Annotated in this window: 47 protein-coding genes and 5 pseudogenes; 15 read left to right on the top strand and 37 right to left on the bottom strand. The window is 39.8% G+C overall.

The window, feature by feature from the left end; genetic code table 11:
- Positions 1-224 precede the first annotated feature (224 nt).
- Complete coding sequence (locus tag DWW86_RS12625; RefSeq protein WP_072522384.1) at positions 225-992, top strand: ABC transporter ATP-binding protein; 768 nt, start codon at positions 225-227, stop codon at positions 990-992.
- Positions 985-3,009: an FtsX-like permease family protein gene (locus DWW86_RS12620; RefSeq protein WP_117943521.1), complete on the top strand. Its 2,025-nt coding sequence runs from the start codon at positions 985-987 to the stop codon at positions 3,007-3,009. The genes DWW86_RS12625 and DWW86_RS12620 overlap by 8 nt, the downstream gene beginning before the upstream one ends.
- Positions 3,010-3,099: 90 nt before the next feature.
- Here DWW86_RS12620 and DWW86_RS12615 read toward each other — a convergent pair whose 3' ends face one another.
- Positions 3,100-4,680, bottom strand: a complete 1,581-nt coding sequence (locus DWW86_RS12615; protein ID WP_117943519.1) for a glucose-6-phosphate isomerase — start codon at positions 4,678-4,680, stop codon at positions 3,100-3,102.
- A gap of 88 nt (positions 4,681-4,768) precedes the next feature.
- Positions 4,769-5,302, bottom strand: coding sequence for a GNAT family N-acetyltransferase (locus DWW86_RS12610; protein ID WP_117943517.1), 534 nt, complete (start codon positions 5,300-5,302; stop codon positions 4,769-4,771).
- Between the two features lie 234 nt (positions 5,303-5,536).
- Here DWW86_RS12610 and DWW86_RS12605 point away from each other — a divergent pair, with 234 nt between their 5' ends.
- A complete protein-coding gene (locus tag DWW86_RS12605) occupies positions 5,537-6,817 on the top strand; it encodes an O-acetylhomoserine aminocarboxypropyltransferase/cysteine synthase family protein (protein ID WP_117943515.1) in 1,281 nt (426 codons plus the stop codon).
- A 104-nt stretch (positions 6,818-6,921) separates the two neighbouring features.
- Here the strand turns inward: DWW86_RS12605 and DWW86_RS12600 are convergent.
- The 3 genes and pseudogenes from DWW86_RS12600 to DWW86_RS12585 all read right to left on the bottom strand — a co-directional run bounded on the left by DWW86_RS12600 (position 6,922) and on the right by DWW86_RS12585 (position 15,171).
- Positions 6,922-13,395 (bottom strand): annotated as a pseudogene (locus DWW86_RS12600) (leucine-rich repeat protein).
- 674 nt (positions 13,396-14,069) lie between these two features.
- The gene (locus DWW86_RS12590; RefSeq protein ID WP_147338113.1) at positions 14,070-14,531 is read right to left on the bottom strand and encodes a hypothetical protein; all 462 of its coding nucleotides are present in this window, start codon (positions 14,529-14,531) and stop codon (positions 14,070-14,072) included.
- Positions 14,532-14,568: 37 nt separating this feature from the next.
- Positions 14,569-15,171 (bottom strand): leucine-rich repeat domain-containing protein, encoded by a 603-nt coding sequence (locus tag DWW86_RS12585; RefSeq protein WP_117943507.1) that lies wholly within the window; start codon positions 15,169-15,171, stop codon positions 14,569-14,571.
- 322 nt (positions 15,172-15,493) lie between these two features.
- On the opposite strand from DWW86_RS12585, the gene DWW86_RS12580 reads away from it, so the two are divergent.
- From DWW86_RS12580 to DWW86_RS12570, 3 genes are read left to right on the top strand one after another with little or no spacing between them, the layout of a single operon-like run.
- The gene (locus DWW86_RS12580) at positions 15,494-16,153 is read left to right on the top strand and encodes a cobalamin B12-binding domain-containing protein (RefSeq protein WP_117943505.1); all 660 of its coding nucleotides are present in this window, start codon (positions 15,494-15,496) and stop codon (positions 16,151-16,153) included.
- Positions 16,140-16,886, top strand: coding sequence for a GntR family transcriptional regulator (locus DWW86_RS12575; RefSeq protein WP_117943503.1), 747 nt, complete (start codon positions 16,140-16,142; stop codon positions 16,884-16,886). Before DWW86_RS12580 ends, DWW86_RS12575 begins: the two co-directional genes overlap by 14 nt.
- On the top strand, positions 16,879-18,669 hold the full coding sequence (locus tag DWW86_RS12570) for an ASKHA domain-containing protein (protein WP_286187718.1): 1,791 nt from the start codon (positions 16,879-16,881) through the stop codon (positions 18,667-18,669). The genes DWW86_RS12575 and DWW86_RS12570 overlap by 8 nt, the downstream gene beginning before the upstream one ends.
- A gap of 4 nt (positions 18,670-18,673) precedes the next feature.
- Here the strand turns inward: DWW86_RS12570 and DWW86_RS12565 are convergent, their stop codons facing one another.
- Positions 18,674-19,420, bottom strand: a complete 747-nt coding sequence (locus DWW86_RS12565; RefSeq protein ID WP_117943499.1) for a GntR family transcriptional regulator — start codon at positions 19,418-19,420, stop codon at positions 18,674-18,676.
- 88 nt (positions 19,421-19,508) lie between these two features.
- Positions 19,509-20,471 carry an SIS domain-containing protein gene (locus DWW86_RS12560; RefSeq protein ID WP_117640174.1) on the bottom strand — a complete coding sequence of 321 codons (963 nt, stop codon included), beginning with the start codon at positions 20,469-20,471 and terminating at the stop codon, positions 19,509-19,511.
- 272 nt (positions 20,472-20,743) lie between these two features.
- Between DWW86_RS12560 and DWW86_RS12555 the strand changes: the two genes are divergently transcribed.
- A complete protein-coding gene (locus DWW86_RS12555) occupies positions 20,744-21,712 on the top strand; it encodes an SIS domain-containing protein (RefSeq protein WP_117640176.1) in 969 nt (322 codons plus the stop codon).
- A gap of 51 nt (positions 21,713-21,763) precedes the next feature.
- Here DWW86_RS12555 and DWW86_RS12550 read toward each other — a convergent pair whose 3' ends face one another.
- The 9 genes from DWW86_RS12550 to DWW86_RS12510 all read right to left on the bottom strand — a co-directional run bounded on the left by DWW86_RS12550 (position 21,764) and on the right by DWW86_RS12510 (position 30,046).
- Positions 21,764-22,546, bottom strand: a complete 783-nt coding sequence (locus DWW86_RS12550) for a histidinol-phosphatase HisJ family protein (protein WP_286187723.1) — start codon at positions 22,544-22,546, stop codon at positions 21,764-21,766.
- Between the two features lie 116 nt (positions 22,547-22,662).
- Positions 22,663-23,559, bottom strand: coding sequence for a PfkB family carbohydrate kinase (locus tag DWW86_RS12545; RefSeq protein ID WP_117943497.1), 897 nt, complete (start codon positions 23,557-23,559; stop codon positions 22,663-22,665).
- A gap of 311 nt (positions 23,560-23,870) precedes the next feature.
- On the bottom strand, positions 23,871-24,704 hold the full coding sequence (locus DWW86_RS12540) for a sugar phosphate isomerase/epimerase family protein (RefSeq protein ID WP_117943496.1): 834 nt from the start codon (positions 24,702-24,704) through the stop codon (positions 23,871-23,873).
- 20 nt (positions 24,705-24,724) lie between these two features.
- Positions 24,725-25,441, bottom strand: coding sequence for a GntR family transcriptional regulator (locus DWW86_RS12535; protein ID WP_181985355.1), 717 nt, complete (start codon positions 25,439-25,441; stop codon positions 24,725-24,727).
- A gap of 234 nt (positions 25,442-25,675) precedes the next feature.
- Positions 25,676-26,104 (bottom strand): secondary thiamine-phosphate synthase enzyme YjbQ, encoded by a 429-nt coding sequence (locus tag DWW86_RS12530; RefSeq protein ID WP_117640186.1) that lies wholly within the window; start codon positions 26,102-26,104, stop codon positions 25,676-25,678.
- Position 26,105: 1 nt separating this feature from the next.
- On the bottom strand, positions 26,106-26,966 hold the full coding sequence (locus DWW86_RS12525) for an amidohydrolase family protein (RefSeq protein ID WP_243000699.1): 861 nt from the start codon (positions 26,964-26,966) through the stop codon (positions 26,106-26,108).
- 37 nt (positions 26,967-27,003) lie between these two features.
- Positions 27,004-27,852, bottom strand: coding sequence for a carbohydrate ABC transporter permease (locus DWW86_RS12520; protein WP_117943492.1), 849 nt, complete (start codon positions 27,850-27,852; stop codon positions 27,004-27,006).
- 2 nt (positions 27,853-27,854) lie between these two features.
- Complete coding sequence (locus DWW86_RS12515) at positions 27,855-28,742, bottom strand: carbohydrate ABC transporter permease (protein ID WP_117943490.1); 888 nt, start codon at positions 28,740-28,742, stop codon at positions 27,855-27,857.
- Positions 28,743-28,816: 74 nt separating this feature from the next.
- Positions 28,817-30,046: an ABC transporter substrate-binding protein gene (locus tag DWW86_RS12510; protein ID WP_117943488.1), complete on the bottom strand. Its 1,230-nt coding sequence runs from the start codon at positions 30,044-30,046 to the stop codon at positions 28,817-28,819.
- Positions 30,047-30,335: 289 nt separating this feature from the next.
- On the opposite strand from DWW86_RS12510, the gene frlD reads away from it, so the two are divergent.
- The 5 genes and pseudogenes from frlD to DWW86_RS17395 all read left to right on the top strand — a co-directional run.
- A complete protein-coding gene (gene frlD / locus DWW86_RS12505; RefSeq protein ID WP_117943486.1) occupies positions 30,336-31,124 on the top strand; it encodes a fructoselysine 6-kinase in 789 nt (262 codons plus the stop codon).
- A 270-nt stretch (positions 31,125-31,394) separates the two neighbouring features.
- Positions 31,395-31,505, top strand: a pseudogene (locus DWW86_RS17680) (transposase family protein); the annotation flags it as partial.
- A complete protein-coding gene (locus DWW86_RS17675; protein ID WP_502696643.1) occupies positions 31,490-31,759 on the top strand; it encodes a transposase family protein in 270 nt (89 codons plus the stop codon). The pseudogene DWW86_RS17680 and the gene DWW86_RS17675, both read left to right, overlap by 16 nt.
- A 171-nt stretch (positions 31,760-31,930) precedes the next feature.
- Positions 31,931-32,062, top strand: coding sequence for a transposase (locus DWW86_RS17400; RefSeq protein WP_353652711.1), 132 nt, complete (start codon positions 31,931-31,933; stop codon positions 32,060-32,062).
- Positions 32,061-32,426 (top strand): annotated as a pseudogene (locus DWW86_RS17395) (ISL3 family transposase); the annotation flags it as partial. The gene DWW86_RS17400 and the pseudogene DWW86_RS17395, both read left to right, overlap by 2 nt.
- 69 nt (positions 32,427-32,495) lie before the next feature.
- On the opposite strand, the pseudogene DWW86_RS17575 reads toward DWW86_RS17395, so the two are convergent.
- Positions 32,496-32,945 (bottom strand): annotated as a pseudogene (locus DWW86_RS17575) (transposase); the annotation flags it as partial.
- Between the two features lie 440 nt (positions 32,946-33,385).
- On the opposite strand from DWW86_RS17575, the gene DWW86_RS12490 reads away from it, so the two are divergent.
- The gene (locus DWW86_RS12490; protein WP_117943484.1) at positions 33,386-34,714 is read left to right on the top strand and encodes an IS200/IS605 family element transposase accessory protein TnpB; all 1,329 of its coding nucleotides are present in this window, start codon (positions 33,386-33,388) and stop codon (positions 34,712-34,714) included.
- A gap of 205 nt (positions 34,715-34,919) precedes the next feature.
- Here DWW86_RS12490 and DWW86_RS12485 read toward each other — a convergent pair whose 3' ends face one another.
- Together DWW86_RS12485 and DWW86_RS12480 are read right to left on the bottom strand one after the other, a co-directional pair.
- Positions 34,920-35,666: a GntR family transcriptional regulator gene (locus tag DWW86_RS12485; protein ID WP_117640243.1), complete on the bottom strand. Its 747-nt coding sequence runs from the start codon at positions 35,664-35,666 to the stop codon at positions 34,920-34,922.
- A 193-nt stretch (positions 35,667-35,859) separates the two neighbouring features.
- Positions 35,860-36,855, bottom strand: a complete 996-nt coding sequence (locus DWW86_RS12480; RefSeq protein WP_117640239.1) for an SIS domain-containing protein — start codon at positions 36,853-36,855, stop codon at positions 35,860-35,862.
- A gap of 305 nt (positions 36,856-37,160) precedes the next feature.
- Between DWW86_RS12480 and DWW86_RS12475 the strand changes: the two genes are divergently transcribed.
- On the top strand, positions 37,161-38,048 hold the full coding sequence (locus DWW86_RS12475; RefSeq protein WP_243000705.1) for a YitT family protein: 888 nt from the start codon (positions 37,161-37,163) through the stop codon (positions 38,046-38,048).
- 5 nt (positions 38,049-38,053) lie between these two features.
- Here the strand turns inward: DWW86_RS12475 and DWW86_RS12470 are convergent, their stop codons facing one another.
- The 12 genes and pseudogenes from DWW86_RS12470 to DWW86_RS12415 form a co-directional block, all read right to left on the bottom strand.
- Positions 38,054-39,400 carry an MATE family efflux transporter gene (locus tag DWW86_RS12470; RefSeq protein WP_117943482.1) on the bottom strand — a complete coding sequence of 449 codons (1,347 nt, stop codon included), beginning with the start codon at positions 39,398-39,400 and terminating at the stop codon, positions 38,054-38,056.
- 8 nt (positions 39,401-39,408) lie between these two features.
- A complete protein-coding gene (locus DWW86_RS12465) occupies positions 39,409-40,365 on the bottom strand; it encodes a substrate-binding domain-containing protein (RefSeq protein WP_072522396.1) in 957 nt (318 codons plus the stop codon).
- Positions 40,366-40,367: 2 nt separating this feature from the next.
- Entirely contained in the window at positions 40,368-41,585 is a 1,218-nt protein-coding gene (locus DWW86_RS12460) for a response regulator transcription factor (RefSeq protein WP_117943480.1), read from the bottom strand.
- On the bottom strand, positions 41,570-43,375 hold the full coding sequence (locus DWW86_RS12455) for a cache domain-containing sensor histidine kinase (protein WP_117943478.1): 1,806 nt from the start codon (positions 43,373-43,375) through the stop codon (positions 41,570-41,572). The genes DWW86_RS12460 and DWW86_RS12455 overlap by 16 nt, the downstream gene beginning before the upstream one ends.
- 145 nt (positions 43,376-43,520) lie before the next feature.
- Positions 43,521-44,495, bottom strand: a complete 975-nt coding sequence (locus DWW86_RS12450) for a substrate-binding domain-containing protein (protein ID WP_072522399.1) — start codon at positions 44,493-44,495, stop codon at positions 43,521-43,523.
- 92 nt (positions 44,496-44,587) lie between these two features.
- Complete coding sequence (locus tag DWW86_RS12445; RefSeq protein WP_072522400.1) at positions 44,588-45,571, bottom strand: ABC transporter permease; 984 nt, start codon at positions 45,569-45,571, stop codon at positions 44,588-44,590.
- A 13-nt stretch (positions 45,572-45,584) separates the two neighbouring features.
- Positions 45,585-47,093, bottom strand: a complete 1,509-nt coding sequence (locus DWW86_RS12440) for a sugar ABC transporter ATP-binding protein (protein WP_072522401.1) — start codon at positions 47,091-47,093, stop codon at positions 45,585-45,587.
- 121 nt (positions 47,094-47,214) lie between these two features.
- Positions 47,215-47,789 (bottom strand): annotated as a pseudogene (locus DWW86_RS12435) (ATP-binding cassette domain-containing protein); the annotation flags it as partial.
- A complete protein-coding gene (locus tag DWW86_RS12430) occupies positions 47,735-48,193 on the bottom strand; it encodes a helix-turn-helix domain-containing protein (protein ID WP_353652710.1) in 459 nt (152 codons plus the stop codon). The gene DWW86_RS12430 and the pseudogene DWW86_RS12435, both read right to left, overlap by 55 nt.
- 119 nt (positions 48,194-48,312) lie before the next feature.
- Positions 48,313-48,564: a hypothetical protein gene (locus tag DWW86_RS12425; protein ID WP_072522404.1), complete on the bottom strand. Its 252-nt coding sequence runs from the start codon at positions 48,562-48,564 to the stop codon at positions 48,313-48,315.
- Positions 48,565-48,587: 23 nt separating this feature from the next.
- Positions 48,588-48,887 carry a hypothetical protein gene (locus DWW86_RS12420; RefSeq protein WP_353652709.1) on the bottom strand — a complete coding sequence of 100 codons (300 nt, stop codon included), beginning with the start codon at positions 48,885-48,887 and terminating at the stop codon, positions 48,588-48,590.
- A gap of 380 nt (positions 48,888-49,267) precedes the next feature.
- A complete protein-coding gene (locus DWW86_RS12415) occupies positions 49,268-50,200 on the bottom strand; it encodes an AEC family transporter (protein ID WP_072522406.1) in 933 nt (310 codons plus the stop codon).
- A gap of 301 nt (positions 50,201-50,501) precedes the next feature.
- Here DWW86_RS12415 and DWW86_RS12410 point away from each other — a divergent pair, with 301 nt between their 5' ends.
- The gene (locus DWW86_RS12410; RefSeq protein ID WP_072522407.1) at positions 50,502-51,017 is read left to right on the top strand and encodes a helix-turn-helix domain-containing protein; all 516 of its coding nucleotides are present in this window, start codon (positions 50,502-50,504) and stop codon (positions 51,015-51,017) included.
- Positions 51,018-51,151: 134 nt separating this feature from the next.
- On the opposite strand, the gene DWW86_RS12405 is transcribed toward DWW86_RS12410, so the two are convergent.
- The 6 genes from DWW86_RS12405 to DWW86_RS12375 all read right to left on the bottom strand — a co-directional run.
- On the bottom strand, positions 51,152-51,769 hold the full coding sequence (locus tag DWW86_RS12405; RefSeq protein WP_072522408.1) for a sugar O-acetyltransferase: 618 nt from the start codon (positions 51,767-51,769) through the stop codon (positions 51,152-51,154).
- A 180-nt stretch (positions 51,770-51,949) separates the two neighbouring features.
- Positions 51,950-52,639, bottom strand: a complete 690-nt coding sequence (locus DWW86_RS12400) for an MBL fold metallo-hydrolase (protein WP_353652708.1) — start codon at positions 52,637-52,639, stop codon at positions 51,950-51,952.
- A gap of 6 nt (positions 52,640-52,645) precedes the next feature.
- Positions 52,646-53,122 carry a pyridoxamine 5'-phosphate oxidase family protein gene (locus DWW86_RS12395; RefSeq protein ID WP_117943471.1) on the bottom strand — a complete coding sequence of 159 codons (477 nt, stop codon included), beginning with the start codon at positions 53,120-53,122 and terminating at the stop codon, positions 52,646-52,648.
- Between the two features lie 76 nt (positions 53,123-53,198).
- Positions 53,199-53,378, bottom strand: a complete 180-nt coding sequence (locus DWW86_RS12390) for a hypothetical protein (protein ID WP_117943469.1) — start codon at positions 53,376-53,378, stop codon at positions 53,199-53,201.
- Between the two features lie 704 nt (positions 53,379-54,082).
- Positions 54,083-55,423: an MATE family efflux transporter gene (locus DWW86_RS12380; protein WP_117943467.1), complete on the bottom strand. Its 1,341-nt coding sequence runs from the start codon at positions 55,421-55,423 to the stop codon at positions 54,083-54,085.
- Positions 55,424-55,580: 157 nt separating this feature from the next.
- The coding region (locus tag DWW86_RS12375; RefSeq protein WP_117943465.1) for a hybrid sensor histidine kinase/response regulator at positions 55,581-57,671 on the bottom strand (2,091 nt) is incomplete at its 5' end.

Below are 57,671 nucleotides of genomic sequence, written 5' to 3'. Positions count from 1 at the left end.
CGGTGATGGCATTTTGCCTTATATGTCTCGGGATTTTGGCAAAAACATGCCAAAACACCTCGCGGGATACTACCTTCTGAATAGTTACACTTCATCAAATAACTTTTTTGAAATCACCTTACAGAAATGTAAGGTTTTTTCGTATATTGTAACCTGCTTCGATGGCAGAAGCCGGGAAAAATTTCTATACTGGTCTCATCAATCAAAAGAAAGGAGCCCCGGTTATGGCTTTACTTGAAGTAACAAATATCAAAAAAATATACAGCACCCGCTTTGGCGGAAACAAAGTGCAGGCACTTTCCAATGTCACTTTTTCTGTAGAAGAAGGTGAGTTCGTCGCGATCATGGGCGAATCCGGTTCCGGAAAAACCACACTGCTCAACATCCTTGCATCTCTCGACCGTCCGACATCAGGAGAAGTTCTTCTCGAAGGAAAAAACATCGTCCACCTTACAGAAAAAGAAATCTCCGCTTTCCGAAGAAAAAATCTCGGTTTTGTTTTTCAGGATTTTAATCTTCTGGACACTTTTTCCTTACGCGACAACATTTATCTCCCACTCGTACTTGCCGGAGAGGATTACCGCGAAATGGAGCAGAAGATCCGACCGATTGCAAAAACACTTGGAATTACAGAGCTTCTGGACAAATTTCCATATGAAGTTTCCGGCGGCCAGAAACAACGTGCAGCTGTTGCAAGAGCACTGATCACAAACCCGAAACTGGTTCTTGCTGATGAACCGACCGGCGCACTCGACTCCCGTGCTGCATCTGCACTTCTTTCCATGTTTGGCGAGATCAACGAGGAGGGACAGACCATTCTGATGGTCACACACAGTGCACAGGCAGCAAGTCACGCATCCAGAGTACTTTTTATTAAAGACGGAGAAGTTTTTCATCAGATCTACAAAGGCAGTAAATCCCGTCAGGAAATGTATCAGATGATTGCCGACACACTTACTATACTGACGACGGGCGGTGAATATCATGCGTAAAGGAATTTTTTCAAAACTGGCCATCCAGAATATCCGCAACAATAAAAGTACCTACATTCCTTACATGATCACCTGCATCTTCTGCATCGCCATGATCTATATGGTGGAATTCCTTCGTGACTGCCCGACACTTGATCAGGCCGTCCGCCATGCTGCCGAAGTCCGCATGATACTTTCCACCGGAGAAATCATTGTTATTATCTTCTGTGTGATCTTTTTGATCTACAGCAACAGTTTCCTGATGAAACGAAGGCAGAAAGAAATCGGACTTTACAATGTTCTCGGTCTGGAAAAAACACATATCGGCATTGTTATGCTGCTGGAAACAATTATCACAACCGTGATCTCCCTCACAGCCGGAATCGCAGCCGGAATTCTTGGCAGCAAACTTGCGCTCCTCCTTCTGCTTCGACTGCTTCATATTCCCGCTGTACTTGGATTTTATGTCTCATTAAAGGGAATTGTTATCTGTATGGTGATGTTCGGCGGAATTTTTTTACTGATTCTGTTCTTAAATCTTGCCAAAATCCGCCTGAACCGTCCCGTCGAACTACTTCACGGCAACAATACCGGTGAAAAAGAACCTAAAGCAAAATGGATTATGGCTCTGATCGGCTTTGTCTGCCTTGGCATCGGTTATTACCTTGCCATCACAACAGAGTCTCCAATCAGTGCAATTTCCATTTTTCTTCTTGCGGTAATTCTTGTTATGGCAGGAACTTATCTGCTCTTTACTGCAGGCAGTATTGTGATTCTGAAATTTCTTCGCCGCAGAAAAAAATTTTACTACAAAACCAGCAATTTTATCAGCATCTCCGGCATGCTTTACCGTATGAAACAGAATGCGGTCGGTCTGGCAAGCATCTGTATTTTAAGTACCGGCGTTCTGTTGATGATCTCCATGACGGTCTCCATTTACTTTGGCATGAATGATATTATGGTAAACCGTTATCCATACGATACGGATCTTTCCATTACCGGTATCAGCGAAGAAGAATGTCAGACTGCCATAGATGCTTTTGAAAAAACAATTTCCGATAATGCTGTTCCTGTAGATAAAAAAGCAGAAGAAATCTATCTCACGATCATCAGTCATTTCGATCACGGGCAGATTCAGATTGCAGAACAAAATACATTACGCGATTCTGCTTCCGTACTGACGCTCTCCCTTGTACGTCAGTCAGAATATGAAAAACTGACCGGAACAGATCCTGCATTACAGGATGGTAAGATTCTTGCGTGGGCTTCCAACATTTCTGAAAAATCAGATTCTCTCACTGTCAATGATTCCGTCTTTTCTGTAAAAAAATGGCTGACGGATTCTCCTCTGACCTGTGGACAGGATATTGTCTATGGTAATGCTGTATTTGTCGTCACTGATTCTGATTTTGAAAAATTTGACGAGATGCGTACAGAAATGTATAAAGATACCTCCGCATCTCCTGCCGGACAGGATCTGACTGTTCATCTCGGTCTGGACATCACCGGTTCTGATTCAACCAAAATCGCCTATGGTACACCGGTGCTGGATGCAATAAAGACTCTGAAAGATAATGGACAACTGTCTGCTACCTCCTGGATCACTTCCGGAATACGTGCGCAGGAATATGATTCCTACTATGCAGACAACGGTTCTCTTCTGTTCATTGGAATATTCCTCGGTTCTCTTTTCCTCTTGGGAACTGCCATGATCATCTACTACAAACAGATTTCAGAAGGATACGAAGATCAGAACCGATTTGAAATCATGCAGAAAGTAGGATTGAATCACCGGGAAGTCAGAAGTTCAATCCGCCGCCAGATCCTGATGGTATTTTTTCTTCCTCTTCTCATGGCACTGCTTCATATCTCAATGGCATTTCCACTGATCCGCCGGATGCTCCTGCTCTTTGGCATGACAAACACAAAACTGTTCATCGGCTGTACTGCCGGAACAGTACTGATTTTTGCTCTGGTATACGGTCTGATCTACATCATGACTGCAAAATCTTATTATCATATCGTGGAGCGAAAATAGAATTTAATAAACTAAACAAGGCCTCTCACCTGCAGAGTATCATCTGCAAGTGAAGGGCCTGTATTATTTCATAATTGATCTAATTCAAAATCAGATGTTCAGAAGGTCGCTGAATACTTTCAGTGCGCCGTCTGTTTCGTGTGCAAGGACACGTTTTGCAAGGACTTTACCAAGCTGTACACCTTCCTGATCGAAGCTGTTTAAGTTCCACAGGAATCCCTGGAACATAACTTTGTTTTCGAAGTGAGCAAGAAGTGCACCGAGGCTTGCCGGATTTACCTGCTCGCCGATGATGATGCTGGACGGACGTCCGCCTTCGAAGTTCTTGTTGCGGTTGTCATCTGCTTTACCGCATGCAAATGCAACGATCTGAGCTGCTACGTTTGCACAGAGTTTCTGCTGGCTTGTGCTGTCCTGGATCACTACATCTGTACCCATCTGATTGTTCTTAAATCCGATGAACTGAAGAGGTACGATGTCAGTTCCCTGATGAAGAAGCTGATAGAAGGAATGCTGTCCGTTTGTTCCAGGTTCACCGAAGATAACCGGTCCTGTCACATAATCTACAGGCTCACCGAAACGGTTGACAGATTTTCCGTTGGATTCCATATCAAGCTGCTGTAAATGTGCCGGGAAACGACTCAAAGCCTGTGAATACGGAAGTACTGCCGTGCTTGGATATCCGAGGATATTTCTCTCGTATACACCGATGAGGGCATCCAGCATAGCCGGGTTCTGCATTACATCTTCATTCTTTGCAAGTCTGTCTTCTTCTGCTGCACCTTCCAGGAACTGTGCAAATACTTCCGGTCCGAATGCCAGAGATAATACAGCACCACCAACAGCAGATGTAGAAGAATAACGTCCGCCGATATAATCATCCATAAAGAATGCTGCAAGATAATCATCACTCTTTGCAAGAGGAGAAGTCTCACTTGTAACGGCGATCATATGTCTGGATGCATCCAGACCGGCTTTCTTGAGGGCGTCTTTTACAAAAGATTCGTTTGTCAGTGTTTCAAGAGTTGTACCTGATTTTGATACCAGTACGAAAATGGAATGTGCAACATCAATGGAATTCAGAACTGCTGCTGCGTCGTCCGGATCTACATTGCTGATGAATTTGGCTTCCATTTTGAATTTGTCGTTTTTCTTTGCCCAGTTTTCAAGTGCAAGATACATTGCACGAGGACCAAGGTCACTTCCGCCGATACCGATCTGAACAACAGTTGTGAATTTCTCTCCTTCTGCGTTTGTGATCTCACCTGCATGTACTTTGTTTGCAAAATCAGCAATCTTCTGCTGCTGTTCCACATAAAAAGCACGTTTGTCAGCACCATCAGCTACAACGTTATCCCCAAGCTGTCCACGTGTCAACTGATGAAGAACAAGACGCTTTTCACCTGTATTGATTACTTCGCCATTATAGAGTGCTGCATATTTCTCGGTAAGCTGAGCTTCTTTTGCCAGTTTCTTAAGAGCTTCCAGTACATCATCATCTACCTGTTTTGCAGCGTAGTTATATGCAAGACCTGCAGCCATCGGTACACTGTAATTCTTCACACGTTCTGCACCGTTCTCGCCGGTCATCACTTCTGCAAGGTTTACTTTTTTTACATTGGAAAGCTCTTTGTATGATTCAAGAGTATCCAGATTGTTCCAGGTAATCATAATCAGATTCCTCCTTAAAATTAAATATTCCCGTTGTGTCAGGATTCATTCTCAATCTCTTTGATTATAATATCAAATGGGGGTAAATTCAACCCCACAGTTCCACACTCATCTCATGCCATGCCTCACCGCCCCAGACAGAATCGCCAATACCATGATCTTTGAAACCAAATTTCTGATACATTTCTACTTTATCCGGCAGGCACGTCAGGATCAGTTTCTCTCTGCCGTTTACTTTTTCGCGTTCTTTATAGCAGCGCACCAGTTCTCTCGCCAGCCCCTGATGTTGATATTTCGGAAGTACATCCAGTCCCAGAAGCATAATATTCTTACCCTTTGGATCATGTATTTCTGCATCTGTAAAAAAGTCATCCGTCAGATGTTCTCTGTCTGTGGCAAGTCCGTTAAGAAATCCTGCAATCTTTCCTGTAGCACGATCTTCTGCTACAAGAAAAAGCTCCGGTGCTTTTTTCACACGTTCTTCCATATGCTCATAAGAACATGCTTCGTTCGGAGGAAAACAGATTTTCTCAATCTCTGAAGTCTGTGCAATTTCCTCCTGACGAATATTTCTAAAAATATATTTTTCAGTTAACATACTTGTGTCGTTTTTCTCTGTCATGACCTGTATCTCCATTTTATTTATCCTGAATTATAATTTCTTGTACAATATTACCATTTTTACGTATCATATGCCACCAACAATTAAACACACACCCGTATTCTCTCAGTCGCAGTTCACTCTTATATAGTTTTTTCAGTAGTCATACCGATTAAGTATGTATTTTTTCTTTACATGCAATATAAAAGGGTATAACATGGAAGTAAACTAATATTATATAAAGGCGGGTAAATTATGGACTATTCAATTAATACAAAATGCGTACAGGCCGGTTATACTCCGGGGAATGGGGAACCAAGACAGATTCCGATCTATCAGTCAACCACTTACAAATATGATACAAGTGAAGATATGGGCAAACTGTTTGATCTTGAGGCATCCGGCTATTTTTATTCCAGACTTCAGAATCCGACAAATGACTATGTCGCTGCCAAAATCACCGCCCTGGAAGGCGGTACTGCCGGAATGCTGACTTCTTCCGGGCAGGCAGCAAACTTCTTCGCCATTTTTAATATCTGCGAAGCAGGCAGTCACATCGTTTCTTCCTCTTCTATTTACGGTGGTACATACAACCTTCTTGATGTCACCATGAAAAAAATGGGCGTCGATGTCACTTTTGTTGATCCGGACTGCACCGAGGAGGAATTAAATGCTGCTTTCAAAGACAACACAAAAGCCGTTTTTGGTGAATCTATCGCCAACCCGGCACTGACTGTCCTTGATATCGAAAAATTTGCAAAAGCTGCACACGCACATGGCGTGCCGCTTATTGTGGACAACACCTTCCCGACACCGGTAAATTTACGTCCGATCGAATGGGGTGCTGATATTGTTACTCATTCCACGACAAAATATATGGACGGTCACGGCGCTGCACTCGGTGGTGCGATCATTGATGCCGGCAAATTTGACTGGATGGCTCACGCAGACAAATTCCCGGGGCTCTGCACACCGGATGATTCCTATCATGGAATTACCTATGCAGAAAAATTCGGCAAAGAGGGTGCTTTTATCACCAAATGTACTTCTCAGCTTATGAGAGATCTCGGATGTGCGCAGTCTCCACAGAGTGCTTTTATCCTTAACCTCGGTCTGGAATCTCTTCATGTGCGTATGCCACGCCACGTAGAAAACGGACAGGCCATTGCTGAATTCCTTGAAAAACATGATAAAGTGGAATTCGTTAACTACCCGACACTTCCATCCAACAAGTACTATGAAATTGCTAAGAAATATATGCCAAACGGCGGCTGCGGTGTCGTGTCCTTTGAATTAAAGGGCGGACGTGCTGCTGCAGAAAAATTCATGAAAAACCTGAAACTTGCTGCCATTGAGACACATGTAGCAGACGCAAGAACCTGCTGCCTGAACCCGGCAACTTCCACCCACAGACAGATGAATGACGAACAGCTCGCTGCTGCCGGAATCCCGGCCGGACTGATCCGTATCTCCTGTGGTCTTGAAGATAAGAATGACCTGATCGCAGATATCGCCCAGGCACTGGATGCAATCTGATACATATTCATTATATTTATAAACTATAAAAAGGATGGAATGACACCATATTATATCATTCCATCCTTTTTATTATGTCTGCTTCTGTTTCATATCAGATATATTTATTTGTTTATTCTGATATTTTTTGCTGCGCTCCATTCAGAGTAATAATTTACTTTGGAAATTGTTTTGTAGGAACGTACTTTTACTGAATAAGTTGCCCTCCTTTTCAGAGAACTCAGTACAGTTCTCAATGTTTTGTAAGATTTGACCGTTACTGTTTTTTGTGTGTTGCCGGTTTTGTAGTTCACCTGATATCCAGTTGCTTTTGCATTCTGGCTCCATGCCACAGTTGCCCTTCCTGCTGCGCTGTTTGTTACCGATGAAATACGGTTTTGAGTAAGGCAGTAATATGATTTTCCAGTGTATGCGCCTTTTACGCTTCCTCTGTATCCACAAACTGCATAACTGTATTTTCCACCATTTACAGTAGCTGAGGTATCGGTATAATTAAGCGTCGTTCCACTGGTAATCGTCTTGATTGCCTTATATGCCCCACTTCCGTATGCTCTGTAGATAATATATCCCTGTGCTCCATTAATTTTGGTCCAGGTCAGTCGCATGCCTTTTGCAGCATTTGCAATTGACTTAACATTTCCCGTTGAAAGTCTTATCAGTGATTTTCCATTTTTGTCATAATCACTGGCAAACTTTCCATCTGCTTTGATACATCTCACTGTATATGCATAGGTTGTTCCACTTGCTGCACTGCGATCCGTATAGTTTGTTGACCCTGTATCCGCAATACGTGTCCAGCTCTCTGTTCCTTTTTTCCTGAATACACGATATTTTACTGCACCATCCACGCGTTTCCATGTAATGTTTATACCACTGGCTGCATTAGATATCGTAGAAATCGCCGGTGTATTCAAATAACTGACAGTAAGTCCCTTCTCATCATAACTTCCCTCTGCCAGATCAATGTATGCACTGACCGTATAGGTGTATGTCATTCCTGGTTTTGTTGTTTTATCCTCAAAAGATAAACTTTCTGTCGTTCCAACCTTACTCCAGCTTCCATTTGAAACCTTTCTGTATACATAATATCCCTCAGCATTTTCCACTTCATTCCAGGTTAAAACAGTTGAGAAATTGTTATATTCAACAGCCCGAAGCACCGGCTGCTTCGGTTTTTCGATGATTCGGAATGACGCCTTTTTGGCATTTGTATATTGACCAATACCGATAACCGAAACGGTTGCCTCTCCGATACGGTCATTATCCTGATATTCCAGACGATAATCATTTCCCTCTGTCAGTGTTTTGCCCGCCATGGATACCGAAACTTCAGGCTTCACCTCGTTTCCATCAAAGACATATACAGATGAAGAAAAACGAATTTCACATTCTTCTGAATTTATGTTCTTAAGTATCTTGTGTTCTCTCTTTATTTCCAGTTTACAAAGAGTACATTTCTGTACATCATCATATTGAATGTCACCATTTTCCAATGTCTCTCTGCTTTCCACAACATGGCTGATAATATGATTATCTTCCACCCAGACTGCCACTGTGCTGCTGGCTGGTTCATGATTATCATCACCGGAAACCGACACATTAATCAGTGCAAGGCCGGCTTTTTTACCGGTGATATGAGAATTTTGGATTTCAACGAGCTCTTCATCCTCTGTTGTAAGGAGAACCTGACCAATTCCATTCTCCACCAATACCTCTGCTTCTGTATTGACATGAATTCTTTCAACTGTGCATACAGCAGAAACGGATTGTTTTTTCTTTGAAATAGTAAACGTCTTTTCCGCTTCTCCTGTGATACAGACATCACCTTCTTTAGCAGTTATTGTTACTGTTGCTTCTCCTGCGTTTGTGTTATTCACATAAGAAACTGTATAATTATCTTTGCTTACAACTCCATTATCATTCTTCACAATGACTTCCGGTGCCTTTTCCTTACCATCGTATACCGTCTGCTGATAAGCGAGTGTAATCGAGCAATCTTTAAGTTCTGTCTGTCCCAAAGCCGAAATTTCTTCGGTATATGTTTCATTACAATCCAGACATTTAAATTCCTTTTTTCCTGATTTCAGATAAGTCGGTTCTGTAACTGTACCTTCATCCCATTTGTGTGGTGTCAGATCCGTTTCATCCCCGCTGAAACTGCTCTTACAACGTGTACAGGTATACGTTGTAAATCCCTTCTTCGTGCAGCTGGACGGCGTCACTGTTTTCTTATAATTATGCTGCAACGGTTCCCTGTAATCATCTGTCACCACATAATCACATTTCGTACAACTGTATGTTGTATATCCCTTTTCTGTGCAGGTCGGAGCCGTTACAACAGACACGTAATCGTGCCCGGTTGCCTCTTTAAAATCTTCAGTTTTTGTTTTACCGCATTTCTTACAGGTATAGTTTTTGTGTCCTCTTTCCGTACAGGTTGGCTCTGTTATCTGGATATCGTAATCATGACCTGTTGCTTCACGATAATGATCTGTATACTCATCTCCACACCTGGAGCAGGTATAAGTTGTGTATCCTGCTTTTTCGCACTGTGGCGGGACTGTTGACGTTACTTTATAAGCATGACCGTTTACCAGATCCAGGGCTTTTTTCTCAACAAATGTCTTTCCACAAAGTTCGCAGACAGAAGTTACACTTCCCTGTTCACAACATGTAGACAATACAGTATCTGTGATTTTTAATACATGATCTTCATTTACCGAAATCTGAATCTTTGTCTCTGCTGCCTCGTGGTTATCGTCACCTGCTGCTGATATTTTCAAATAAGCAGTTCCCTTTTTCTTTCCGCGAATCATCTTTTCTTCAGTAACTACTGCAATCTCCTCGTTTTCCGATACAATACTTACTTCGCCCAATCCATTTACAGTAACCGGTTCTTCTGTATTTACATGAACAGATTCTGATTCTGTCTCAGCTGTGATATTCTGTTTTGCTTTTGCAATAGTAAACGGTATTGTCGTTTCTCCTGTGATACTGACATTTCCCGGTTTTGCATTCACAATAACTTCTGCATTTCCAGCATTTATATTTTTTGCATATGTAACGCTATATTCCGTTTTACCTACTGTTCCGTTGTGATTTTTTACGACTACTTCCGGAGTCTTTTCCTTACCGTTATAAACGGTTTTGCGATAGGAAAGTGTGATCGTACAATCACTGAGATCCGTCTGAACTAATGCCGGAATATCTTCGGTATATGTTTCTTCACAGTTCAGGCATTTGAACGCCTTGAGTCCCTTCTCCAGATAGGTCGGTTGTTTAGTGATCGTTCCTTTATCCCATTTGTGCGGTGCCAGATCTGTCTCATCCCCCGTATAACTATTTCCACAGGTTACACAGGTGTATGTAGTAAATCCCTTCTCTGTGCAGGTAGAATCTGTAGTTACAGCTTCATAACTGTGTCCCAGCGCACTGCGGTAATCTGAAACAATTACATTGTCACAGTTTTCATTTTTACATGTATAAGTTGTATATCCTCTTTCGGTACAGGTCGGAGGTGTTACAACAGATTCATAATCATGACCGGTCGCCTCACGGTAGTTTGAATTATAAGTAAGACCGCAGGTACTACAGGTATTTCTGGTATATCCTTCGTCAATACAGGTAGGTTTAATCACTTCTTTCGTATACTTATGGCCCAGCGCTCCTACAAAATTATCTCTGTAGGAATAGCCGCAGTTCTTACAGCTGTAATAAGTGTAGCCACGTTCTGTACATGTTGGTTTTGTTACGGTTGCCTCATAATCATGTTCAAGAGGTTCTGTCCATGTATCATCATAGGAATAGCCACAGTTTTTACACTGATGTCGTGTATAGCCCTGCATCTGACAGGTTGCCGGTACAACGATATCCTCATAAGCGTGATCTGTACTTGGTTTATAACCTTCACGTTTTGTATTTCCACAGAGTGCACATGTATAAAGTGTATAACCTTCTCTTGAACAATTTGGTTCGATTACTTTACCTTCACCATACTGATGGGCATTCGGATCTATATCCAGTTCTGTTTTAAATTCTTCCTTGCAGACACTGCAGACCTGAATATCATATCCTTTTTCAATACAGGTTGCATCTTTGTGTTCTTTCGATGTCAGCTTATGTCCGGTTGCCGGAATCACATCTGTAAAAGCCTTTCCACAGTTATCACAGGTAAAAGATTTCTCTCCGTCTGTGGTGCAGGTCGCTTTGGTGATTACAGTGTAGTCCCTGGACATGTGAATTGGGTTTGGAGTAGTGTTTGACAGTCTATTGAAACATCCCTGCGCTTCAGATGAAGTCCAAGTGTTGTTACATGCATAATAAGTAATAGTTCTGGTATGGTACTCACCCATATCAAACATAGAACTAAAATCTCCAAAGTCTCCCAGAAATGTTATATCAACAAGATTTAAGTTTGCCAGTGCCCGATCGCCTATACTTATCACTCCGGCAGGAATTTGAATATTTTTAATTCCACATCCAACAAAAGCATCCGCCTTAATAGTTGTTAACTTACTTCCTTCTTCAAATTCAACTTCTTTTATATTAGTGCACCCTTCAAATATCATACCTCCAATAGACTTTACATTTTTCGGAATACAGATTTTCTCTAAGCTCTTACAATTTTGAAATGCTCCTGCTTCTATACTTGTCACACTTGTTGGAATCTCAATCTTCTCTAAATTTTCGCATCCATAAAACATAGAGCTCGAAATTTTATCTATCTGTATGTCTTCTGCAAATATACACTGTTTCAAACCACTACAGTGCGCAAACGCAAAATCTCCAATATTTTCAACGCTGGATGGAATTCCTACCTTGGAAATTTTTCTACAATTTTGAAATGCTTCTCTTCCTATACTTTTTAAATAATTGGGCAGCTTGTCATTTGTCAATTCAAGATTTACACAATTCGAAAAAGCCTCCTAATCAATATACTCTACATTCTCATGGAAAGTCACTGTTTTAATATTGTGCCCATGAACAAACGCATATTTCCTGATACGGGTAATATTCTCCGGAATTACCAGATTTTCCAGAGCTTCGCCGCCAATATAGTAATCAATGCCCTTTATATCACCAAACGTAGCTAAGCTGAACGACGGCCATTCTTCCATATTCAGCCACTGTGACAGATCCTCAATATATAATGCCCGTAGGTTTGTACACCCCCCAAAAGTAGTTTCTGCACATTTATTCAAATTTTTCGGAATATTAATGCTTTTCAAGGATGTACAAGACTCGAATGCCGCCCAGCCTATTGTGGTTATACTTTCGGGTAAACTGATTTCCTCTAATGCACTACAATATCCAAATACCCCACCGTCTATATTTGTTAGATTTTCAGATAACTTTACACGTTTTAATGCCGTACAATACTCAAACGCATCATAACTTATACTTATAACACTGTCCTCAATCTCTGCCCATTTCAGTTTCGTTAATCCATAAAAAGAATAGGGCATAATAGTCGAGATTCCTTTTTTGACACGTAACCCTTCAATGATTCCTTCATACTCTCCCCACGGTGCTGTTGTTATTTGATGCCCATCCAGTGCTGCTTTATAGGAATAATCCCTTCCTTTACCACTGCCTGTTCCTATAGACAGTTCCAGTACATGATCCGGTGTGATTCCCCAGAAAATATTGCCATCATCACCGCATACAATATACGGTGCCGGTATTACTTCTTCTACCACTTCACCGCATTTCTGACAGGTTCGCACCAGAATTCCTGTCTGATCTCGCTCTGCCGGTTTTGTGATTACACCCGCGTCCCACTCATGTGTAGTTCCATATGCTTTTGTGACTGCAAATCCCCAGTCATCTGTGCTGTAGTCTGTCGTCAGTCTCAATGTCACGGAGCTTCCCGGTACGATCACGGTCTTTCCTGCAAGCTGATCATTGATAAACTTCTGATACAGTTCTCCGTCTTCTTTATAAATATAGAAGAAGTCATCATAGTTTGTTTCAAACTTTGTTTTTTCATCAAAGGTCAGGATGATTTCTTCTGCACCTTCCATGGATACTGTCCAGTCTGTCGATGTCTCTGTATTGTACGGATGATCGGACTGCAGATCTGTCGCATCGATGCAGTGAATGCAGTCATTATATTCACGGTCTTTATTTCCGCATTCAGAACAGGTCACATCATAATATGCCATATTTTCCGGTGTAGGATAATTGTTTCCATCTGTCTGGATCATAATCTCACCACTGTCCCGTACATAAATATGATCTACCTTTGCAGTCACTCCATTTACTTGACAGCACGCAACCCATTGTGTGTTGGCATATGCTGCCCTGTACTCATCCGTCCATGTCGGATCATTGTCCTTATAATAAACACTGGTATATACTTTTGATGTCCCGGTAAATGCGGGAATTGCTGTCGGTGCATTTCCGGAATAATAAAGGTTTACCCCCGCATTTGAACAGTTTTTAAATGCATCTGCACTGACTGTCCGCAAACTGTCCGCACTGATGAAAACTTTCGTAAGTTTCGTCCCATCTGCAAAAGCTCCGCTTCCGATTCCGGTAATACCGCTCTGAATCGTTACTGTGACAACCTGTGTCATATCCCACGGATAGTTGTCCTGACCATCATCCTTCTCGATTGCCCCTGAACCGCTGAACTGCAGATTTCCATTCTCAGAAAGTGACCAGATTACACCTGTAGCAAGTGTGCCACTGGCTGTGGTTGTTCCAACGTCCTGAACTGCCACTTTATTTTCTGAAAAAATATCATCTGCTTCTTCTGCAAATTGTATTTCCTCATTTTCATCTGTTTCGCCTTGTGAAGATACAGCTTCTGGATTCTCCTCCGTAATATCAACTTCATCTGAGTCCCCGTCTGTGAATGCTATTTCGCCCTCATTCTGAACAGCCACTCCGTTTTCACTGTCGCTTTCCAATTCCTCTGCATATGTTATGTCATCACTTATTATATCAGTGTCTGCATAAACAACAGCACTGTTTAAAACCATCATACCAGCCAACAGCATGGATATTATTCGTTTTTTCATATGTCTGTTCTCCTTTAAATGTGTATTATTTTTATGATACCATATAACGATGATTTGACTAATTACCTGCTTGCATATAACACAAAATCAGCTTTATATACAAATTTCATCTCTCTGTTTTATGCACTTTTACTTTACTCAGTACTCAAATTCACGGATAGTTTTCCTGCAAAAAAAAGGAACTCCATGCTGTTTTCAACACAAAGTTCCTTTTAATCATCATTTCATTATTTTGTAAGTACATATGCACCCAGCACAACCGGCACTGCCAGCAGCACCGCAAGCACTGAACTCTGAATAAGAAATGCTGACATGCCGGTGAGGATTGAAAATATAATTATTTTCATCCACGCATCTGCTTTCAGTTTTCTTTTTTTGATCAATATGCAGGATATGATCAGTACTGCAAGAAAAATAAGCAATACTATAAATAACACTGCCGCCAATATTAAAACCGTTATTTCAGCCATGCCACTGAATACGGTTCCCAAAATGCGTGGAACGATCAAATATCCACTTATGTAGTCATCGCTTCCGCCGGTCATTGCAGTTATATTAACCCCTGTCATAGTGGCATCTCCTGCTATCTTGCAAAATAATATCGCCCCGATTTCCAAACAGGAGAAAATCACCATATATATCCCGATCAGTATTGTTGAGAATGATGTAGCTTTTGATACTTTTTCCATATGTTCTTCCCTTTTTGATTGAACACATCTGACAGATCTACTGTTCTTTTTCCATCTTTGGACTTGCCGAAAAACAGTCATCCGGTATTTTCGTCAGACTTTCCGGCATATCTACCTGTTCCAGATTATCGCAGAAAGAAGCAAACGTTGACGGTAATTCCGTTATTCCTTCACCCAATGTGATCTTTTTGATTTTTGATCCGGAAAAGGTTCCGAATCCTTCAAAAATACATTCCTTTCCAAAGACAGCTTCTTCAAATCCGGAGTCCATGAAGCAACAGCCTTTTACTGTTGAACCATCTCCTATATGTATGTATCCCCCGGCTCCTGCCCCACAGAAAGCAGAATCCCAAAGATAATTTTCACTGGCAGGCAGCTCCACATCTCTCAGGGCTACACAATCTCTGAATGCAGATCCTTCAATTTCTACTGCCTGATTACCGAAAACCACAGTTTCCAGACTGGTACATCCTGAGAACGCATATCCTCCGATCCAGGTCAGCGAATCCGGAAGTGTTATTTTTTTCAGACCGGTGCAGCCCTCAAATGCTGAAACGTCAATATAGCGCATTCCTTCCGGAACTTCAACAGAAGTAATCTTTGTATTATCCTTAAATGCCAGCGAAGCAACACCACTCATTACTGTGTCTTCAATGCTGGAAGGCAGAACAAGCTCTGTTCCTTCTCCTGTATAACCACTCAGCTCCTCATAGTCATTTTTCTCATAGCCACCATTATCCTGCGGTTCCTCCTCAAGCTATGATCTTGTAAAGACAAAAGAAATGGCTGCCGAGATCGCCAGAACATTCTCTCTGGACCTCAATGTCCTTCCGGGAACTCTTTCTTATTTAGAAGATCTCCTGACCGGCAACTGGAATCCGGACCGTTTTCTCGTTGTTCCACCCCAGAGTACGATCTCATCAGAGGATTTAATTATTTTGTAATTTTGTAGGAGTTTTCACATGACTGACATTACTCACCTGAAAGAACAACTGATCGATGCCATGACTAAGCTCGATGATGAACTTTCTCAATCCTGTGCAGCAGAACTGATCTCTCTTGGTATTCCTTTCGCAGAGCTTCAGTCCTGTCTGGACCTTGGATTAAAGCAGGTAAACAACCTTTTTGAAGAAGGCGAATATTTTATTGCAGACCTTATGTTTGCAGGAATGCTCTATTGCTCCATTTTAGACCTGATTCCTGTACCGGCTGATTCCACCTCTGCAGTCCACAAATGTGTGCTGATCGGAGTAGTCGAGCGCGATATCCACGGAATCGGAAAAGACATTGTTTCAGGACTTTTAAAAGCATACAATTTTGATGTGATTGATCTGGGAACAAACGTTTCTCCATCATCTTTTGTAAAAGCAATCAAGACTCATCATCCTCAGATCGTTTTGATGAGCGGTATGATGCACTACTCTCAGGATTCTATGAAGCGGACTGTAGAGGCCATTAAAAAGGCCGGTCTCCGCGATAGCGTCACCATTCTTATCGGTGGCGGCTGTGTAAATGATTCTATTCTGGAATATATTGGTGCTGATGCCCGTGTAAGTGAACCACTCGATACCGTTGCACTTTGCAACCAACTAATCTCCAGAGGTACTTATGAAAAACAATAATCCTGTTTACCAGACAATTTATACATATCTGAGCGATCAGATCGTAAATGGTACTCTTCTTCCGGGACAGATGCTTCCCTCAGAGAACGAGCTTTGTCGACAGTTTTCCACTACCAGGGAAACTGTGCGCCGCGGGCTGACGCAGCTGACTCAGGAAGGACTTATATACTCTCAGCCAAAACGCGGATACTTTGTCAGCGAGCCTAAGAATAATGACCTTTCTCTGACTATCAATCCCAAGATTACTGAAAGTATTTCTCGTTTTAAGGACATACGTCTGATCCGACCGGATATCGAAGTGCAGAATGCTCTCCAGGTTCCCGCTGACCAGAGGATTATTGCGATTTATCGCGGAAGCTACCGTGGCGATTTTCAGATTGGTCTGGAAGTCAAATATGTCCCTTATGACAAGGGAATCCCATCCATCGAAAACGAAATCAATTATGCTGTTTTCCCAGAGGCTGCCGATGCCAAAACTGATTCTTTCAGCTACTATACACAGCTTGAAATCTCAGCTGTCTCACCTGTCCCGGATCTTCTCCCTCTTCTGGAGTGCAAAAAGAACGAGCCGCTTTTGCTGATCAGCAGAACCTTCATTACTCAGGACGGCAAACGGATCGGATTCAGTAAAGAATATCTGCGCCAGCCTTATGGCTGTCTCTCCGGTTATTCCGGATATATTCAAAACCGGCACAATATTGCCGATGCAGCACAGGAGGGATCTCATGCCTAATATCAAATTTTGTCCAGATAATCAGTCTATCACCGTTGCCGACGGAACACTTCTGATCGATGCGATCCGTCAGGCCGGATTATATATTGATGCTCCCTGCGGCGGCCAGGGAAAATGTGGAAAATGCAGGGTTACTCTGCTCAACAAAAAAGAGCCTGTCACCGTTCTTGCCTGCCATTTTCCGGTAACAGAAGATCTTACAGTTGATTTTTCTAAAAAAACAGATACTCAGATTCTTACTGGCAGCGATATTGCCATGTCTCGTCTGGCAAATCCCCAGATCACGATTCTTTCCGCTACAATTCCGCATCAGTCCATTGGAGACTGCGATTCACTCTGCAGCAGAGTTTCCTCTGTTCTGGAACAACAGATCGGCAGACCTGTCAAAATCCCACTTACCACAGCCGCAACTTTATATCGCCAGCTGGAAAAGCTCCCACGGCTTCCTGCTTCCGCAGAATATCCTTCCGGTGCCTGGAAAGGTTTTTTTGTTCTTCAGTCCGATACTCTGCTTGCAATCCGCGAGCAGCCTGGCAACGCTTATGTACTGGCTTATGATATCGGAACTACTACCATCGTTTCCTATCTTTTAGATGCAGTTTCCGGAAAGACAGTCCACATTTCCAGTATGTTAAATCCACAGACTGCCTATGGCGCCGACGTGATCAGCCGCTGCGAATATGCTGTTGATGATTCAAAAAACCACCTGACCTCCTGCATTCAAAACGCAGTTGCCGCCCTGGCCGACGAACATATCAAAACTCTTGGAATTTCTGCCTCCGATATTTTCTTTGCGGTCCTTGCCGGCAACACCTGTATGGAACATCTGCTCCTTGAAATTTCACCTGATTCACTGCTCCACGCACCTTATCTGGCAACTACCGATCAGTTGATCACCCTTCCGGCAGCCGCTCTGAAGCTTCCCTACCATCCTGGTGCTCAGGCAGCCGTTCTGCCCTGCATCGCCGGATTTGTTGGCGGAGATACCATTGCCGTATTGCTTTCACTCCCAGAACACACCTTTGATTTCCTGACACTTATACTCGATATCGGAACCAACGGTGAACTGGTCCTTGGAAAAGATGATCAGCTCTACGCCTGCTCTACTGCTGCCGGCCCTGCTTTTGAAGGCGCAAAAATCTCCTGCGGCATGCGCGGTGCCCCAGGAGCTATTGATCATGTTACTATTGAAAATGGAAAACTTAAGCTTCATGTGATCGGTGACGGAGCCCCTTCCGTCATCTGTGGTTCCGGTCTTTTAGATCTCATCGCCTGCCTTTTAGATCTTGGAATCATTTCCAACAGAGGCCGTCTGGAAAAACCAGCCAAATGGTCCGATGGCCTTAAGGAAGCCTATGGCTCACGTTTTGTCACACGTGATAATGTTTCGGCTCTGCTTCTGACCGATGATGAAAATGGTGTTTATCTTTCTCAAAAAGACATCCGTGAAGTCCAGCTGGCCAAAGCCGCCCTTGCTTCCGGCATCGAACTGCTCTGTCAGGAGATGGAGGTTTCTGACTCAGAGATCTCGCAGGTTCTGCTTGCAGGTGCCTTCGGCACCTATCTCTCTCCTGCAAGTGCCTGCCGAATCGGTCTGATTCCGGAAACTCTTCTGGATCGAATCCGTACCATCGGAAACGCCGCCGGAGAAGGCGCAAAACTGGCCGCCTACAGCCAGACCGCTCTCGCAAAAAGCGAAGAACTTGCAAAGCAGGCCAAGTTTGTTGAGCTTGCCACCTCCAGGCAGTTCCAGGAGACCTATTTAAAGAGATTGAATTTTTAAAGGATTATATATCTACTCTATGATTTGTCGGAATTACTTCATAACAGAATCTACTTCCTAAACAATAATCCTTTCCAACATATACTGGCTCATCTTCTGCGTAAATTAGTGTTTCCATAACAAACACTGGTTCCGAAGGCGCCGTTCCGAAATTTTTCGCCATACGGCTTCCTGCTTTTTCTACAGACAATATATTGCGATTTCGTGAATTTTCGCCAGTTAGATCAACATTCATTCTTTCTTTTATAATAGAATAAATAGATTTATTCAGATCTTCCCACAACAGAAATCCATACTTCTTATAAGAAAGGTACATATGTTCCAATGATACGGGATCGTTGTCTGCAAATCTCAATCGCTCTATATGAACAATTTTATCGTCTGCTTCAAGTTGCAGGTTTTTACGATGATAATTCTTTCCTTCAATCACTTCCTTTTTAAGAACCTGTGCAGATGGCTTCAAGCCCGCCTTGACACAACTCTGTGTAAAACTAGCACGATGAAAAATAATCTTTTTAATCCTTGGCTTTGAGACAAAAGTTCCAATACCCTGTTTCTTTTCCAAATAGCCCTCGTCAACCAGAATAGTCAACGCATTACGCACCGTTACCCGACTTACTTCGTACATCTTCATAAGTTCTATTTCTGAAGGAACTCTGGAATTTTCTGTCCATTCTTTTTGTTCAATTTTCTGTTTGATCGATTCCTTTACCTGTTCATATAATGGTATTGTTGAGTTCTGATTAAGCATGTTTACCTCTTTTCATTGTATCTCTGTGGTGTAAAGACTCAAAAAGGAGGAAAAACTTCCCCCTTTTGATATTTCTAAAATATTTGAATTAATATTTGAATTTCCACATATATCTTCTTGTTGTCAATGGATGTTTTCGGGCATCTGCAAGAAGATTATTGAACACTCCAATTACGTTATTATAGAACATAGGTTCAAGATATTCAGCAACTTCACCCAGTTCATTTATACCATACTGAGTTGCATCAAGCACAAAAATACGATTATTGAATTTATTAATAAAATCCAATGCTCTGTCATCCAGGAAACGGGTATGTCCACAGGATTTCATCATAAGAAATGCTGTATTTTTATCTGTAATTTCAAATGGTCCATGGAAGAATTCGCCCGAATGAATAACACTTGCATTGATCCACTGCATTTCCATAAAAATACAAATTGCCTCCTGATGAGCCGGACCCCAACATGAGCCACTACCCATTGTATAGATTACAGAATCATCTTTAAATTCCCAGGCCCATTTGATCGCTTCCGGAACGACATCTATCTTAGCCTTAGCTACTATATCGTTTAATTTTGCAAGAGCTGTTATCATCTCATTATATTTATCATATCCTTCAACTCGATTAAGAATTTCTAATGCAAGTTTAAATCCATAAGATACTTTCTGATTTTCTACAATAGATTCCGGCCCAAACTCATAATGAATCACATATTGAGCTATCTCTGCAAGAGGAGAAGGAACTTCAAAAGTAAGACCAATGGTAGCTGCTCCAAGCTCATTTGCAACTTCAACTGCCTTTACAGTCTCTGCTGTATTTCCTCTCTGAGAGGCAGCAATTACAATTGTATCTTTACCAATTTCCTTAGGTGTGGCATGAACAAACTCATTTGCATTGATATAACCAACCTTCAATTTTGTTGCTTCTGCGCTTAGGAAATATTTTGCTGGAAAAAAGCCACTTAAAGAACCACCACAACCAACATAATATACGGTATTAATTTTCTGTTTAGCTAGAATATCTGATACTATTTTCTTTACTTTTTCCATAGTTCACGATCCTCCTAAATAAAAACAATTTTATATTTTTAATATAAATCCGAATTTAATATGATAATATCATGCCTCACTATGTGTGTCAATATTTTTATATAACATCTTAGTACATCTTGTCTTTTCTTTTTTCTGATTAATCCTTTTATTGTGCATATTAAACAATTCTTCAACTCATTTCATCTCAACTATTGACACAAGACCAGATTCATTATATAATGTATGCATACAACATACGAACAATCATATATTCAAGGAGGTATTATACTATGACACCAAAACAAATTATTGAAGCAATCAAAGCTGAACGCCCAGAAATCAACACCTTATTCTTTGTTGGATGTGGTGCATCTTCTGCAGAGCAGTATCCAGCTCAGTACTTCATGGATTGCAACGCAAAAAAAATCCGCACAAGTTTCTACACTGCAAACGAATTCAACTATGCAACCCCTGTTTCTCTTGACGAAACAGCCATCGTAATTGCATGCTCACTCGGCGGAACAACACCAGAAACTGTTGAAGCAGCTAAACTTTCCCATGAAAAAGGAGCAAAGGTAATCGCAGTTACACATGATGGAGAATCTCCACTCGCCAAAAATGCTGATTATGCCATTGTTCATGGATTTGAAAAAAATTATGCTGCTAAACTTGAAAAAATGAATAATATCCTTATGCTTGCAGTTGAAGTTCTTCATCAGTTTGAAGGATACGACAACTACGAAGATATGGTAAAAGGTTCAGAAAATATCTATGCTGCAATCGAAGATGCTGTTTCTTATGCTCTCGCACCAGCAAAAGAATTCGCAGATGCATACAAAGACTCACCAGTAATCTATGTTATGAGTTCTGGTGCTACACAGAAAGTTGCTTATTCTTTCTCCATCTGTCTCCTTATGGAAATGCAGTGGATCAACTCTGGTTCCTTCCATGATGGTGAATTCTTCCATGGACCATTCGAAATCGTAGAAAAAGATGTTCCATTCCTTCTTCTTATGAACGACGGAAGAACCCGTAAAATGGACTCCCGAGCACTTGATTTCCTTAACAGATTCGATGCTAAAACAACTGTAATCGATGCCAAAGACTATGGTCTTAGCAATTTTGTTCCTGCTTCTGTCGCTGAATACTTTAGCCCAATGGTTATTACAGGTGTGTTAAGAGTATATGCTGAACAGCTTGCAATCGTTCGCGATCATCCGCTGACTCAGAGACGATACATGTGGAAACTTGAATATTAATTTAGCCTTTTAGCTTTGATAATATTCCAATAAAAAAACAAACAGCAGCCATCAAATTGGCTGCTGTTTGTTTTTTCTGTTCTTAAACACTGATATACTGTCAAATCCAGCTTCTTTCAATTTCTGATACACCTCATCAAACCCATATCCTACTCTCTCTGGCCTGTGAGAATCTGATCCTACCGTAATAATACTTCCACCAAGCTCCTTGTACAACTTTAATATCGGAAGCCCTGGCATAGTATCTTCCAGGATTTCTCCCATACACGCTGTGTTTATCTCAATACCCTTTCCTCTATTTATTATATTTTCCAACACCTTACGAATAATAGATTCATATTTCTCATGAAGATCTGCTAAACCCTGTTTCGCACAATGCTTTTTAAAATAATCAATATGAGCCAAGCAGTCAAAATCTCCTTCTTCAGAAAGTTCCAAAAGATGATAATAATATGCATCTCCAACACTTTCTGCATTCTTTTCTGTAATAATCAATTGAGTCAGATCAATATTTTCCAATTTATGCACGGATCCTAACACAAAGTCAAATGGATATCTCGCGACAACAGCATTATTTATCTCCGGATTGATATAAAGCTGGCCAAACTCCATGCCACTTTTTACAACCAATTGTCCTTCAAATCTCTTCTGACATTTTTTTAATGCAAGAAAATAATCTTCTATATATGCTTCATTAAAATAAGGTTTTGTTACACCATTTACATAGAACTCATAATGATCCGTAAATGCAATCTCTCTCAGACCCTTTTTAACTGCAGAATCACACATCTCTTCCATAGGAAAATGAGCATCCGGCGAAATTTCACTGTGCATATGATAATCATATAATACTTTCATTTTTATCACCATCCTTTTTATTTTTACGTTTTATATCAAAAGCCGCGCTTTTAATATTCTTCTAAATAAATTATTTTAATTATCTTATGAATTTATTCAAATTTCTTTCCATATCCAAAGGATCCATCTCGCTGGCAGTTACCTGCCGCAAATACAGCTGCTCTATAAAGACTAGTTTCAATCAATGCATCCTGATATTCTTCTTTTGTTGTAATTCCTCTATTTCCTGCTTTCTCTGGAAACTCTACACAATCTTTCATCCCGTCCACATAATTTATCAAAAAGCTTGTGATAAACGAGTCGCCTGCCGCCATAGTATCGACTGCATCTACCAAATATGGTGACTGTTCATAAAACTTACCGTCAATTCTAAGGAATGCACCTTTTGATCCTCTTGTAGCCATAACTACATGTTTACATCCATATTCTTCGATTCGTTTCATCTGCTCTATGATTTCTTCTTTTGGCATATCTCCGCAAGAAATAGCAGCCATATCAATATATGGACAAACTTTTTTAAGATATTCCTCATCATATCTATTAGAGAAATCAAAGGATACAAATCTTGAAGCCTTACGAATACTAGGCAGCGCAGCTTCTACATAACTGAAAATACTCGTATGGCAAACATCATATCCCGCAATGTAATCCAAATCCATATCTGTAAGAAGATCAATTGGATGTTCCTTACTTACTCCTCCTTGATTTGATCCAATAAACACCCTGTCGCCATCATCCAGTCTTACTTCAGCATAACCATTTTCACCATGGTAAAATCTGCAATGTGATACATCAATTCCCATATCTGCCGTTGTCTTATATACATGTTTAGCAGCTTCATCATCTCCAAATACTCCAAAATAGCCAGCCTCTATTCCAGATAGCTTAGCTAATACCGCTATATTCAGAGCATTTCCACCTGGATACATAGTCTTAATATGCATATACTTGTCTACTACATTATCTCCAAGTCCAAGAACCTTTATCATATCAGTTCCTCCTGTTCAACGTTCATGTCTTACCTTGTACTAACATAATATAACGTTATATATCGATCCGCAACCTTTTTTAATTTCTACGTTATTTTTGTCCTTTTACAAGATTTTATCATCTATTTTTTGTAGATATTGCACAAACGCAAAACCAATCTTTCCTCTTACCATCGTCAAAACAGCTGAACCTGTTTCTTTACAACTATTTTAAAAAATAGCAATACTCTAGATTTCTCTGAGTATTGCCATTTTTATCTAAAAACCAAGGTTTCCCACACTATTATTCAAGCGGCTGTTTGCAGTTTTAATCAAATTACTGAATACAATTTTTCCACAGACTGCTGAATAGATTTTTCCGGATCCATCAGATATCTTCCATCTGTGATTTCCAGTGAAAGACTGTGTTTATATCCATATTCATCAAACTGTTTAAGGTATCCTTCCATATCAAGAATTCCGTCTCCCCATGCCAGATGACCTCTGGGAGTACCGTCAATAAAATGAACATGTATCAGCTTATCTCCAAATTCTCTAAGATAATCTGACGGAGATTTGTTTTCCAGAACCATCGGACAGGTATCCAGCATTGCACCTATATGGTCATGATTTAATTCATCCATCATCTTTTTTAATGATTCAAGATTGTTAATCAGATTACTTTCGTCTTCTCTCCATGCTTCCAGTGCAAGTGTGATTCCATAATGTTCAGCCAGATCTCCCAGCTGCATCAGTCCTTCTTTTCCATATTTCCATGCTTCTTCATAATCACTTCCATCAAAGTACCCTGTTCCGGCAGTCACCAAAACTTTATCTGTACCCAATTCAGAAGCAACTCTTACAGCATCTTCAAAAAACTTAAGACTTCTTCGTCTTTCAGATTCATAAGGTGCTGCCAGGTTAATAGGATAGATACACTGTTCCGGTGTATAACAGATCAGTTTAAGTCCTCTTCGTTCAATTTCATGGCGAACAGCAACTATATCGCGGTAGGTCATATCTTCCGGATGAAAATGTGGTGCCGCTCCCCATAACTCAACCGCCTGAACCTGATTTTTCACAGCGTCATCCAAAAATTTAGTCAGTGGAAAAAATTTATACTGAATATTCATAATTGCCACCTGACTGCGTTTTAAATTAACCATCTGTCATTACCTCCTCATATTTAATCATTATCCTGCAATGTAAACTTGCACTCAAAATAGTCTGCATTAAAGACATCTTTGGAGAAAAAAACCGGTTTTTTATTCTGATCATAAAACATATTTTTCATGAACAAGAGTCCTCTGCCTCTTTCTACATTCAACAGTTCAGCCTCTTCTTTTGTTGCATTGCAAATAGCAATACTTTTTTGTGCTGCTTTGAGCTTTACCCCATGCTCCTGAAGCAAAGAATGTATGGAACCTGTCAGATCTTCCATAAGAAGATACAGATACTCTCTGGAAAAGCGCATTTCTTCAATTGTCAGTGGAATTCCATCCACATATCTCAGCCTTCTTATAGAAAGCACCATATTGTCATTCAGTTCCAGTCTCTGCAGATCAGCAGCTTCTGCCTTCTTCAGCTCTGCTCCCAGAAGTTCTGTTTTCACCACACGGCCTTCTGCTTCATAAGTTTTGCTGAAACTGAATATATTTCCCGGATTCCAGGGAATTCTTCGTGGCGCAACAAAAGTCCCCATTCTTCGCTTTCGGATCAGAATCTCTTCCTCCACCAGTATCTCCATCGCTTTTCTTACAGTAATCCTGCTCACTCCATAGATCTTTTCCAGCTCTGTTTCTGTAGGTATCTGTTCATTCTCTTTATATTCGCCTGTCTGGATTTTCTTTTTAATATCTTCTGCAATCTGCTGATACATTGGTTCTGATGCTGTTTTTCCCATCTTATCCTCCGTTAACTTATGCATGTTATATCGTTAATATATATAACATATGCATTCTTAAATCGATATATTTTTATCTGTAAATTTTGTAATAAGATGACAGCCTGTTCCTGCAGACGTCTACATTTTTGTCTGCTTTAGTATTATTATCTGAACCACATGATACATTCTATTTCTATATTTTCCCCAACAATTAACTGCAGGCTCTGATTTTTAGGATTCTGTCGTTGTTGGCTACTCACCCATTACTTCTATATAGTACGTTCTCATCTGTGGTCCATCAAATTCTGCAAAATAAATATCCTGTGCAAAGCGGATCAGTGCCTTTCCTTCAATTACAGGGAACATCACTTCATATCCCGTAAGCATCTGTTTCAGATGACCAGGCGCATTTCCACCAGTTGCTCCATAACTTGGCAGATAATGGCTGTGTGCGTAATCAGCAACTACCGGAGCCATCTTATCAAGAGTTGCTTCAATATCAGTATGTAAACATGTCAGATCTTCATTAACCATTACACCTGCTGTAGTATGAGCACTCATTACAAGTACAAATCCATTCTGAATACCACTTTCTTCTACTGCTTTGATCACTTCATCTCTGATAGAAATCAGCTGAAACTCTGTTTCGCTGAGCACTTTTTTTGTTGTAAGTTTTACCATGTTATTTTACCTCCAGACCAAGGAATTTTTCTGCGTTTCCGCCAAGGATTTTTTCAAGTGTTTCAGGACGGATATCAAGAGATTCCAGTCCTCGTTTGATGCGTGCTGTACGGAATCTGGGATTATTGGAGCCAAACATAATCTTGTCACCAAAATCATTATCCAGCCACAGACGGCCAAACTGATTCATAAACACATCTTTCATAAACTGTTCTGGAGAATCCATATACAACATGGAAGTATCTGCATAAACATTCGGATATTTAAGAATCATGGCAGCTGTTTCATAAATAAACGGCCAGCCCATATGTCCGATACATATACGGAGTTCCGGATATTTTATTGCTACCGGTTCAAAATTAAGTGGTTTTCCATATTTCATCAGGCAATCATCACAGAATGACATACCCGCTGAAAAAATAATAGGTTTGTTATATTCAACACATTTTTCATAAATTTTGTCCATCATAGGGTCATCCGGGAAAAACGCCTGTTTTGAAGGATTCAGATACAGACCCATCAATCCCTGTTCTTTAAATGCTTTTTCCAGAACTTCAAGTGCATCTTCACGATACGGATCCACACTTGCAAATCCAAAGAAGAGATCCGGTGCTTCTTGTACCATTGTGCATACCTGCTCATTGGACACTACCCATCCTCCTGCACTGGTAGTAAGATCCATTGGAAGAAGTACCAGTTTATCCACCTGCGCAAATTTCATCTGTGTTCTTGTAAGTTCTACCGGAAATGGGGACATCAGATCCCAGTGCGCCTGTTTTTTTCTGAATTCCAGTTCCTCTTTGTCACCGCTAATTTTTTCATAAAATCCTGGATGAACATGTACATCAATTACCATACTCATGTCTTTCTCTCCTTTGTAAGTTAAAAATTTTAATTGTTTACCCTTTTACTGAACCGGCTGTAAGACCTTCAACAATATATTTCTGCATGAAAATAAACAGAATGATAACAGGTGCAGCAACTATTGTTCCAAAAGCCATTGCCTGACTCCATGCAGTTCCATATCTTCCAATAGCATTATAAATTCCCACTGTTACCGGCCATTTTGCAGAATCATTAATATATGTCAGTGAATATACCAGGTCGCTGTATGCAAACAGGAAAGAAAAAACAAATGATACAGCAACTCCACCAGAACACATTGGAAGTACTACTTTTATAAAGGACTGAAGTGAATTGCAGCCATCAATGCGGGCAGCTTCGTCAATTTCCTTCGGTATACTTATAAAATAGGTTCTGAGCATTAATATACAAAATGGTATTCCCAATGTTGCATCTGCAAATATCGGAGCCAGATATGTATTATAAATAGACAATTTCTGAAAAATAATAAAGTTAGGAACCAATGTTGAAATCTGCGGCAGCATCTGTGATACCATAAACAGCAACAATATGATTCTTTTTCCCTTTAATTTAAATCTGGCCATTCCATAAGCTGCCGGAATCGACAGTACCACCGAAATAACCATAGCAAAGAAAGAAATGATCATACTGTTTTTCAGACCCTGAAGAATATTAAATACTGTAGACGTAAACTGTGTGACATATGCAGATATTGTTGGTTTTAACGGGAAAAGCTGAGGCGGTGTAGCAAACACCATCTTTTCTTCTTTAAAAGAAGTAATGATCATCCAATATAATGGAAACATCATTGCCACGAATAAAACAACTGCAATAACCGTCATGAGGGTGTTTTTTATTTTCTTTTTCTTCTTAGCACTCTTCATAATCACATCTCCTCATCATCTCTCATCATACGAATGTAAAATACACCTACTATTAATAAAATAAACATCAGAATATTTGAAATTGTACTGCCTACTGAAAAATCAAATTTAGTAAATGAATTTTTATAAGAATATAATGTCAGCAATTCCGTTCCATTGACAGGTCCGCCGCCAGTCATAACATAAATCAATTCAAAAGCTCTGAAAGTATATACAATTCCAAGAACGAGAGAAGCCTGAATTGATGCTTTTACACTTGGTACGGTTATATAAACAAACTGCTGCCATGCAGTTGCCCCATCTATTCTCGCACTTTCATAAAAGTCCAGAGGGATATTTGCCAGGCCCGTAGAAAGAAGTATCATAAAGAATGGGATACCACACCATATATTGGCTACAATTACGGAAAACATCGCTGTCCATGGATGTTGGAGCCATTCAATCCCATGATCCATAATTCCAAGTCCAACCAGAATTTCATTGATAAATCCACCATTGGTAGCAAAAAAGAATTTCCAGAGGATTGCGTTTACCGTAACAGGTATGATATAAGGGATAAGCATCAGAGATTTCATAACCCTAAATGCTGCACCGCTTTTTTTAAACACCATAGCAAGTGCAAAACCACCTACAAACTGAAAGAAAATACAGACTACTGTAAACACACAGTTCAAAAACAGTGCATTCCAGAATTCTCTCTGTTTAAAAACATCAATGTAATTTCTCAATCCGACAAATTCTTTGTGCGGTGAAAGCAATGTGACAACCGTTACATCCTGAAGGCTAAGAATCAGATTATATATAATAGGATAAAATATAAACACCAGCATAAACAGCAGTGCCGGTAATACATATATATATCCCTCTCCTTTTCTGAGAAATCGTTTCATAATCATCTCCCTTTCTATAATATCAGCAGTATTCAAAATACTGCTGATATTATTATCATGTAACCGTTAGCTTGTTATTCTTTTGCTGCATCGATCAGTGCCTGACCATCTGCAAGCGCCTGATCTACTGGCTGCTGTCCTGAAAGTGCTTCCTGAATTGCCTGCTGGTATCCTTCGGATACGCTTGGCCAGTATGTTACAACATCTCTTGCGCGAGAATTTGGAACCATATCAATAAAAGGTTTCATTTCTTCTGTCTGGAAACGTTCATCTGCCACTGCTTCATCACATGCTGTGAAATGGTCGCTGACCCTATCCCATTCACTGATTCTGTCATAATCTTCCATCCACTCAAGGAATTCAAGAGCATTCTCAGTATTCTTTCCTTTGATTACACAAAGGTTCTCACCACCATACACTGTAGTTTTTTCGCCGCCTTCTGTTGCTGATGGAATTTCTACAACACCATAGTTCAAATCATGATCTTTATAAGGTGTAATATTCCAACATCCCATTACATGCATTGCAATATTTCCGCTTTCAAACTGAGATGCAAGTTCTGACTGTGTCCATGTAATACAATCCTTCGGCATATAACCTTCAGCTACCATGTCTGACCAGAGAGAAAGTGCTGTTTTTCCAGCATCACTATTAAGGTTCATGGTTTCTCCACCTGCTGTCCAGAAGAAAGGCAGGAACTGATATGTGGATTCTTCACTCTGTATTCCTGATACTGCAAATCCTTTATATTTGTCTGTCGTAGTTTTTTCTGCCAGCTCTTTCAGATCATCAAATGTCCAGTCATTTGTCGGATACTCTACACCCAGTTCATCAAAAATATCTTTGTTATAAATAATCTCAAGGTTATTAGATTGTAAAGGCATACCATATACCTTATCTTCATATTTACATGTATTCAGAATTTCCGGGAAATAATTCTGATAAGATTCCCAGTTTTCTACTTCATCAGTAATGTCTTCAAGGATTCCCATTGCTGCATAAGATACAGTGTCACAGTTGTCAATCATAGCCAGATCTGGTAATGATGATGCCGCTGCCCCTACTGTCAGCTGTTTCTTGAAATCTGCAAAAGGAAGAACTGTTACCTTAACTTCTGTTTTGTCTGACTGTGCATTAAATTCATCTACATATTCCTGAAATCTCTGCTGAGATCCCTCGGTTGAAAAATAATGCCATAAGTTAATTTCTGTTTTTGCGTCTGCCTGTGCTGTATTAACTCCGGCAAACACCCCTGTTAACACCATCCCGCTCATTAAAAGTGCCATCATTTGTTTTTTTCTCATTTTGTACTTCTCCTTTCGTTATATTGATTCGCTCATTTGTTATGCATTTATAATACATATTTCATTTCATTATGTCAATACTATTATTAATTTTCCACATTTATCACAATTTATTTTACATTTATTTATGCATTATGTCTTATTTTTGTATTATTTAAGCTATTCCATATTTCATTTTAAGTTATTCTTTATATTTCAATTGACATATCTTTTTATTTATGTTAGCATTTCAAATATAACAAATAAAGAGAGTCTATGTAAATAATTTTATGTAAAGGAGCGATCATTAATGAAAGTTGCAGCTATTGGTTTTTCTTGTATAGATGTTTATCAGAATCTCGACAAACAATATGCTACCGGAAACGGAATTGACTGCATTGTTAATCTGGCAAAACGTGGAATCCAGACCTCTGCAATAACAACTGTAGGTACCGACTTATACGGAAAAGAAATGCTGGATTTATGTAAGGAATATGAGATTGATTCTTCTCATATACAGGTAAATGAAGGCGATACTTCTGTTTTTTACATGACATTAAAAAATGGGACTGACAGATTTCATATCAAAAATGTTCCAGGCGTAATGGAAAATTATACTCCAACCAGAGAAGATATTGAATTCACCAAAACACATGATTATGTTCATACTGATATGTATGGTCATGTACTTCATCTTCTTCCCGAATTTCGCGAAGCAGGATGTAAAATAATTCTGGATTTTTCTCTTAATAAAGATTTTGATGTCCTTGGGCCTGTCCTCAGGAATACCAATTATGGATTCTTTTCTTTTGAAAAATACGATGACACTATCCAGGATTTTCTCAAAAAAGCTTATTCCTATGGGCCTGACATTGTAACTGCCACATTTGGAGAAGAAGGCAGTATGAGTTATGACGGCAGCACTTTCTATAGACAGGAGATTTACCCTGCTGCTGAAATTGTCAACACTGTAGGTGCCGGAGACTCCTTTATATCCGGTTTTGTGTATGGTTTGATCCAGGGAATGGACATTCCGGGATGTCTTGACTGTGGTGCGCGCACTTCATCTGAAATCGTGCAGAAATTTAATCCATATTAGTTAGTGTTGTGTAGCGTAACTATTATGAAAAAAAACGAAAACTAATAAACGGGTCTATAATAAATGTTGGGGTACATGAAATTTAATTCATGTATCCTAGCATTTTTATTTTATTATAAGGGTAACAAAAAACCCCAAAGCGCCAGTCTCGCCAACAAACCACTCGGAGGTGCAAATAAATGCTCCCTAATTATATCAAAGATTTACTTGATTTAGAAGATATTATTGTCACAAAAACAATCCATGCTGATAAATATGTAAATTTTTTTCTTGGATACTAAACCAAAACCGCATATTTGTCCGAATTGCGGAAACCCCACAGCTAAAATCCACGAGTATCGTTGGCAGATTATTAAGGATTTACCATTTCAGCTAAAAAAATCTATCTTGTTCTTCATAATCGCCGTTATGCCTGCTCTTGCGGAAAGAAATTCTATGAGGCTTATGACTTTCTCCCCAGATATCTGCAGCGAACAAAACGACTTACACGGAAAATAGCGGAGCTATTTCATGAAACTCCGAGTTTAAAATCTGTAGCAAAAACATCTAATGTCTCTGCCACAACCGTCTGCAGAATACTCGATAGTATCCACTATTCATGTCCACCTTTAAAAGAAGCTGTTTCTATTAATTAATTTAAAGGAAATGCCCGCACAGGTAAGTATCAATGTTTTCTTGTAAACCCAAAGAATCATTCCATTATGGATATCCTTCCTGATCGTACGCAGCGGCTTAAGGTTAAATACTTCGTCTGTGATATGTGGCAACCATATGTTAATCTTGCCCATACTTTTTTATAATGCAAAATTTGCATTGATAAGTATCATTTCATCCGGCAGGTCACCTGGGATATGGAAAATGTCCGCAAACATCTACAGAAAACCATTACCATGCGTAAATACTATAACGTAGTCATAAACTTCCCTAACAAGATATAACAATCTAAAAGAGGAAAACAAAAAGGCATGCAATCTGATGCTTCTGTATAATAACGATCTACGGCTGGCACACTGGTTGATAGAACGATTTTATGAACTCTGCAAGGATACAAAATACGCTCGGCAACACAGCGATTTCTATGATTGGATAAAAATCACAGAATCTTCCGGCTTAAAAGGATTCGAAAAATGTGCTGACACATTTCGCCGCTGGTCGAAAGAAATACTAAATACTTTTAAATACGGAATCACAAATGGGACAACAGAAGGTTTTAATAATAAGATCAAGGTACTAAAACGAACATCTTATGGGTTTAGGAACTTTGAACGTTTCCGTACTAAAATCTTACATTGTACAAACTAATAAGAAGAAATTTATAAGCATGATTGGCACGAAGGTTTATTTTTCATGCCCTAATTTAAATATAGATCTTCAAAACGTAAAAAAGGCTCTAAACGCAGTAAACAGGGCGGCATCATCTGAAAATGCACTTCTCTGGCGGTTCAGCCTCCGGTATGCGAAGTTCCGTATTTTGACCGCGTTTGTCATATAAACAATCTTCCGGACAGTGGTTGAAAATTTAAAAATTAGACAAACTGTATCTCCGTTATCCTTCCAGTGTTTCATGGAATTAGGATATTTTGAAGTCCATTTTTCAGTCACACAATCTAAAGCAGCCAGGCTCTTCTGCTCATCAGCGGCCTGATAGATGGCTTTTAAATCTGCAGTAAAGACTTTTCTGCCCTAATCCAGAACGTATTTCAGGATAAGAGTATTTCTTACCTGATGGACACTACATCTTTTGTATTCTGTTTGAGGAAATGCTGTAGAAATCGCTTCCTTAATACCGGTAAATCCATCCGCACAAATGATTAGGATATCCTTAACGCCGAGAGTTTTCTATACCCTATCCAATGGATGATTCTGCCAAGCTTCAATCTGAGAAAGTATCTTATCCGCCATGTCAGATATGAAACTTTCTAATGTTTCAAAACCATAGATATCTTCAAGTGTTTCTAAAAGCGAGTAGTCATTCCTTTGACATACATAGAAATACTCTTCTAATCATCAAGCGTAAAATATCGATATTGAATAACTGTACGTCGCATTCTCGTTACTTAGTAATGAGATGGATAAATCCTTACCGGATGTAAGGGGATTACCCATAAATATATTGTAGTAGTGATGAGTTAGGCGCACAAATTTTTTTATATAAAAATGGAAAAAAGGAGCTTTATTGGACCGAAAAAGGAGTATAAAAAATACAAGAACAAATAAGAATGCTTATGTCAGTATGAGTACAGGAAGGTTAAGAAGCAGATATGAAGATTATATCCAGTTATGACGTAGAATTGCGAAAACAGAATATCCTGATCTGCCAGACACTGGATATTTATCGTTCTGCGGTCAGCTGTCTGATTGAGATCTATGCCCAGACATGGGATGAACTGGCAGTGATCAAGGAACCTAAAAAACGTTTCAATACTGCAGAACATCTGGTGCATACCACAAAAAAGAATCAGGCAAGGTTTGATTTTGACCTGCGATTTCCAAAGATGCCTTCTTATCTCCGAAGGGCAGCTATACAGCATGCACTGGGAAGTGCATCTTCATATAAGACGAGGCTGGAACTGTGGAAAGAAACGGACCAGAAAGACGACAGGCCGAAACTGGTGTGCGGTAATCATGCTATGCCGATATTTTACCGTGATGTGATGTACCGTGAAGATACTGAGGAAAAAGATGGAGCGTACCTGAAACTTTATGACGGACATGACTGGAAATGGTTCCGGGTCAGTCTCAGCCATACAGATATGGAATATCTGAGAAAATACTGGGCGGGAAAAAAAGCAGCAGCTCCCGTGCTGGAAAAAAGGCATCGTAAATACTTCCTGCGTTTTTCTTATACAGAAGAGGTGGCACTTACAAAGGCGCCTGTAAAAGAACAGATCATCTGCAGTGTGGATTTAGGGATCAATACGGATGCAGTCTGTACCATTATGCGGTCAGATGGAACTGTCCTGGGAAGAAAGTTTATTGATTTTCCCAGTGAAAAAGACCGGATGTACCGTGTGCTGGGACGGATAAGCAGGTTCCAGCGAAAGCATGGTTCTGTACAGGTGAAAAGCAGATGGGCCTACGCGAAGCGTCTTAACACAGAACTTGGAAGAAAGATTGCAGGAGCAGTTACAGGATATGCGGAAGAAAACCACGCGGATGTGATCGTTTTTGAGTATCTGGAAATAAAAGGAAAGATATCCGGAAGAAAGAAACAGAAGCTGCATCTGTGGAGAAAAAGGGATATCCAGAAAAGATGTGAACATCAGGCGCATCGCAGAGGGATGCGGATATCCAGGATCTGTGCATGGAATACCAGCAGGCTTGCCTGTGATGGGTCGGGAACCGTTGTCCGTGATCTAGGCAATCACAGTTTATGTACATTCCAGAATGGAAAAAGATATAACTGTGATCTTTCGGCGTCCTATAATATTGGAGCAAGATATTTTATACGGGAACTCTTAAAACCCCTTCCGGTAACGGAAAGGTCTTTGCTGGAGGCAAAAGTCCCTTCAGTAAAGCGTAGGATCTCATGTGTATATGCGGACTTAAGAGAACTATTTTCAGAAATGGAACTCTTAAGAGCAGCATAAACACAGGCAGATATACAGCGGATTACCTGCAGTGTGGGAACCTGCCATATCTGGCATGGAAAAAAGCGCATGACTGCGCATATCCTAAGCTACAGGCGTATCCGCCGATATTTAGCCTTGTCGCTTAAAGCGACCGAGGAGCATGTGACTTTAGTCATGTGAAATCCACTATTCATCACAGAAACCTGTGTTTTTTTAATCGTTATCATTTCTTTTCCCACTTCATACGTGCGGAAGAACTTATAAAATTAAGATCATAGAGTTGCGGATTAATAACACTCTTACAGGTGTGAATCACATCTCCTTGCGAATCTACACAGATGTCTTTCATCAACAAAAGCGCATCCTTTTCATTCACTTGAAGAAGTTCACTCTCTTCTTTTGTGGCAAAGCATATGCTAATCCTGCGTTTTCCGGCTGCAACAATAACATTATGTTCTTCTAGGATTTCATAGAGAGAGTTCTCTAAATTAGCACCAAGAAGAAATGCATATTTCTGTGGAAAATGATTCTCCTCAAGAATAGTAGGCGCTCCATCACAATAACGCAGTCTTCTCACCCTGATTACCATTTCTCCCTCTTCAAGATTTAAATCTCTCTGATCTACACCGGAAGCTCCTGTAAGATCTGCAGAAATTAATTTACTGCTCGGTACTTTATTATCAATGAGGCAGCTCTCCGTAAATCCCATAAAGATGCTAGCATCTCTGGTTAATTTCTTTTCAGCTACAAAAGTTCCTATTCCTTGTTTTTTTATAAGGATACCTTCCTCAACCAGAACCTCTATAGCCTTTCTCACGGTAATGCGGCTGACATCGTATGCTTTACTAAATTCGCCTTCCGTCATCAGTCTATCACCCGCTTTTAGTTCTCCTGACTGTATGCTTTCTTTAATCTCATTTATCAGCTGTTGGTATAATGCAACACTAGACTCTTTATTCAACTTATTCATAATGGTATCCCACTTTCGATATTTATAATGTGTTATGTCCTATTATACAAGCAATCAATACAATTATAACATCGCTTATTCTAGGCTGCAAGTTCATTTACTCAATGATAAAATATAAATAAGTTACTGTCCATCCATTCACAGCTACTTATTTAAAATCCCATCACCGATAGTGATGGGATTTTGACCAATATTAGTAATCCAGTCTTCTGTAATATCTTCTGATCGGCAGCGGATGACGGCGATTATGTTCCAGATGAATAGATACTCTCTGGAATGCACTTCTCATAACGATAGGACAAAGCATTCCTCTGAATTCCTCGCTGATTCCCTTAAGTTCAAAATCTTTTGAATCAAATACAGTTACATTTGCACTGATAGTATTTACAAATTTTTCAACACGATCCATTTCAGGTCTGGTTTTATCCTCACCTTTGATAAGAATTACCGGGATATCTCTTTCAATAACTTCAAGCGTGCCATGGAAAAAGTTTGCTGCTGAAATTGGTCTTGTACGCATCCACTGCATTTCTTCCATAATACACATTCCATAACATGTAGCCCAATCCTCAAGGTTACCAGAGCCCACAAGATATGTAAGCGGTGAATCACAGTATTTGTCTGCAAATTCTTTAGCTTTTGCATCGGAATCCTTATAGATATTTACTACATTTTCTGGCATATTCTGAATTTCCTTCATGAACTGATCATATTTTGGAAACTGTCCTGCATTAGCCATAAAACGAAGCGTTAATGTATACCAGAAGTAATATTCTCCACCCACTGTACTGATTACGTAATCACATTTTTCATAGAGCGGGCTTCCTTCTTTTTCTACATATCCAATAACTTTTGCGCCTAATTCATGCACCTTATCAACAGCTTCTACAATTTCTTTTGTGTCACCAGAGATAGATGCAATAGCAACAATCGAATCTTTTCCGAAATGTGGATTTCCAACCCATTTAAAATCAGCTGCATTTTCAAGAATTAACGGAATAGTTGAACCTGCTTCCTTTACAATATGATTCATCTGTCCTGCGTAAAGGATAGTTCCTCCAATTCCAATATAAAAAATATTCTTGTATCCATTTTTGCAAATCTGATCTACTACTTCCTGTGTCTGTCCAATAATACTAAGTCCGTTTTCATGCTCTTTTCTTACTGCATCCTCATTAAAGTTAAACATTGTTCGTTCCTCCTTATGATTTGAGTTTTACCGAATGTTTTATGTGTAATATATTGTATCATGACGTATTATCATTTTCAAGCATTTTTCACATGTTATTTATTTTTATGCACATTGTATATGTCATGTTTTTGCATTTTTAATACATTTTCAGCGGTTGTCCTATATATTTTTTATGAAGATATATCAAAATATCTTCTTCATCTAATTGATAATTGACTTCAAATATATGTTGTCATATAATGTCTTTATTCAATAGTATCGTTTAACATATGCATTATGCAAAAAAGAGGAGGTATTTAACTATGGCAAAAAGGTACTCATCTGAGATAACAAAAATGGCAGGCGCTATTCTAGGAGTTTTTCTTTATGCCGCTGCCTTTCGTATCATTCTTGTTCCTCTTAACCTGTACAGTGGAGGATTTACCGGTATTTCTCAGGTAATCTTAACTTTGGTTGAAAAGATATTTCATTTTTCTTTTCCAACAAATATTGACTTTACTGGCATTTTTCTGTGGTGTCTGAATATACCGCTCTTCTTTCTCGCCTGTAAAACCGTAAGCCGTAAATTTTTTCTTAAAACCGTCTTTACAGTCTTTTTACAATCTTTATTTATGACAATTATTCCAGCTACACAAACACCTATCGTCTCAGATAAGCTGGCCTGCTGCATTATTGGTGGTGCTGTTTCTGGTTTTGGTGTAGGTCTCACCCTAAAATGTGGCAGTTCTGGCGGAGGAACTGACATACTTGGAATCTACTGTGCCAAAAATTTTCCTGATTTCAGCGTAGGAAAACTTACACTCCTGGTAAATGCGGCTATCTATTCTTTTGGCGCCTTAAATGACAGCCTTGAAACAGCAGTTTATTCTATTTTATTCTGTTATGTAGCTAGTGTTGTTATGGACAAAATCCACTACCAGAATATCATGACAAACGTCTTCATAATAACTAAGACAGAGCCCATTCATATTGGAAATCAAATCATAGCTAAATTGAATCGAAGCTATACTACATGGACCGCACAGGGTGGATATAATAATGAACCTGTACATATAATTATGACTATCGTTTCCAAATATGAAGGACAGATTCTAAAAAACATTGCTAATAGCATAGATCCACATGCATTTATAACTTATAATGACCATCTTGAAATTATTGGTAATTTTGAAAAACGATTTGATGCATAGATATACTATATTTTCTCTTCAAACCCATATACCCATTTTCCTCGTAGGAACATAACCAGGAATATCACGGAGCTGATACTCCAGGTCAGCGGATATGCCCAGAAGATCACTCGGATATCCGGTATAATACGAACTGCAACGGTGATATAGCTTACACGGAACAGGCACCAGTCACAGAGCATAACGATCATCGGAACAGATGCGTGGCCGGAACCACGGAGTACTGCTGCAATACAATGAGAAAACGCCAGCAGACAATAAAATAATGCAATTGTTCTTGACTGCATCACGCCATAATGTACAACATCGGGATCTCTGTTAAATGCTGCGATCAGCACCGGTGCGGCAGCATATATGATCACGCCGATCAATTCTGCAATAATGATCGAACAGAGAACCCCAAATCTTGCTCCCTTTTTCGCCCGGTCATACTGTTTTGCGCCAAGATTCTGACTGACAAATGTTGTCAGTGCCATCGTAAAACAAGTAACCGGCAAAAAGGCGAATCCCTCAATCTTAGAATAAGATCCACATCCTGCCATCGCCATTTTTCCAAATGCATTAATATTTGACTGTACAAAAACATTCGCGATCGCGATGACAGAATTCTGAAAGCCAGACGGCACACCATTCTGAATAATCTGCTTCAACATAATGCTGTCAAAACGAATTTCCCGCAGTTCCAGGCGATATTCTTCTTCCACACGCATCAGATGAACCATACAGAGAATCGCACTGACAAACTGGGAAATAGCAGTTGCGAGCGCTGCTGAACCAACTCCCATGCCAAGACCTGCGATAAAGAAAATATCCAGAACAACATTGACACAGGATGAAATGATCAGATAGATCAATGGATGACGTCCATCACCAACCGACTGCAGAACTCCAACAAAAATGTTGTACATGACAACACCCATAGAACCAGCAAAGTATGTACGAAAATATATAATGGATTCCAGGAGGACATCCGCAGGAGTCCCCATCAGCACCAAGATCTTTGGCGCCAGAAACATTCCCAAAACAGTCAGGACCGCACCGGCCGCAAGACCAAATGCAACGGTTGTATGGATTGCCTTTTGCAGGCTGTCTCTTTTTTTGGCACCGTAATATCTGGCAATAACTACACCCGCACCCATGGCAATACCGTTAATAAAACCTACCATCAAAAAGATCAGATTTCCAGATGAACTGACCGCCGCCAGTGCATTGCTTCCTAAAAAATTTCCCACGATCAGAGAATCCGCAGTATTGTACAACTGCTGAAACAGGTTCCCCAAAAACAATGGAATGGCAAAAAAAATGATCTTTTTAGAGATACTTCCCTCTGTCATTCTCAAACTCTTTTTCATGTCTACAATTACTCTTTCCTTTCCGCTCCTCCCTGAAGAATCAATTCCGGCTGGATAATAATATTTTTCTCAATCTTATTTCCCTCAAGAAGTTTTCTTGCAATTTCATAAGAAAGTCCACCAAAGTCCGGTGTCTGTATCGTTGCATCCAGTACACCTTTGTCTACCAGACTCAGCCCTGCACTTTCTCCTTCAAACCCATCCACACCTATCAGATGCACCTTGCCCTCAATCCTGTACTGCTGACAGGCCTGATATGCACCATATGCCATATCATCATTAAAAGCGAAAACTATATCAGCAGAATCATACGAGATCAGATAGTCTTTCATCCTGAGCTCTGCCCGATCCCGGAGCCAGTCGCCACAGTAATAAGTGATATCTTCTTCCGGTATTGTACCCTGAACAGAATCCTGAAAACCCTTTAGTCTCTGTTTGGATACCGGGGATTCTTCAACCCCCTGAAAGACCACGATCTTTTTATTCTTTTCATAAAGATTATTCAGAATATATTCTCCTGCAAGCCTGCCAATCTTCTGATCATCTGATTTGATAAGACATGTATAATCCTCTGTCCCTGCACCAACACCTGTCAGAATGACCGGTATCTTCTGAAAAGCCTCCGAAAGAACAGAAGAAAGGCTGTCACTTCCATCAGGAGAGACAATCAGAATATCTATCCCGTACTCCATCAACGTCTCAATATCCTGAATCTGTTTTTCCGAATTTCCAGCTGCATCTCGAAAAATTACATTTATTTTTTTATCCTGGGATACTTTTTCTGTAAATACGTCAACAAAATTATTTAGCCACGGTTCTATTACATTTGGAAGACTAACACCGATCAGATACTGATAACTATCTGTAGATATCTCTTCTTTTTTGCTATACTGTGTACTGATCGTAAGTAAGACTGTTGCTGCCACAACCAGTATCACTGTCCATACTTTCCATATTTTCTTCATAGTTATAATCCGTTTCTGTCAATCTGCAGCATATTTTTACGGAATTCTGAGGGCGACATACCCTGACAGTTTTTAAATGCAGCAGAAAAATAGTGCTGGTTGCTGTACCCTACCTTTTCTGCAATCTGATTAATCGACAATTCCCGATCTTCCATAAGCCGCATTGCCTGACTGATACGAAGCCTTGTAAGAAAATCTTTAAAAGATATCCCCAATTCCTGTTTCATAATCCTGCTAATATAAGAAGAATTACAGCCAATTGCATGTGACACCTGTCTGAGATCCAGATTTCTGTCCTGATAATTGGCATAAATATATTTTCTTGCGTCCTGGACAATTGGTCTGCATTCCTGCATTTTCTGCACTTCCCGGCGCATCTCACGGCTAATATCAGGCAATGTTTCAAAAGTACATTCTCTTGCCGTAATAAAACACTTTCCACCCACTTTTTCTTCTGTCTGCAGCTGAAGATCTGCACTGAACTCCTGAAAATTTTCCGGCAGCTTTTCCATAACAATCGCTACATCCTCATACTTACTGGAAAACACACTTACCGTATGATATGGCTCCATAAGTTCTCTGATAATCTTTTCAAGAGTGATCTTATATATTTCCTCAGTTACCGTACCTTTATCAATTTTCTTGTCATAACTGGACTGAACTGACACAAGTATGAGAATCATATTATCCGGAAAATCCATATCAAGAAATCTTGCCTGTTCTTCCCATTCGAATCTAGATAATTTTCCTTCCATCCATTCATTGAAAAACACATCTCTCAGATAATCCTGATTCTGAATCATCTGTTGTTTCACAAGTTCCATGAATTTTTCAGATTTTCGCTTCTGCTTTATCTCTTCAGTCACCTTCACGACCGCAGCTTGAAGTTCTTCCTCTGCGATAGGTTTCAAAAGATATTCGGAAACCCCAAGCTTAATTGCCTGTTTTGCATAGGAAAACTCATTAAATCCGGAGATTACGATTACCGGACAGTTTTTATCCAGCTTTCTCAATTCCTCCAGAAACTGTATACCACTCAACTTAGGCATACAGATATCCATCAGAATAAAATCCGGTTGAAACTGCTCAATTTTTTCTAATGCTTCCATTCCATTCCGTGCTTCTGCACAGACTGTGATCGGAAGTTTCATTTCCTCCAATACACTTTTTAATCCCTGACGAATTTTCGGTTCGTCATCAGCAATCAAAACTTTCCACATACTTCTTTCTGCAGCCGTTTGAGCCTTACAACAGCCACGGTACCTCCTCCCGTTCTCTTTTCATAATGAAGTCCGTATTCGTCACCGTAAGCGATCTTTATGCGGTCATTTACATTCAACGTTCCATAGGCTTTTACTTCTTCTCCACGTTCTTTCAGTTTCAGCCAGGAATTCAATTGATCTATTCTTTCCTGACTCATGCCAGCACCATCATCTTCTACCTTAAGTATGATCGAATCCTCTGACTCTGAAAAAGCACGGATCCATATAGTTCCTCTGTCCTGATCAGATTCCTTTATCCCATGATAAAGAGCATTTTCCACAAGCGGCTGAAGACAGATTTTTAATACCATATAATTTCCTAGTCCTTCTTCAATCTCTGTTTTATATTCAAACAGATCCTCATACCGTACTTTCTGGATGTCCAGATAATTCTTTACCATTAAAACTTCCTGTTCCAATGTAATAAATTCTTTTCCCTGACTCAGACTGATACGGAAAAATCCTGACAAAGCAAGCACCAGATCAACAATATCCAGCGCATGGTACTGCTTTGCCATCCACTGTATCGTATCAAGTGTATTATAAAGAAAGTGCGGCTTAATCTGCTCATGAAGAATCTTAAGCTCTGCTTCTCTTTTATTTTTCTGTTCTTTGTATACAACGCCAAGAAGTTCATTAATTTTTTCTACCATTGCATTAAAAGAATCTCCCAGCTGCCCTATTTCACCTTTATAATGATTTACAAAACGAACCGTCATATCTCCGGTCTGCGCTTTTTTCATAAGTTTTGAAAGCGTCGAAATAGGCCTTGTAATGGATGCCGAAAAAATAACCGTTGCTCCTGCCGCAAAGATCATTATTATAACTGCAATCCATTTCGAAACTGTCCTTGCTCTGGAAATGCCTTCGATAGTTTTCCCCCAGTCAAATACTCCAACTGCAGTCAGGTCTGTATATTTTGAATGACTATATATGACATTGTAATCTTTTCCCTTTATGCGACATCTGACACGTCCACTCTCTCCGTCCGTGACCCAGTTTGGATTCATCCGGTATACAACTTCATTTTGGGGTGCATAGAGCACATGCCCCTGACTATCCTGTATATAACCAAATCCAGTCTGTCCCATTGTAATATCTTCAACAAGATTCTGAATACTCTTCAAATCCAAATCTATAAGGATCACACCAATCCCCGCAGACGTCTGGCTGTCACAAATTAATTTAACTGTGCTGACATAATTGTCTGTACTGTAGTTTTTCCAGGCTTTTAAATTTCGTCCCAGACTGGTAGGACTTAAAACCAGTTCTCCATTTGCCAGAACCGCATCCTGATACCATTTTTCTTCCGTAAGCGGAAGCTTTTTGACTCGGTATGAATCATTAGAAAGATACTGGCCTTTCTCACTGACAACAACAATATTCAAATATTCACTGTATATTCTGGAATAATCCAGAAGAAGGTCTCGCACCTGTCTTTCCAATTCTACACGGCTTGCCTGCTGATTTTCAGCATCTACTTTTAAATACTCTTGTACTTCCGGATAATTTCCCAAAGCCTCAACATTATCCTCTACGGATTTAAAAATCAGATCAAGCGATTTCAACACCTGATTCTGGATTTCCATTGTGTTTGCATAGGATCTTTCTGCAATAGATTCCTCATATATATAGTTTCCAGCAGCTGTAAGGACCAATGTAACTAACAAAAGCAGGCCACAGTTCAGTATGATCATTTTGAACAGCATATTTTCCGGATGCAGAATTCTTTTCAGTTTACTGAACATATTATCCTCCTTTTATCTGTCTATTCTCCCATGATATAGTAAGTATCTCTTCATGTCAAACAGAAAGAAAAAACAGGAACAGCCTAAGCCATTCCCGTTTCTTCGCATCGTACTATATTTCATTTTTATAATTTTTCAAATCTGATTATTCTGCAGATCCGCCGTATTTTGCAAGGAGTTCTTCTGCATTATCCGGGACAACGATTTCAGAAGTAAGAGTCAGAGTTTTATCAAGCTCTTTACCTTCAACAAGCAGCTGATAAGCACTTTCGATTGCTTCTGTACCACCTGTAGGATAAACCTGAGTCATGCTGAGTCTTCCGTCCATAACGCTTCGGATTCCACCATCAGGTGTAGGAAGTCCATCAAATCCAACGAAAAGGATGTCTCCTTCTTTTCCTGCATTCTTAGCAGCAATATATGCACCTTCTGCCATCGGGTCATTTAACGCCAGGAAAAGATCAATCTCATCATTTGTCTGAAGCATTTCTTCTGCAACTGTGATTGCTTTTTCACGAAGCCAGTCTGCATTGTTTACAGCTACGATTTCAATCTTGTCATTTTTCTTGATTCCTTCACGGAAACCGTTATCTCTGTCGATTCCACCAGAAGTTCCTTCAAGACCTTTGATCTCACAAACTTTACCACCGTCAGGAAGAAGTGTATCTGCAACATATTCTCCTGCGATACGTCCCATATCTACGTTGTCTGCACCGATAAACTGAGTATACTTGTCTCCGTCAATCTTTCTATCAAGAAGAATAACCGGGATTCCTGCATCATAAGCTGCACTGACTGCATTAGTAAGTGGTGTAGCTTCGTTAGGAGATGTAATGATGAGGTCTACACCCATCTGTACAAAGTTTTCAATATCTGCAATCTGTTTGGAGTTATCCTGAGCAGCATCTGCAAAAATAACCTCAAATTCCGGATGTTTTTCTGCTGCCATTGCAATCTGATCATTCATAGCTACACGCCATGGTTCACCAAGATTACACTGTGACATTCCGATCACATATTTGTCCTTTTTCTCTGCTGCACTGACTGTAACTGTGCCTGCTGCCAGAACAGAAACACCCATAGCTGCTGTTAAGAGGATACTGATCGCTTTTTTATTCATACTTACCTTCTTTCTCCGGCATCGCTTTTATTTATTATTTTATTCCCCGGTCCTGCTGCCGGACAGAACCTGAGAATTATTTTCTTTTATTATCAATCACTCACTTTATCTGCCTGCATAAATACTGCAATAATGATGAGAAATCCTTTAACCATCAGCTGAAGATTTGAATTGACGCCTTTAAGACCAAGGACATTATCCAGCATACCAAGGATAAGTGCTCCAATCAGTGTACCAAAAACAGTTCCTTTGCCGCCTGCAAGACTTGTTCCTCCAATGGCACAGGCTGCAACTGCGTTAAGTTCATAGCCCTGACCTTCGTTCGGTCCACCCTGGCTGATCTGAGCTGCGTGAATCATAGCAGCAACAGATGAAAGCATTGCGCAGATCATAAATGCATAGATCTTAATTCTGTCTACTTTGATACCTGAAAGATATGCAGCATTCTTATTTCCACCAATCGCATATACCTGTCTTCCGAATCTTGTTTTACTCAGAATGATCTGAAAAACAATCAGAAGAACAATAAAGATGATTGCCGGTACAGGTACGATTCCCCAGAGACGCATCTGAAGTACTTCAAATGCCGGTGGAGCCATTCCTTCACCTTTACCATATGCAAGCGGGATCCCGATTCCGTTTGCCCAGAATCTTGCAAGTCCTCTCGCGATATTCATAGATGCAAGGGTAACGATAAAAGCCTGAAGTCTCAGCTTTGTGATACATAATCCATTAAACAGTCCAAACAGTGCTCCGATTCCAAGACTTACAAGAATAGCCGGTACAAATCCCAGACCACTCTTTACCATCAGATATGCACATCCTGTTGAGATAAGACCTACAACAGAACCTACAGAAAGATCAATATCGCCAAGGATCAGAATAATCGTCATACCAATTGCAATGATTCCATTTTCTGATACGGCTCTCAGCACGTTCATCAGGTTTCTTATGTCCAGAAAGTTATTTCTGCCATCCTTAATGCAGATTGTAGATGCGACCACAAAGATAATAACCAGTGCAATTACACTCTGCATCTGCTTGATCATAGCTTTCATTTTCTTTTTGTTATCCATCTGTCCACCCTCCTTATTTTGTTGCACTCTGAAGAAGTTTTTCCTGTGTAGCTTCTTCCTGGAGATATTCACCCGTCAGTTCTCCCTCACAGAAAGTAACGATTCTGTCTGAAATACCGATTACTTCCGGAAGCTCTGAGGATACTACAATAATCGCCATCCCCTGTTTCGCAAGATTGTTGATTAACTGGTATATTTCTGCTTTTGCACCTACGTCAATTCCTCGAGTAGGTTCATCCAGAAGAAGAATTTTCGGTTCCGTCATCAACCATCTTCCAAGTACAACCTTCTGCTGATTTCCTCCGGAAAGCGCACTGGCGAGAGTCTTCGTTCCAGGAGCTTTTATTCTGAGAGTTTCCATCTGTTTGTTCCATTCTTTTTTCTCTTCCCCGGATTTCATAAAAAATGTCGGACTGAATTTTTTCAGAAGAGGAAGAGACATATTCTCTCCAATGGATCTCTGCAAAACAAGACCCGTTCCCTTTCTGTCTTCAGTTGCAAAAGAAATGCCCGCTTTGATCGCATCTGCAGGATTTTTTATAATTACTTCTTTACCATCGATAAAAATCTTTGCTGTGGTATCTTTGTAATGCACACCTGCCAGACATTCGAAAAGTTCAGACCTTCCTGCACCTGCAAGTCCTGCGATTCCAAGAACTTCACCATGTCTTACATACAGGGAAATATTCTTGAGTGATCTTCGGAAACTTCCTTCTGGTGGAGTGTATGTGAGGTTTTCTACTTTAAGAGCAATCTCGCCTTTTTCAGTAGGATCTTTAGGATACTGCTCGCTCATATCACGTCCGACCATCATCTTTATGATCTCATCTTTTGAGGTCTCAGAGGCCTTTACGGTACCTATATACGTTCCATCACGCATTACAGTAAGTCTGTCTGCGATCTGGAAAATTTCTTCCATTCGATGTGTGATGTATATAATTCCCTTTCCCTCTGAACGAAGCTTTCGAATAATTGTAAACAGCTTTTCGGCTTCTTTTTCACTAATAGCAGAAGTCGGTTCGTCCATGATAATAATTTCAGAATTCAAAGATATCGCCTTTGCGATCTCAACAAGCTGCTGCTCTCCGATTCTTAAATCTTTTAATTTTGTTGCCGGATCAACATGTACATCCAACATCTCCAGATATTTACGAGCCTCTGTAGCCATAGTCTTAAAGTCAACCGATCCACCCTTTTTCTTCATCCATCTGCCGAGAAAAATGTTTTCTGCCACGCTCAATTCCGGAACAATCTGGAGTTCCTGATGAATTTTAGAAATTCCTAGTTTTTTGGCTGCGATCGGTCCCGGGACCGTTACTTTTTCACCTTTCAGATAAATTTCACCTTTTGTAGGCTGAAGGGAGCCACTGAGAATGTTCATCAGTGTAGATTTTCCTGCTCCGTTTTCTCCCATCAGAGCAAGTACTTCACCTGCATAAAGGTCCAGAGAAACTTCTTTTAATGCCTGCACACTTCCGAAAGTTTTGCTTATGGCCTTCATATTCAGTAATACCTTTTCCATAGTTCCTCCTTTTCTTCCTTCATTCATGATGTGTCTATTATACACAAAAAATCGCCGATTGTATTTCTAATAATCGGCGATTTTTTTATAGTTTTTTTACTTTTGTATATTGATATTATGATTATTGTATATTTTTCCTCTCTTTAAACGGTGCTCTACGCAAAATGTTGATAACTGTTCTGTTCTCCGATGCTCTCTTCAATGCCTGCAACACCTAGTGTTCCGTCTCGGCATCCAGGTTTGTAGTAATCTCATCCAGAAGCAGAATCTCCGATTCTGCCACGACTGCTCTTCCGTGATCGACTCATCGTATAAAGTAATCTGATCTCTAATCGTTCCCGGCACCATGTGATAAGACTGCTCCACGTAGCCAAACCATTTTCGTCTTTCTTTTTCGGTCAGCTGCCCGGCAAGGATTCCACCGACCAGTACTTCTCCCTCCTGCGGTTCATATAGTCCAAGCAGAAGTTTAAAAAGCGTACTCTTTCCCGCTCCTGTGTCAAAGACTTCCGTCGTAAATTTTCGCATTCCCTCTACGCAATCATCCACATCGAGGATTGCTTTGGTCGTGATATCGCCCTCGCCTTCTTCTCGAAGGCTTGGTCTGCTCTTTCCTACCAGATTTCCATACAGAATCCTTTTCATTCTGCGATTGACATTATTTGCAAAACGACGTACATAAAAACGCTTGATGTATGTCTTACCAACATCGCAACATTAAAAACGTTGTATCTTTCTATTTCTCCATCATCACTAAATACCGGAAGAGCAAATCTTGAATCATATGAATACCAACCATATTTAGCATCTTTACTATGCTTCTCCTTACGATTATCTTCATAAACCTCGTTCGTTGCTATTTTAAGTAATTCCGGTAATCCCTGTGCAGCATTCGCTTTTGCTTTCGCATTTGCTCCTTTCAAAATCCGAGTGTAATTTGAGTGCGTATACTCATCAGGAAGATCCGATCCAATATAAATCATCTTATTGCAATCTTCTATCTGATAGAATTCTCCTGCTTCCCAATCTTGAATGGTACGATACGGAATACCATAGTAGTCACTAAATTCACGTCTGTTCATTCCCATTTTTTCTCTTATTTGTTTTTACTTCTTTTCCTCTACTCATGATTAAACTCTCCTATAAAATAACGCATTGTCTTCGCTCCATAAGCTCCATTTTCATTTCTATATTTGACTTCATTCGTTGAATCCTCCTCTTAAAAATCAAACTCATCCGGATCCAATCCTGCATCCTCCAACACTTCTCTTCTTTCATCCGGATCCATAAATTCCAACTCATCATAATCGAGTCCGGCATCACCGAAAACGTCTGCTTCATCTTCGTTAAAATCAGAACTGCTGTGATCTTCCTTCAACATATCGTCCATGAACTGAAACTGTACAGCACGTTCCAAGCTATCCAATTTCCCGTCTCTGTTAAAATCAAACATCTTATCAAAGCCAAACATAACTTTTCCTCCCTCGGATTTCTTTATTTTTCAATTTCTGTTTCAGATTTCTTAACCTTCTTTTGATTATCCAGAAGACTCTTCTTGCTGATGCTGCAGATTGTTCCGTGATCTGTGACAAGCGCCACTTTTGCTTTTGCCTTCTTTCCGATTTTGTCATAGATTCTTCCGGCACTCATGGAATCTCCGAGCACTGTATAGGAACTGTTTGCTACATATCCAATTTTTCCCAGACCTTCGTAAGTTACTTTAATTGCTTCCTTGTCATATTCATTGCCCTTCTTCCTCTTAATCTTCCATAAATTCGAAATATTCCTGTTCACTGGCAAATAAAATGTATTTACCTTCTACATATCCCATATATCCGTTGCTTGTGTTATAACCTTTCATCTGCCAGTCCTCCTTGGATTTTTTTGATGTTATCATTTTATAGCAAATGACTGTACAAAAATCCCGACAACCAAGAACAAAGCGGACAAGTCCGCTTCAAACTCCCTGAATCCCTCAATCTTTGAGGGACTTGTTACGCTTTGCGCGCCAGATGCAGTCTGCTTCAGCAGACATGTTCCTCATGCATCTGGTCGCATCCTCGCGGAGCGTTTTTATGTAATAGGAACATTACGGAGTAATTTCCTATTACATAAAAAAAGACACCAACCGAAGTCAGTGTCTCTTCTGTCATTTCTTCAATCTTTCTATTCTCTCACACAAACATCTCATACATTCCCACCATCACTGGCATGGTCACAATTGACAGCAGTGTCGTAAGTACATACAATGAGCTCGCATATGCCGCATCTTTATCATATAGTTGCGCCATGGATGTCACAGTTGCGCAGGCAGGTGTTATGGATGCAATATACACAGTCAGGAGAATCTGTTTGGAATCATTCACTCCCGCAAATGTATTAATCATTTTCATTAAAATCAATATAAATATTGGATAAATAATCAATCTCAATACTGTCGAAACATAGTTCCTTTTTTTAGTAAATACAGTCTTAAGAGGTACATCCGCAATAACCATTCCGGCAAGCAGCATACCGATCGGACCAATCATATTATTCATCATATCCAGGACATCCTGCATGCCTGAAGGCAACTGGATTCTGCAGATAAACAATATCACTCCTACTATGATTGAAATAATATTTACGTTCAGAAATACTTTTTTCCACTCTAATCTATCTTCTTCGCAAAGCATATTTTTGCAGTGTGTCCAGATCAGAATCAGCTGTACCGCAATATAAGCACTGGAGTAAATAACGTACTCCTGTCCAAGCAAATCCTGTACCAGCGGAATTACCAGTATCCCGGCATTTGAATAAATAACAGTTGCACGCTCAATCGTATCCAGCTGTAATGCTTGTTTTAATATTGTGGTAAGTATCAGAAATAAAACATGTACCAGAACTGCTGCTGCACATGCCAGGAACAATCCTTTTTTTACATCTGCTGTATAGTCCACCTGAAATGCGTCGATAATCACGCATGGAATAACCAGATAAACCATGACTACAGATATGCTTTTACTCTCCGACGACTTCATAAGTCCAGCTTTTACAACCGCATATCCCATAAGCATGATCGCAAAAAGCTTTGCAATCTCTTCCATTAGTAATAAACTGATCTGCATATTTTGTCCCTTCTTTTCTGATGTCTACTGTCAGTAATTATAGCACACCGTCTACATTATGCTTAATTAAATTTTTTTATCTCCGAATTTTCTTTTTCAATAGATTCATTGATTTCCTGTTTGTTCATAATGCCCTTTCTGTAACCTCTCTTTCACTCTTTTTGACTTCATGTTCATTATTGAGCTTGTTGTTAATAGATAATTCAAGTATAATAAACTCTATACGAGAAATACACGTCTTGCATGAGGACTTAAATATTGATAATCCTCATGTTTAGCCATATACAGGGAGGAAATTCTCATGGGTAAGCAATCCACCAGGGAAAACAAAACAATTTACCAGCTTTGCCGAGAAGCGGCAGGACTTACAAGAGCAGAGGCCAGTGAAAAAATGGATGCTGTCTCTGATTCAAAAATTGAAAAATTTGAATATGAAACACAAAAACCTACGCCTTATGATATCCTCCAGATGGCAGATGCCTATAAAAGACCAGAGCTTTGCAATTATTATTGCTCTCACAAATGCGAAATCGGCTATCGTTATGTTCCTGAAGTAGAAGTGACCGATCTGTCAAATATCATTTTGGAGACAATTGCCAGTTTAAATGAAATCAATCCTCTTACCGGTCGTCTGATCCAGATTGCCCGTGACGGTAAGATCAGCGATGATGAAATAAAAGATTTTGCTTATATCAGTAAAAAACTTGATGAGATTTCTTTAGCTATAGACTCTTTGAATCTTTGGGTAGATAAGACAGCCGGAGAACAGGGGCTTAATCTTGAACTCTTAAATGCCGAAAAAGAAAAATTAAAATAATCCATAACGCCAAGAAAGGCAATGAACCATTTCTGACTCATTGCCCGAGACTTTTTCTCACAGTCTCGCGTTATTAATTGTGATTATTTTATTTTCTTTACTAAAATGAACCTCTTGTCATCTCTGCAAATTTTTCAATTCTTTTCAATTCCATCTGGCATATGATCTTTCTCAGTTATTTTTCGAATGACCCGGCATGGATTTCCAACTGCCAAACTATACGGCGGAATATCTTTTGTTACAACACTCCCTGCACCAATTACACACCCTTCTCCTATGGTGACACCACCGCAAACAACCACATTGGATGCCAGCCAGCAATTATCTTTTATAGTTATTGGTTTCGCATATTCAAGATTATAAAGGCTGCCATCTTCTCTCATCCTGATATTGCGTTCTTCAGGTAATAATGGATGCATAGGAGTTGCCAATGTAACATTTGGACCAATCATCACATTATCGCCTATATGTATTTCACAGACATCTAAACATGTAAAATTAAAATTAGCAGAACTGAATTTTCCAAAGAACGTATTACATCCGTAGTCAAAATAAACAGGCGCCTGTAAATAGGGAAGTTCCTCTGTTGCTGGCAATAATTCCCTCAATATCTGTGCTTGTTCTTCTTGGTCATCTTCATCTGTCGAATTGTATTTTCTTGCTAATTTACGTGCATTCACGCGTAATTGCTCCAATTCTTTATCCGTTGGATCGTACAACTCTCCACTTAGCATTTTTTCTCTTTCAGTCATTTCCGATAGCCTCCCAATTCCGATTAGCGTATCAAATCATTTTCTTCATTCTATCACAGCCTCTATTATTCCACCATCAATCTTTCAAACCAGGTATCCATAGCAAGAATGAACTGACCTACATCTCCTTGACAAACTTGTTTGGAGAGGCTACGATACGCCCTGTGATCGCACTAAACTTCATAATTCTTCTCCTTTTGCACATTCTGTGTTTTTAATACGTGATTTATATTGCGGATATTCCGTAATAAACCGCTTAATTACATTGGCATCATTCCAGTAATGCATTGGAAAAATGACATTGCACTCTACATTTTTAAGGAAATACAGGATCCCGTCGGCATAGTGATTTCCCTGTCTCGGATCTAAGGGGACAAATGCAGCATCAAAATGCATACCCTTGATTTTCCTGATCTCCGCACGATATGCTGAAGTAAGTCTCTGGTTATCAGCGTTTGGCTCACCATCCCAATACCAGTCATTTAAGTCACCGGCATGATAAATGGTGCCTTCCTTTGTTTTGACAATAAATGCTACACCACTATCGTTAGATAGCAATGTATCGACTTGGGTGCCATTATCCAGATTATAAGTCTGATCATGATAAACATATGTGATCTTCATATCTGGCAAATGTTTTCTTTTGCGTATATCTTTCGCCAAAATTGCCTGATATGTCATGCTCATATCATCAAGGATCTCAAAAATCACAGGATTAAAATGATCCTTATGAAAATGACTGCAAAAAACAATTACTTCTTTTTTCTTGTCAAGAAGTGGTAATTCACCCTTATAATAGTCAAAAATATAGTAGCAATCTTTAGTTTCAATTAAAAATCCACTGTGGTTAATGTAAGTAATTTTCATCATATTCTGTTAAGCTTTCGATCTTGATTTGGCTGTGAACTCTGAGATAACAACTTTGATGACCTCTACTGTCGATGCCATCTCTTCATTGATATTGAATTCACGACCCGTCTGATTTTTCATAAAGAGCGAAAGGCCTCGTATTTTCTCCTGCACATCCTCTGTTAATTCTGCACGGCCACGCCCAATCACAGATGCAAATGATGCTCCGTGTTTGCAAGCTACATCTCCGCCGGATATAAGCTCAACATCACTTTCTACCTCAATGCACACATTTGGATTACTTCTGATCAGATCCAGCTTATGCCCTTCTTTTGCGCAGTGCATGTAGAAAATCAAGATACCCTCTGTATATTCGTATCCGTAGTGAAGTGGAACGATGTAGGGATAATCAGCATCAAACAAAGCAAGATGCAGGACTTTCGCTTTTTCAATAATCTGCAGAATTTCAATAATATTTGTTACTTCTCGATCTTTTCTTCTCATAGATAAATACCTAAAGAATCGTACTCGATTCCTCCTTTTTTTAATTTCAAAATTATACGATCTGGAAGTTGTATCATCATTTATCTTTATCTTTTTTTGAAAAAATAAGACTGCCAGATGTTCCAAAAGATATACCCAGACATATTCCAATTCCAATTCCAGCCAAGCTATTTAATACGTTTATAAAAACAGCGCTCCAAAGTATTGCTGCGCTTATTCCAATAGTGACTCCTATAATTATCTTTTTGCTGTTCATCAGCTTTATCCTCCAAATTCAGATTTCACGACATCGTTTCTAATACAGATTTTACCGTACTTTTTAATCTCAGTCCATCCTTTATCACTAGGCGATAGGAAAACTCTTCTGTCTCTGCTCCGCTGGCAAATATTTCATAGCAATACTTCGTAAGCACTTCCTCTTGTTCCGGAGACAGTGTTTGCAAAAGATTCATGTTAAGAAAAGCAGAGCAAGATTACGCAACTCTCTTAATTTAAATATATGTATTTAATAATGAAAATTTTCAAACATTTTCTAATTCACTTTTCCTCATATAACTCCAATTTCCATTTTCATAAATTCCGAGTTATCAAGTTAATCCACATTGAGAAACCGCTCCTTGAAAGGGACTTATACCACAGAACAATTACTTCACACTTTAAAAGACATAAAATTTACGGATATAGAAGAACATGGCTTCATGCCGATATATGAACGTCAGGAAATCACTGATGATCTCCATGAAACCTGCGGATTCAAAACGGACTATCAATTCATAACAAAACGGAAAATGAAAGGAATTCAGAAAAAAAGTAAGCGGAGATAAAACATTACTATATTTCGTGTATGCAGATAAAAGTGCCACACCCCCTTGTATTTACAGGGATTGTGGCACTTTTTTAACTAATCAACTGTCAAAGATGAGATTATATAGAGAAACGGCTGTTTTGTCAAATTATATATCAAATTGAATCCACCTTATCAATCGGCCATAATTTTCTGAGTGCCGCATAAGAAATCAAAAAGTTTGCGAGCCATCCAGCCGGTACAGCAAGCCAGACAAATGCAATACCAAAACGAGGGGCACAGATTAAGGCAACTGACAATCTTATTGCAAGATTTACCATATTTGCAATAAGAAATGGCCGCATGATTCCAAGCCCACGAAGGACTCCATCTGTTGCCATCTTGATACCCATGAAAATGAAAAAGTAGCCTAGCCAGCTCATATAATCCCCTGATACCTGATAAGCTAAAGCAGTTCCGTCTTTTCCTAAGAATAACGAAGAAATTTGCGTATGCAATGTCTCAATAACTATAAAAGCAAGAACTGCAAAACATAAATCTAACACCAGTGCAGCATGATATCCTTTTTTGATACGTTCGATTTTCTTTGCACCAAGATTTTGGGAAACATACGGTGAAACTGCATTTCCAATAGATACAAATATCAGTGAAAATACATTCTCTACTCTCATCGTTGCCGAATAACCCGCTAGTGCCTGTGTACCAAATGGATTTACAACCGCCTGTACAATCATCATCCCAATTGACACTGTAGACTGCTGAAGAACCGAAGGTACAGCAATTCGAAGCATTGAACGTAACTCCTGCCCGTCAAACCAGCTAAAGTGACTTTTATATCGGCGCATCCGCCTAAAGAAAATCAAAAGTGACAATACTGCAGAAATTCCTTGTGCAATAAGAGTCGCAAGGGCTGCACCAAACACGCCAAGACCAAGTCCAGCCACCATCCAAAGATCCATAAATATATTTAAAACCGAAGAAAATATTAAAAGACCTAACGGAATCTTTGATTCGCCGATTGAAGTGAACATCGTTGAAAGGATATTGTACATAAACAGAAATGGAAATCCCACAAAATACACTCGAAGGTACAGTACCGCTTCATCCAATATATCAGCAGGTGTCTGTAATAAACTCATCATTGGATGGGAAAAGCAAAATCCAAACAGACCCAGAAGTATACTTAAAATCAGAAAACTAATTAATGATGTCGACACAATCGTTTTCATTTTGCTATAATCCCGGGCACCAAAATAACGGCTTACAAGAACCCCTGCACCTACACCTGCACCCAATGCTACACAAATGAATACATTCGTAAGTGCGGCGCAGGCACCAACTGCAGCAAGTGCAGATGAGCCAACAAACTGACCAACAATAATAGAATCAGCCATATTATATACTTGTTGAAAAAAACTGCCCAGAATCATAGGCATTGCAAAAACAGTCAGCGCTTTAAGAGGCGCATCTGTAATTAAATATTCATCTTTTGACATTGTCTTATTCTCTTTCTATAGAGATTGATTTTATATCCAGAAGTTGTCTTTCTGCCATGGACTGCGGTAGCTTCGGAAATATATATATTTAGTTTCTGTCATAACAAAACCCTCTCTATGTTTCCTAGCTGCTTTTCCCATGCATCCAGGAAGGCAATTACAGCCAGTTTTCCAGAACATCATTCAGCTTATTCATATCCAGCGGTTTCGCGATATGTCCATTCATGCCTGTATTTTTGGCCAACTGTACATCTTCTGCAAAAGCATTGGCAGTCATGGCAACAATAGGCAGTTTTCCCTTTTCACCCGGAAGACTCCTGATTGCCGCTGTTGCCTCATAACCATTCATAACAGGCATTTGGATATCCATAAAAATAAGATCATACGAACCTTTCGGAGAAGCTTCCACTTTCTCAACTGCCATTTTCCCATTTTCTGCCGTTTCCACTTTTGCACCTGTCATCTGCAAAATTTCACCAGCAATTTCTCTGTTCAACTCATTATCCTCAACCAGCAGAATCCTTTTTCCTGTGTAATCTGATTCTGACAACTTCTCCAGATAATTTCTTGCTGTTTTTTCTTTTCTGCCTGAAGTAAACTGCCGTAGTGTTGCCGTCAGCCGGGAACGGAACAGCGGTTTTGCAATAAAAGCATCTACACCTGCAGCCTTTGCTTCTTCTTCAATTTCGCTGAATTCATAAGATGTCAATACAATGATGGTGATCTCTTTTCCTATCCGTTTCCGGATCTGTCTGGCAGTCTCTATACCATCCATATCCGGCATCTTCCAGTCTAAAATAACAGCAAAGTAATCATCTTTCAACTCATGCCGTGCATAACAGCGCTCAACCGCTTCCCTGCCAGAGAGAACCCATTCACCCATAATACCGATTTCCTTCAGTGTGGCAACTGTACTTTCACAACATGTCTTATCATCATCCACTACCAGAACCGGCAGATTCATCAGATTTTTGTCCTGTTCTTTTTCTTTTTCCTGAAGCTCCAGATAAATTGTTACTGTGATTTTAGTTCCCTTGTGCAAGGTACTGTCCACTTTAATAGTGCCATTCATCAGGTTCACAATATTTCTGCTGATTGCCATTCCCAGACCAGTTCCCTGGACTCTGGTTGTCCGGTGGTCATCCGCACGGCTGAACGGATCAAACATGATTTTCTGGAATTCCGGTGACATACCGATCCCATTATCCTCAATCGTAAATTCATAGCATCCAAGTTCTGAAAATCCATTTGGCTTTTCCTCTATGGAAAAAATAATATTCCCACCATCTGGTGTATACTTGATCGCATTACTCATCAGATTCACAAATACCTGCTGAATCCTCAGGCTGTCACCACAGACAGCCTCATGTTCAATATGATTGATGTGTATATCAAAATTATGTTTATGTTCATCAAGCACCGGTTTCGTAAGTGTAATAAGATTATCTACCAGCTCTGACAGATTGAAATCTTCCTGTGCCAGTGTCATTTTTCCACTTTCAATACGTGCCATATCCAATACTTCATTGATCAGCCCCAGCAGATGGCGGCTTGATTCTGTGATCTTGCTGAGGCATTCAATGACTCTGTCCTGGCTCTCAACATTTGCTCCTGCGATTGCCGTCAGACCCACAATCGCATTCATTGGTGTCCGGATATCATGGGACATATTGGAAAGGAATTCTGTTTTCGCACGATTTGCATTTTCTGCGGACCGGTAAGCCTCTTTCAGTGCCTGACGGGATTCAATCTCTGCTTTCTTCTCCTGTGTCACATCCATGGATGCCAACAATACCTTTTCCAGCTTTCCATTCTTCCATTCCAAGGGAATATAAGAAGCGATTTTATAAGTCTTTTCATCCAGGCTGCAATACTCAAACTTATAAATATCATTTTCACTTTTCAGTTTTTTCCGAATATTATCCGGGGCTATCAGGATATCTATAGCTTCCAATGGTTCCAGTGTCTTATATTTTTCAAGAACCTGCATCTGAAAATCATGATAAAATCCCAGAGGTTTATATATTATCTGTCCATTCAGATTGTAGAATTCATATCTGTCATTTTCCAGATCACAGACAACAAAGCGGTCAACCAGACGCACAATACTCTGAATCAGCTGCTCCATGGAAGCATTATCCGCTGCCATCTGCAGATGCCGTGCGCTCTCTACCTTTGCCTCTGTGATATCACGCAGAAAGATCATGGCATATTCTGAATCCTCTATTTCGCCACGTATGACCACATT

It is taken from the genome of Ruminococcus sp. AF17-22AC, from assembly GCF_003460065.1.
Classification (GTDB): domain Bacteria; phylum Bacillota; class Clostridia; order Lachnospirales; family Lachnospiraceae; genus Blautia_A.
The sequence above is the reverse complement of the archived record's forward strand: the minus strand, read 5'-3'. Positions and strand labels throughout refer to the sequence as shown.

Excerpts from the sequence above, each read along its gene's own strand:
- DWW86_RS12615 (WP_117943519.1), bottom strand. The coding sequence starts at position 4,680 with ATGATTACCTGGAACAATCTGGATACTCTTGAATCATACAAAGAGCTT.
- DWW86_RS12415 (WP_072522406.1), bottom strand. The coding sequence starts at position 50,200 with ATGCAGATCAGTTTATTACTAATGGAAGAGATTGCAAAGCTTTTTGCG.
- DWW86_RS12515 (WP_117943490.1), bottom strand. The coding sequence starts at position 28,742 with ATGAAACGATTTCTCAGAAAAGGAGAGGGATATATATATGTATTACCG.
- DWW86_RS12610 (WP_117943517.1), bottom strand. The coding sequence starts at position 5,302 with ATGACAGAGAAAAACGACACAAGTATGTTAACTGAAAAATATATTTTT.
- DWW86_RS12395 (WP_117943471.1), bottom strand. The coding sequence starts at position 53,122 with ATGAGAAGAAAAGATCGAGAAGTAACAAATATTATTGAAATTCTGCAG.
- DWW86_RS12485 (WP_117640243.1), bottom strand. The coding sequence starts at position 35,666 with ATGAATAAGTTGAATAAAGAGTCTAGTGTTGCATTATACCAACAGCTG.
- DWW86_RS12550 (WP_286187723.1), bottom strand. The coding sequence starts at position 22,546 with ATGCACAGTGAAATTTCGCCGGATGCTCATTTTCCTATGGAAGAGATG.
- DWW86_RS12460 (WP_117943480.1), bottom strand. The coding sequence starts at position 41,585 with ATGTGGAAAGTTTTGATTGCTGATGACGAACCGAAAATTCGTCAGGGA.
- DWW86_RS12400 (WP_353652708.1), bottom strand. The coding sequence starts at position 52,639 with ATGATGAAAATTACTTACATTAACCACAGTGGATTTTTAATTGAAACT.
- DWW86_RS12585 (WP_117943507.1), bottom strand. The coding sequence starts at position 15,171 with ATGAGTGGTGTTGCTTCGCTGGCATTTAAGGATAATACAAAGATTACT.
- DWW86_RS12425 (WP_072522404.1), bottom strand. The coding sequence starts at position 48,564 with ATGTTTGGCTTTGATAAGATGTTTGATTTTAACAGAGACGGGAAATTG.
- DWW86_RS12450 (WP_072522399.1), bottom strand. The coding sequence starts at position 44,495 with ATGAATAAAAAAGCGATCAGTATCCTCTTAACAGCAGCTATGGGTGTT.
- DWW86_RS12560 (WP_117640174.1), bottom strand. The coding sequence starts at position 20,471 with ATGGAAAAAGTAAAGAAAATAGTATCAGATATTCTAGCTAAACAGAAA.
- DWW86_RS12605 (WP_117943515.1), top strand. The coding sequence starts at position 5,537 with ATGGACTATTCAATTAATACAAAATGCGTACAGGCCGGTTATACTCCG.
- DWW86_RS12490 (WP_117943484.1), top strand. The coding sequence starts at position 33,386 with ATGAAGATTATATCCAGTTATGACGTAGAATTGCGAAAACAGAATATC.
- DWW86_RS12625 (WP_072522384.1), top strand. The coding sequence starts at position 225 with ATGGCTTTACTTGAAGTAACAAATATCAAAAAAATATACAGCACCCGC.
- DWW86_RS12540 (WP_117943496.1), bottom strand. The coding sequence starts at position 24,704 with ATGGTTAATTTAAAACGCAGTCAGGTGGCAATTATGAATATTCAGTAT.
- DWW86_RS12510 (WP_117943488.1), bottom strand. The coding sequence starts at position 30,046 with ATGAGAAAAAAACAAATGATGGCACTTTTAATGAGCGGGATGGTGTTA.
- DWW86_RS12520 (WP_117943492.1), bottom strand. The coding sequence starts at position 27,852 with ATGAAGAGTGCTAAGAAGAAAAAGAAAATAAAAAACACCCTCATGACG.
- DWW86_RS12545 (WP_117943497.1), bottom strand. The coding sequence starts at position 23,559 with ATGATAAAGGTTCTTGGACTTGGAGATAATGTAGTAGACAAGTATATG.
- DWW86_RS12620 (WP_117943521.1), top strand. The coding sequence starts at position 985 with ATGCGTAAAGGAATTTTTTCAAAACTGGCCATCCAGAATATCCGCAAC.
- DWW86_RS12555 (WP_117640176.1), top strand. The coding sequence starts at position 20,744 with ATGACACCAAAACAAATTATTGAAGCAATCAAAGCTGAACGCCCAGAA.
- DWW86_RS12570 (WP_286187718.1), top strand. The coding sequence starts at position 16,879 with ATGCCTAATATCAAATTTTGTCCAGATAATCAGTCTATCACCGTTGCC.
- DWW86_RS12445 (WP_072522400.1), bottom strand. The coding sequence starts at position 45,571 with ATGGATAACAAAAAGAAAATGAAAGCTATGATCAAGCAGATGCAGAGT.
- frlD (WP_117943486.1), top strand. The coding sequence starts at position 30,336 with ATGAAAGTTGCAGCTATTGGTTTTTCTTGTATAGATGTTTATCAGAAT.
- DWW86_RS12475 (WP_243000705.1), top strand. The coding sequence starts at position 37,161 with ATGGCAAAAAGGTACTCATCTGAGATAACAAAAATGGCAGGCGCTATT.
- DWW86_RS12525 (WP_243000699.1), bottom strand. The coding sequence starts at position 26,966 with ATGAGTATGGTAATTGATGTACATGTTCATCCAGGATTTTATGAAAAA.
- DWW86_RS12465 (WP_072522396.1), bottom strand. The coding sequence starts at position 40,365 with ATGAAGAAAATATGGAAAGTATGGACAGTGATACTGGTTGTGGCAGCA.
- DWW86_RS12565 (WP_117943499.1), bottom strand. The coding sequence starts at position 19,420 with ATGCTTAATCAGAACTCAACAATACCATTATATGAACAGGTAAAGGAA.
- DWW86_RS12480 (WP_117640239.1), bottom strand. The coding sequence starts at position 36,855 with ATGTTTAACTTTAATGAGGATGCAGTAAGAAAAGAGCATGAAAACGGA.
- DWW86_RS12470 (WP_117943482.1), bottom strand. The coding sequence starts at position 39,400 with ATGAAAAAGAGTTTGAGAATGACAGAGGGAAGTATCTCTAAAAAGATC.
- DWW86_RS12380 (WP_117943467.1), bottom strand. The coding sequence starts at position 55,423 with ATGTCAAAAGATGAATATTTAATTACAGATGCGCCTCTTAAAGCGCTG.
- DWW86_RS12440 (WP_072522401.1), bottom strand. The coding sequence starts at position 47,093 with ATGGAAAAGGTATTACTGAATATGAAGGCCATAAGCAAAACTTTCGGA.
- DWW86_RS12455 (WP_117943478.1), bottom strand. The coding sequence starts at position 43,375 with ATGTTCAGTAAACTGAAAAGAATTCTGCATCCGGAAAATATGCTGTTC.
- DWW86_RS12410 (WP_072522407.1), top strand. The coding sequence starts at position 50,502 with ATGGGTAAGCAATCCACCAGGGAAAACAAAACAATTTACCAGCTTTGC.
- DWW86_RS12580 (WP_117943505.1), top strand. The coding sequence starts at position 15,494 with ATGACTGACATTACTCACCTGAAAGAACAACTGATCGATGCCATGACT.
- DWW86_RS12535 (WP_181985355.1), bottom strand. The coding sequence starts at position 25,441 with ATGGGAAAAACAGCATCAGAACCAATGTATCAGCAGATTGCAGAAGAT.
- DWW86_RS12530 (WP_117640186.1), bottom strand. The coding sequence starts at position 26,104 with ATGGTAAAACTTACAACAAAAAAAGTGCTCAGCGAAACAGAGTTTCAG.
- DWW86_RS12575 (WP_117943503.1), top strand. The coding sequence starts at position 16,140 with ATGAAAAACAATAATCCTGTTTACCAGACAATTTATACATATCTGAGC.
- DWW86_RS12590 (WP_147338113.1), bottom strand. The coding sequence starts at position 14,531 with ATGGAAAAAGTATCAAAAGCTACATCATTCTCAACAATACTGATCGGG.
- DWW86_RS12405 (WP_072522408.1), bottom strand. The coding sequence starts at position 51,769 with ATGACTGAAAGAGAAAAAATGCTAAGTGGAGAGTTGTACGATCCAACG.
- DWW86_RS12390 (WP_117943469.1), bottom strand. The coding sequence starts at position 53,378 with ATGAACAGCAAAAAGATAATTATAGGAGTCACTATTGGAATAAGCGCA.